This is a genomic window from Chryseobacterium viscerum (genome assembly GCF_025949665.1).
Taxonomy (GTDB): domain Bacteria; phylum Bacteroidota; class Bacteroidia; order Flavobacteriales; family Weeksellaceae; genus Chryseobacterium; species Chryseobacterium viscerum_A.
Map to the genome: position 1 here is coordinate 115,343 of NZ_JAPDFT010000006.1, position 57,538 is coordinate 172,880.

Annotated in this window: 54 protein-coding genes and 1 tRNA gene (1 of these 55 only partly in view); 39 read left to right on the forward strand and 16 right to left on the reverse strand. The window is 35.7% G+C overall.

From position 1 onward, the window contains the following. Positions 1–123 carry the beginning of a hypothetical protein gene (locus OL225_RS21100; RefSeq protein WP_264519496.1) on the reverse strand. It extends 138 nt beyond the left edge of the window, so the window shows 123 of its 261 coding nt (coding positions 1–123); the start codon lies at positions 121–123; its stop codon lies beyond the left edge, outside the window. A gap of 136 nt (positions 124–259) precedes the next feature. Here OL225_RS21100 and OL225_RS22090 point away from each other — a divergent pair, with 136 nt between their 5' ends. The 6 genes from OL225_RS22090 to OL225_RS21125 all read left to right on the forward strand — a co-directional run bounded on the left by OL225_RS22090 (position 260) and on the right by OL225_RS21125 (position 4,070). Next, positions 260–415: a CCPGW family putative bacteriocin gene (locus OL225_RS22090; protein ID WP_407296040.1), complete on the forward strand. Its 156-nt coding sequence runs from the start codon at positions 260–262 to the stop codon at positions 413–415. A 130-nt stretch (positions 416–545) separates the two neighbouring features. Next, entirely contained in the window at positions 546–1,193 is a 648-nt protein-coding gene (locus tag OL225_RS21105; RefSeq protein ID WP_264519497.1) for an O-methyltransferase, read from the forward strand. 85 nt (positions 1,194–1,278) lie between these two features. Beyond that, on the forward strand, positions 1,279–1,995 hold the full coding sequence (locus tag OL225_RS21110) for a C40 family peptidase (RefSeq protein WP_047373538.1): 717 nt from the start codon (positions 1,279–1,281) through the stop codon (positions 1,993–1,995). A 22-nt stretch (positions 1,996–2,017) separates the two neighbouring features. After that, positions 2,018–2,485: a DUF1648 domain-containing protein gene (locus tag OL225_RS21115; RefSeq protein ID WP_264519498.1), complete on the forward strand. Its 468-nt coding sequence runs from the start codon at positions 2,018–2,020 to the stop codon at positions 2,483–2,485. Further along, positions 2,482–2,826 carry a cupin domain-containing protein gene (locus OL225_RS21120; RefSeq protein ID WP_264519499.1) on the forward strand — a complete coding sequence of 115 codons (345 nt, stop codon included), beginning with the start codon at positions 2,482–2,484 and terminating at the stop codon, positions 2,824–2,826. Before OL225_RS21115 ends, OL225_RS21120 begins: the two co-directional genes overlap by 4 nt. A gap of 5 nt (positions 2,827–2,831) precedes the next feature. After that, positions 2,832–4,070, forward strand: coding sequence for a 3-deoxy-D-manno-octulosonic acid transferase (locus OL225_RS21125; RefSeq protein ID WP_264519500.1), 1,239 nt, complete (start codon positions 2,832–2,834; stop codon positions 4,068–4,070). Here the strand turns inward: OL225_RS21125 and OL225_RS21130 are convergent. Genes OL225_RS21130 through OL225_RS21140 form a run of 3 tightly spaced genes read right to left on the reverse strand, consistent with a single transcriptional unit; the run spans position 4,062 to position 6,498 of the window. Then, entirely contained in the window at positions 4,062–4,688 is a 627-nt protein-coding gene (locus OL225_RS21130; RefSeq protein WP_264519501.1) for a deoxyuridine 5'-triphosphate nucleotidohydrolase, read from the reverse strand. The genes OL225_RS21125 and OL225_RS21130 overlap by 9 nt on opposite strands. Further along, positions 4,688–5,443: a glycosyltransferase family 2 protein gene (locus OL225_RS21135; protein ID WP_264519502.1), complete on the reverse strand. Its 756-nt coding sequence runs from the start codon at positions 5,441–5,443 to the stop codon at positions 4,688–4,690. The genes OL225_RS21130 and OL225_RS21135 overlap by 1 nt, the downstream gene beginning before the upstream one ends. 23 nt (positions 5,444–5,466) lie before the next feature. After that, the gene (locus OL225_RS21140; protein ID WP_264519503.1) at positions 5,467–6,498 is read right to left on the reverse strand and encodes an acyltransferase family protein; all 1,032 of its coding nucleotides are present in this window, start codon (positions 6,496–6,498) and stop codon (positions 5,467–5,469) included. A gap of 145 nt (positions 6,499–6,643) precedes the next feature. On the opposite strand from OL225_RS21140, the gene OL225_RS21145 reads away from it, so the two are divergent. The 11 genes from OL225_RS21145 (at position 6,644) to OL225_RS21195 (ending at position 17,136) form a co-directional block, all read left to right on the forward strand. Then, positions 6,644–7,120 carry a lipocalin family protein gene (locus tag OL225_RS21145; protein ID WP_047373532.1) on the forward strand — a complete coding sequence of 159 codons (477 nt, stop codon included), beginning with the start codon at positions 6,644–6,646 and terminating at the stop codon, positions 7,118–7,120. Positions 7,121–7,302: 182 nt separating this feature from the next. Continuing rightward, positions 7,303–10,116: a leucine--tRNA ligase gene (gene leuS / locus OL225_RS21150; RefSeq protein WP_264519504.1), complete on the forward strand. Its 2,814-nt coding sequence runs from the start codon at positions 7,303–7,305 to the stop codon at positions 10,114–10,116. Between the two features lie 240 nt (positions 10,117–10,356). Beyond that, positions 10,357–11,220: a MotA/TolQ/ExbB proton channel family protein gene (locus tag OL225_RS21155; protein ID WP_047373530.1), complete on the forward strand. Its 864-nt coding sequence runs from the start codon at positions 10,357–10,359 to the stop codon at positions 11,218–11,220. 61 nt (positions 11,221–11,281) lie between these two features. Beyond that, complete coding sequence (locus OL225_RS21160; protein ID WP_047373529.1) at positions 11,282–11,890, forward strand: ExbD/TolR family protein; 609 nt, start codon at positions 11,282–11,284, stop codon at positions 11,888–11,890. Between the two features lie 11 nt (positions 11,891–11,901). Then, complete coding sequence (locus OL225_RS21165; RefSeq protein WP_047373528.1) at positions 11,902–12,471, forward strand: ExbD/TolR family protein; 570 nt, start codon at positions 11,902–11,904, stop codon at positions 12,469–12,471. 29 nt (positions 12,472–12,500) lie between these two features. After that, a complete protein-coding gene (locus tag OL225_RS21170; RefSeq protein WP_047373527.1) occupies positions 12,501–13,343 on the forward strand; it encodes an energy transducer TonB in 843 nt (280 codons plus the stop codon). Between the two features lie 76 nt (positions 13,344–13,419). Then, complete coding sequence (locus OL225_RS21175) at positions 13,420–13,617, forward strand: DUF308 domain-containing protein (protein ID WP_172617109.1); 198 nt, start codon at positions 13,420–13,422, stop codon at positions 13,615–13,617. Beyond that, positions 13,607–14,479 (forward strand): PstS family phosphate ABC transporter substrate-binding protein, encoded by an 873-nt coding sequence (locus OL225_RS21180; protein ID WP_047373526.1) that lies wholly within the window; start codon positions 13,607–13,609, stop codon positions 14,477–14,479. Before OL225_RS21175 ends, OL225_RS21180 begins: the two co-directional genes overlap by 11 nt. A 91-nt stretch (positions 14,480–14,570) precedes the next feature. After that, entirely contained in the window at positions 14,571–16,223 is a 1,653-nt protein-coding gene (locus tag OL225_RS21185; RefSeq protein ID WP_047373525.1) for a tetratricopeptide repeat protein, read from the forward strand. Positions 16,224–16,305: 82 nt separating this feature from the next. Further along, the gene (bshB1, locus tag OL225_RS21190; RefSeq protein WP_047373524.1) at positions 16,306–17,025 is read left to right on the forward strand and encodes a bacillithiol biosynthesis deacetylase BshB1; all 720 of its coding nucleotides are present in this window, start codon (positions 16,306–16,308) and stop codon (positions 17,023–17,025) included. 35 nt (positions 17,026–17,060) lie between these two features. Then, positions 17,061–17,136 (forward strand) — tRNA-His (locus OL225_RS21195). A gap of 346 nt (positions 17,137–17,482) precedes the next feature. Here the strand turns inward: OL225_RS21195 and OL225_RS21200 are convergent. Together OL225_RS21200 and OL225_RS21205 are read right to left on the reverse strand one after the other, a co-directional pair. Then, complete coding sequence (locus OL225_RS21200; protein WP_034701927.1) at positions 17,483–17,818, reverse strand: DUF3276 family protein; 336 nt, start codon at positions 17,816–17,818, stop codon at positions 17,483–17,485. A gap of 99 nt (positions 17,819–17,917) precedes the next feature. Continuing rightward, a complete protein-coding gene (locus OL225_RS21205) occupies positions 17,918–19,579 on the reverse strand; it encodes an ABC transporter ATP-binding protein (RefSeq protein WP_264519505.1) in 1,662 nt (553 codons plus the stop codon). Positions 19,580–19,670: 91 nt separating this feature from the next. Here OL225_RS21205 and OL225_RS21210 point away from each other — a divergent pair, with 91 nt between their 5' ends. The 4 genes from OL225_RS21210 to OL225_RS21225 all read left to right on the forward strand — a co-directional run bounded on the left by OL225_RS21210 (position 19,671) and on the right by OL225_RS21225 (position 22,333). Next, positions 19,671–20,576, forward strand: a complete 906-nt coding sequence (locus OL225_RS21210; RefSeq protein WP_255812807.1) for a transcription antitermination protein NusB — start codon at positions 19,671–19,673, stop codon at positions 20,574–20,576. 1 nt (position 20,577) lies between these two features. Next, positions 20,578–21,084: a DUF1573 domain-containing protein gene (locus OL225_RS21215; RefSeq protein ID WP_047373521.1), complete on the forward strand. Its 507-nt coding sequence runs from the start codon at positions 20,578–20,580 to the stop codon at positions 21,082–21,084. Positions 21,085–21,094: 10 nt separating this feature from the next. Continuing rightward, positions 21,095–21,457, forward strand: a complete 363-nt coding sequence (gene yajC, locus OL225_RS21220; RefSeq protein WP_264519506.1) for a preprotein translocase subunit YajC — start codon at positions 21,095–21,097, stop codon at positions 21,455–21,457. Positions 21,458–21,598: 141 nt separating this feature from the next. Then, positions 21,599–22,333, forward strand: a complete 735-nt coding sequence (locus OL225_RS21225) for an SDR family NAD(P)-dependent oxidoreductase (RefSeq protein WP_264519507.1) — start codon at positions 21,599–21,601, stop codon at positions 22,331–22,333. A gap of 59 nt (positions 22,334–22,392) precedes the next feature. On the opposite strand, the gene OL225_RS21230 is transcribed toward OL225_RS21225, so the two are convergent. After that, a complete protein-coding gene (locus OL225_RS21230) occupies positions 22,393–22,644 on the reverse strand; it encodes a hypothetical protein (RefSeq protein WP_264519508.1) in 252 nt (83 codons plus the stop codon). A gap of 10 nt (positions 22,645–22,654) precedes the next feature. Here OL225_RS21230 and OL225_RS21235 point away from each other — a divergent pair, with 10 nt between their 5' ends. Both OL225_RS21235 and OL225_RS21240 read left to right on the forward strand, forming a co-directional pair. Then, positions 22,655–23,500, forward strand: a complete 846-nt coding sequence (locus OL225_RS21235) for a mechanosensitive ion channel family protein (RefSeq protein ID WP_264519509.1) — start codon at positions 22,655–22,657, stop codon at positions 23,498–23,500. A 144-nt stretch (positions 23,501–23,644) separates the two neighbouring features. Then, a complete protein-coding gene (locus OL225_RS21240) occupies positions 23,645–25,180 on the forward strand; it encodes a T9SS type A sorting domain-containing protein (RefSeq protein WP_264519510.1) in 1,536 nt (511 codons plus the stop codon). A 38-nt stretch (positions 25,181–25,218) separates the two neighbouring features. Here OL225_RS21240 and ligD read toward each other — a convergent pair whose 3' ends face one another. The 3 genes from ligD to OL225_RS21255 form a co-directional block, all read right to left on the reverse strand. Next, positions 25,219–27,090: a DNA ligase D gene (ligD, locus tag OL225_RS21245; protein WP_264519511.1), complete on the reverse strand. Its 1,872-nt coding sequence runs from the start codon at positions 27,088–27,090 to the stop codon at positions 25,219–25,221. A 71-nt stretch (positions 27,091–27,161) separates the two neighbouring features. Beyond that, entirely contained in the window at positions 27,162–27,767 is a 606-nt protein-coding gene (locus OL225_RS21250; protein WP_264519512.1) for a DNA polymerase ligase N-terminal domain-containing protein, read from the reverse strand. Beyond that, positions 27,767–28,552, reverse strand: a complete 786-nt coding sequence (locus OL225_RS21255; RefSeq protein ID WP_264519513.1) for a Ku protein — start codon at positions 28,550–28,552, stop codon at positions 27,767–27,769. The genes OL225_RS21250 and OL225_RS21255 overlap by 1 nt, the downstream gene beginning before the upstream one ends. A gap of 146 nt (positions 28,553–28,698) precedes the next feature. Here OL225_RS21255 and OL225_RS21260 point away from each other — a divergent pair, with 146 nt between their 5' ends. Both OL225_RS21260 and OL225_RS21265 read left to right on the forward strand, forming a co-directional pair. After that, the gene (locus tag OL225_RS21260; protein WP_264519514.1) at positions 28,699–29,268 is read left to right on the forward strand and encodes a Crp/Fnr family transcriptional regulator; all 570 of its coding nucleotides are present in this window, start codon (positions 28,699–28,701) and stop codon (positions 29,266–29,268) included. A gap of 165 nt (positions 29,269–29,433) precedes the next feature. Continuing rightward, a complete protein-coding gene (locus OL225_RS21265; protein WP_264519515.1) occupies positions 29,434–30,702 on the forward strand; it encodes an adenylosuccinate synthase in 1,269 nt (422 codons plus the stop codon). Positions 30,703–30,786: 84 nt separating this feature from the next. Here the strand turns inward: OL225_RS21265 and OL225_RS21270 are convergent, their stop codons facing one another. The 3 genes from OL225_RS21270 to OL225_RS21280 all read right to left on the reverse strand — a co-directional run bounded on the left by OL225_RS21270 (position 30,787) and on the right by OL225_RS21280 (position 34,864). Then, positions 30,787–32,118: a M12 family metallopeptidase gene (locus tag OL225_RS21270; RefSeq protein WP_264519516.1), complete on the reverse strand. Its 1,332-nt coding sequence runs from the start codon at positions 32,116–32,118 to the stop codon at positions 30,787–30,789. Positions 32,119–32,609: 491 nt separating this feature from the next. Beyond that, positions 32,610–34,364 carry an aspartate--tRNA ligase gene (gene aspS, locus OL225_RS21275; RefSeq protein WP_264519517.1) on the reverse strand — a complete coding sequence of 585 codons (1,755 nt, stop codon included), beginning with the start codon at positions 34,362–34,364 and terminating at the stop codon, positions 32,610–32,612. A 137-nt stretch (positions 34,365–34,501) separates the two neighbouring features. Further along, positions 34,502–34,864: a hypothetical protein gene (locus tag OL225_RS21280; RefSeq protein ID WP_156118332.1), complete on the reverse strand. Its 363-nt coding sequence runs from the start codon at positions 34,862–34,864 to the stop codon at positions 34,502–34,504. 370 nt (positions 34,865–35,234) lie between these two features. Here OL225_RS21280 and OL225_RS21285 point away from each other — a divergent pair, with 370 nt between their 5' ends. After that, positions 35,235–36,629, forward strand: coding sequence for an MATE family efflux transporter (locus OL225_RS21285; RefSeq protein WP_264519518.1), 1,395 nt, complete (start codon positions 35,235–35,237; stop codon positions 36,627–36,629). 248 nt (positions 36,630–36,877) lie between these two features. Then, positions 36,878–36,997 carry a 30S ribosomal protein THX gene (locus OL225_RS21290; protein ID WP_065119703.1) on the forward strand — a complete coding sequence of 40 codons (120 nt, stop codon included), beginning with the start codon at positions 36,878–36,880 and terminating at the stop codon, positions 36,995–36,997. A 60-nt stretch (positions 36,998–37,057) separates the two neighbouring features. On the opposite strand, the gene OL225_RS21295 is transcribed toward OL225_RS21290, so the two are convergent. The 3 genes from OL225_RS21295 to OL225_RS21305 form a co-directional block, all read right to left on the reverse strand. Beyond that, positions 37,058–37,714, reverse strand: coding sequence for a DUF937 domain-containing protein (locus tag OL225_RS21295; RefSeq protein ID WP_264519519.1), 657 nt, complete (start codon positions 37,712–37,714; stop codon positions 37,058–37,060). Positions 37,715–37,794: 80 nt separating this feature from the next. Next, positions 37,795–39,054, reverse strand: a complete 1,260-nt coding sequence (locus OL225_RS21300; protein ID WP_264519520.1) for a DUF2723 domain-containing protein — start codon at positions 39,052–39,054, stop codon at positions 37,795–37,797. Position 39,055: 1 nt separating this feature from the next. Further along, a complete protein-coding gene (locus OL225_RS21305; RefSeq protein ID WP_047373505.1) occupies positions 39,056–39,565 on the reverse strand; it encodes a DUF2480 family protein in 510 nt (169 codons plus the stop codon). A gap of 78 nt (positions 39,566–39,643) precedes the next feature. On the opposite strand from OL225_RS21305, the gene lpxB reads away from it, so the two are divergent. The 12 genes from lpxB to OL225_RS21365 form a co-directional block, all read left to right on the forward strand. Beyond that, complete coding sequence (gene lpxB / locus OL225_RS21310) at positions 39,644–40,747, forward strand: lipid-A-disaccharide synthase (RefSeq protein WP_264519521.1); 1,104 nt, start codon at positions 39,644–39,646, stop codon at positions 40,745–40,747. A gap of 40 nt (positions 40,748–40,787) precedes the next feature. Continuing rightward, positions 40,788–41,876 carry a glycoside hydrolase family 99 protein gene (locus OL225_RS21315; RefSeq protein ID WP_264519522.1) on the forward strand — a complete coding sequence of 363 codons (1,089 nt, stop codon included), beginning with the start codon at positions 40,788–40,790 and terminating at the stop codon, positions 41,874–41,876. 145 nt (positions 41,877–42,021) lie between these two features. After that, entirely contained in the window at positions 42,022–43,794 is a 1,773-nt protein-coding gene (locus tag OL225_RS21320) for a ComEC/Rec2 family competence protein (protein WP_264519523.1), read from the forward strand. 145 nt (positions 43,795–43,939) lie between these two features. Further along, positions 43,940–44,602: a succinate dehydrogenase cytochrome b subunit gene (locus OL225_RS21325; RefSeq protein WP_047373501.1), complete on the forward strand. Its 663-nt coding sequence runs from the start codon at positions 43,940–43,942 to the stop codon at positions 44,600–44,602. A gap of 15 nt (positions 44,603–44,617) precedes the next feature. Next, positions 44,618–46,630 (forward strand): fumarate reductase/succinate dehydrogenase flavoprotein subunit, encoded by a 2,013-nt coding sequence (locus tag OL225_RS21330; RefSeq protein ID WP_264519524.1) that lies wholly within the window; start codon positions 44,618–44,620, stop codon positions 46,628–46,630. A gap of 23 nt (positions 46,631–46,653) precedes the next feature. Beyond that, entirely contained in the window at positions 46,654–47,421 is a 768-nt protein-coding gene (locus tag OL225_RS21335; RefSeq protein WP_002976316.1) for a succinate dehydrogenase/fumarate reductase iron-sulfur subunit, read from the forward strand. Between the two features lie 309 nt (positions 47,422–47,730). After that, positions 47,731–49,272, forward strand: coding sequence for a TlpA family protein disulfide reductase (locus OL225_RS21340; RefSeq protein ID WP_047373499.1), 1,542 nt, complete (start codon positions 47,731–47,733; stop codon positions 49,270–49,272). 107 nt (positions 49,273–49,379) lie between these two features. Next, on the forward strand, positions 49,380–50,792 hold the full coding sequence (gene rlmD, locus OL225_RS21345; RefSeq protein ID WP_264519525.1) for a 23S rRNA (uracil(1939)-C(5))-methyltransferase RlmD: 1,413 nt from the start codon (positions 49,380–49,382) through the stop codon (positions 50,790–50,792). Positions 50,793–50,870: 78 nt separating this feature from the next. Beyond that, complete coding sequence (locus tag OL225_RS21350; RefSeq protein WP_047373497.1) at positions 50,871–51,347, forward strand: DUF6452 family protein; 477 nt, start codon at positions 50,871–50,873, stop codon at positions 51,345–51,347. Beyond that, the gene (locus OL225_RS21355; RefSeq protein WP_047373496.1) at positions 51,313–51,978 is read left to right on the forward strand and encodes a DUF6048 family protein; all 666 of its coding nucleotides are present in this window, start codon (positions 51,313–51,315) and stop codon (positions 51,976–51,978) included. Before OL225_RS21350 ends, OL225_RS21355 begins: the two co-directional genes overlap by 35 nt. A gap of 180 nt (positions 51,979–52,158) precedes the next feature. Then, on the forward strand, positions 52,159–55,161 hold the full coding sequence (locus OL225_RS21360; protein WP_264519526.1) for a reprolysin-like metallopeptidase: 3,003 nt from the start codon (positions 52,159–52,161) through the stop codon (positions 55,159–55,161). A 167-nt stretch (positions 55,162–55,328) separates the two neighbouring features. Then, positions 55,329–57,538: fibronectin type III domain-containing protein (locus OL225_RS21365; protein WP_264519527.1), on the forward strand; the 2,210-nt coding region annotated here is incomplete at its 3' end.

A 57,538-nucleotide genomic window follows, 5' to 3' on the forward strand; every position in this document is an offset into this window, starting at 1 on the left:
TGTCTCTCCTGCAATCATCTTGTTTCTCTTAGTGTTTTTACCCCTTATTCTCATTGCAAACTTACAACGGATACCACAAAAATACCATCCGTATTTTCCCGGTATTTTATATGGGGTTTTCACTGATGTGTAGATTTTTATTCATTTAATTAGTTGATTAATAAAAGAATATGTATATTTAAATCTCCGTTAAAGGAAATAATTAAAGAGGTGTCCGAAAATCTTAAAGAGTAGGAAATTAATACTAAACAAAATAATTATGAAAAATTCAAAAAAGCTTTCAAGAGTAGAAATGAAAACCGTACAAGGTGCTATTAGAGGGTGTAATCCACAGATATTTTGTACCAGCCCGCAAACAAAGTGCTGCCCGGGATGGGTTTGTGCCGGTATAAGACAATATTGTATAGCTGTATAATGATTTTTTACATAAAATTTAGATATGGCTAAGAAAAAGAGAGGGATTCATTTCTCTCTTTTTTTGTATCTTCTTGTTGAATTTAAAAACTAGCTTTAAAATCCTTAAATTTGTTTTAAATTATAATGGTATGAGTTTTTTTGAAGAAAAAAATCCTGAAATGGACAGATATTTGGAAGCACACGCTTCTTCGGAATCCGAAATTCTGAAAAAACTGAGAAGAGAGACTTACCAGAAGACGACACAGCCTCACATGATTTCCGGATATCAGCAGGGAAGGTTATTGACTATTATTTCCCAGATGCTGCAGCCGAAAAGTATTTTGGAGATAGGAACATTCACAGGATATGCTACGCTATGCCTTGCATCAGGATTGGCAAAAGACGGAAAAATTACAACATTGGATGTGAATGAAGATCTTGCTTATCTTCCGAAAAAATATTTTGAGTCAAGTGAATATGCCAGTCAGATTGATTTTAAACTTCAGGATGCCAAAGAATATTTAAAAGAAACAGAGGAGTTTTTTGATCTGATCTTTGTAGATGCTGATAAGGAGAATTATGCAGAATATTTTAAATTGATAAAACCCCACACCAAGTCCGGAACAGTAATCCTGTTTGATAATGTTTTGTGGTACGGGAAAGTGCTTGAAGAAAATCCGAAGCTGAAGTCAACCCAGTCTATTCAGGAATTGAATGATTTAGCGGCAAAAGACGAAGATTTTGAAAATCTTATTTTACCTTTGCGGGATGGAGTCAACTTTCTTCGCAGAAAGTAATAAAAATATCCTAAGATTAAAACATTTAAAGAGAGTACAGGTTGTATTTTTTCTTTAAATTATTCAATCTTTAAATTGAGAGTTAATGAATAAAGGAATTTGTATTGTTACAGTAGCGCCGGTTCGTGCAGAGAATTCTGACAGAGCTGAAATTGTTACGGAAATATTGTTCGGAGAAAGTGCAGATATTTTGGAAGTAGATAAAAACTGGACCAAAATAAAGATGCATTATGATGGCTATGAAGGATGGATGGATACCAAACAGCTGAAACCAATAACAGAAGAAGAACTGGCTAAAAGGAAAGTTACTGTCGTTACTGAGGATTTCTCTTCCGTATTAATGAATGACGGGAAGACTCTGCTTTCTATGGGATCAGAAGTGGAGTTTCCGGTGGTTGCTTCAAGGAGAAGTCATGATGTACGTGAAAGTATTGCCCTGACGGCAAAAGAATTCCTTAATGTACCTTATCTGTGGGGTGGGAAAAGCTTTTTTGCAGTAGATTGCTCAGGATTTACTCAACTGGTATACAAAATTCACAATATTAAAATTCCAAGAGATGCTTCGCAGCAGGCTGAGGTAGGTGAACCTCTTACCTTTGTAGAAGAAACACAGCCTGGAGACCTTGCTTTCTTTGAAAATGCAGAAGGAAAAATTATTCACGTAGGGATTATGCTGGATAATCAAAAAATTATCCATGCTTCAGGAAAAGTGAGAATTGATACATTAGATTCCACAGGGATTTTCAATAAAGAAATGAATAAGCACACCCATAAACTGAGAGTGCTGAAAAGTGTAATTTAATCATAATTCAATCTCATCTGAAATGGAAAATATTCTTTTTACAATTTTTGATATTTTTAATTTTGGATTGGTCGTTTTTCTGTGGTGGTTTACCATCAAGAATTATAATGCTTTGCCAAAGAGAATTCCTGTACATTTTGATATGGAAGGGAAAGCGGATGGATTTGGTGGAAAAAAATATGCATTTCTGATGCCTGTATTAGCTCTTGGACTGTATGCTCTGTTCATCTATGGAGTAAGGCATCCTGAAGATACTAATTTCCCTGTAGAAATTACGGATCAGAATATGAATGCTCAGTTTTTAATTATGAAAATTGGATTGAGAATTCTTTTTGTTGTATTGGCTGTCATTTTTACAAATATTCAGGACTATATGTTCAGATATGCTGTTGATGATAAAGCTAAACCCAGAATTTCATTTGCTGCCATATTTTTATCAGTCGTGTTATTTACTCCTGCATTACTTTTTATAGCTCATCTTTTTAAATGATACACACTAAAGAAAATTCAGAACATTATATCTGGGGAAACCATTGTGACAGCTGGATTCTGAAAAAGACAGAAGGATTATCTGTGAAACAGGAAAAAATGCCCGCAGGAACTTCAGAAAAACTACACTTTCACAAAGTGGCAGAACAGTTTTTTTATATTCTGAAAGGAGAAGCTGTATTTTATATCAATGAAGAGAAATTCCTGGTTAAACAAGGAGAATCTATTTCTATTGCACCGGAATCAAAACATTTTATTTCCAATGAATCCAACGAAGAAATTGAGTTTTTAGTCATATCCAATCCACCTGCGGATCATGATAGAATTGAAATAAAAGAATAATTAAAATGGCTTTTCTATACAATATATTTATCAGTCTCCTTGCTTTCGGAATGAAGGCTTTTGCATTGATTAATGATAAAACTAAAAAAGGCGTTGAAGGGAGAAAGCAGTCTTTAGATAAAGTGAAATCAGCATTTTCAAAAACAGATAAAGTGATTTGGATGCATGCTGCCAGTTTAGGAGAATATGAGCAGGGACTTCCTGTTTTGGAAAAGCTTAAAGATAATTTTCCCGGACATAAAGTTCTGGTGACTTTTTTTTCTCCCTCAGGATATGAGAATGTAATTAAGAAGAAACATATTGCAGACGTTATATGTTACTTGCCATTCGATAAAAAAAATGCTGTAAAGGAGTTTGTATCACAGTTTAATACTGAACTATTTTTTACGGTTAAATATGATTACTGGTACAATCTGCTTGCAGAACTGAAAAATCAAGGGGCAAAAATTTACGTTATTTCCGCTTTGTTCTATGAAAGACAGTCCTTCTTTACTTCCTATGGAAAATGGTTTGTAAAACAGCTTCGGAAAGATGTGGATTGGTTTTTTCATCAGACACAATTTTCATTGGCTCTGGCCAAGAGTATAGGATTGATAAAATCTTCTGTAACGGGAGACACAAGGTTTGACAGGGTAAAACAACTTCGTAGCAGGAACAACCATGTAGATTATATTGCAGACTTTAAAGGAGGTAATAAAACAGTCGTTTTTGGGAGTTCATGGCAGGCTGAAGAAAAAATAGCAGAAGTGGTTTCCCGTAAAAATAATATGGTGAAACTCATTATCGCACCCCATGATCTGAAAAGAGTAGAGCATTTGAAAAGTATATTCCCGGGTGCATTATTATACAGTCAGATACAGGATAATCTATCATCAATTGATAGCGCTCAACTTTTAATTATAGACAGTATTGGCTTATTGTCAAAACTATATTCTTATGCAGATGCAGCCGTTGTGGGAGGAGGATTTCATGATGCAGGACTTCATAATATTCTGGAAGCGGCAACTTTTGGGGTTCCTGTGATCTTTGGAAATCATTACAAAAAAAATCCAGAAGCTGATGATCTCATCACTGCGAACGGCGGAAAATCTTTTCCAGACGAATATACGGCCGCTGAATTTGTTTTATTTCTTATAAATGAAGATAATCAGGAAGAACTTACAGAAATGTCCCAGAATGCAGGAAAATTCGTAGATGGAAAACCTGATTCTACCAAAATGATTCTACAGAAAATCTTATCGTAAATATCCCTGGCTTTTCATTTCTTTCATGATCTGATCTATGTTTTCTGGAATCCTGTCGCATTCAAGCCAGTTGATGTCAAGACCATTGTTCACACAGAGTTTTTGAAGATAATGGTTTTCTGAGATTTTCTTTTGGGTGTCCCGCAGATATTCATCAATTTCCATCCAGTAATCTTCATCCAGTTTTTTAATAAGAGTCAAAGCTTTGAATACTTTATTGATGATGTAAATATAGAGTTTGTAAACATTGTCAAATCTTTGTCTGCTGAGGTCATTGTTGTTTTCCAGAATTTTATTGATAAGAAGAAGATTCAGCGAAACTTCCCCGAATTTATCTGTGGTAATTTTAATATGTTCAGTGATTTCTGCGCTTATCTTTCGGATGATAGTCAGGAAATAAGGAGCATTTCCAGTGTATTTTGAGGCTAAAAGAACCTTTTCCGCTACAATTTCCTCCATTGCATTTCTCTTATCATCTGTAGTTTCCGGATCAATAAGCTCGAAATACAATTTTTTAGACAATAATTTATCCTTTCTCAGAAGCCTGAAAATAAGTTTATCTTTCTCGGTACCGGAAAAAGCGCTCAGAGCCGCTTTGAACTCTTTTGAATACTCCATTAATTGAAAATTTTCGAATACTTCATGAATCCGTTCAGTGCCCAGTTAGCCGTATAATACAATGATTTTAAAGTTGAAAACCCCATGAAATACTTATAGACTAGATATTGATCTTTGATGATATTTTTTTTCTTTCTGGAAACACTGTTTTCACGCATTCTGTATTTTGCTAATGTCTTTTGTACAGGAATCCCTTCAGGAATTACTTTTAAAAGATTAAGCCACATGACATGATCTTCACGTTTGCTTTTTACAGGAAACAAAAATTTTCCAACCCTTTGGGTATCATACATTGTGGAAACCGGTGCCAGACGGCATGTCTTCAAAAGATTAGAGAATGTAACCACTTTATCTGCCAGAAAATCTTTCAGGATAGGCTGAAGCTGTTCATCACATCTGGAATAGTTGCAATAAACCAGTTCTGCATTATGTTCCTGCATATAATCTGTCATTGTTTCCAGATATTCAGGATACCAGTAATCGTCAGAATCCAGAAAAGCGATATATCTTCCTTGTGCTCTTTCCAGACTGTTGTTTCTTGCATTTCCTGCACCTCCATTTTTTTCCAGTACCTGTAGTTTTATTCTGGGATCATTATATTTTCTGATAATCTCAACTGTATTATCTTTGGAAAGGTCATCAGTAATCAGCCATTCCCAGTTTTCATAGGCTTGGTTAAGAACAGACTGTATGGTTTCCTCGATAAATTCAGCAGAATTATAACAGGGAGTGATAATGGAGACAAGATCTTTCATTTGTGCTTTTTAAGACTGTAAAATTATAAAAATCTTTTTTCATAAAGATGCCAGGAAGCAATTCCTACCCCTATAACTACCAACATACATACCAATCCCATAAAGTAAGGATTATAATTGGCAAAAAGTCCCAATGTTGCAAATACCCTGATGATAGGGAAGTGGAATATGTAGATTCCATAAGTGAAATCTCCGTACTTTCCGAAATTATTCAAAAATTTAAATGAGTAAGCAATATACAGAACAATGATGCTGATCATCATCGGAGAGAATAGCTTTATATTAAAAATCAGATCTATCCAGACCGTAATCATAGCAATGATGAATAAAGTATTCTTGTGTTTGATAAACTTGTCAAAATTAAAGTAAATCAGCATTCCACCAATGAAATAACATAGTGAACCCGGCAGCTGTCTTGAAAGAGCCGCTTTTCCAGCCATTTCAAAATAATTAAGATATACCAGAGAAAGGAAATACAGTACGATCAGACTGATATTTCGGTATTTGTTATTTTTTCCAAACAATAGAAACATTAACGGAACAGCTATATAAAAACACATTTCTATCTTAAGAGTCCATAAGGCCCCATTTACAGCCTGGTTTCCGAATACACCGGGAAGCCAGGGTGCTTTAAAATTCATAAAAATTGAATTCCAGAATAAATATTTATAAACCTGCGTATTGCCGAAATATTCAGAAAGAGGAAGTGTACTCACGAGGCTCAGTAATACAGCACACAGAAAAACAACTAATAGATAAGCGGGAACAATTCTGTTGAATCTCTTTTTAGCGTAGCTTTTTAAACTGGATGACCTTTCGTAGCTTCTCGCAATAAGAAATCCACTAACGATAAAAAATGAGAAAACAGCCACTTCCACAGGGCTGTGCGTTAGAATTGTAAGCTGGGCAGAGCCGCTTAATGCTCCCAAATGTCCTACAAAGACAATGAAAGCAAGGAGAACACGTATAAAATCAAAATTGTTTCTCGTAATATCCTGCATTTGTATTTTGTTTCCTGCAAAAATAACTTTTTTAATAGAATGAACGATGCTCATGTATCCATTATTTGTTAAATAAAGGGAAAATAGGGGCTCACTATTTTAAAATATATATAAATAATCGTCGATAAAATAATTTTTCATAAAAAATAGTAATATAAATCAAAAAAATTATAATTTTAGCGCTTGAAAAAATTGATCTATGAAGAAATTAGCATTACTATTTGCAGGTTTATCTTTGTTTGCTGCAGCTACAGGCTGTAGTAGTGACAATGATACTGTTCTGGAAGCTCCTCTTGTTGGGACATGGCAACCATTAAAAGAAGTTGTTACCACTGTAGAAGTTGGTGAAGACCCGGTTTCTAACACGATTACTTATACAGATTGTCAGAAACAGACAAGATGGTGGTTTAGCGTTGACTCCAAAGGAGGAAAGACGAACTGGGGAGATACCGCTACACCTGGTCAGTGTGCTATTCTTTCTGATATAAAATTCAATTATACCTATAATAAGGAAGGAAAAGACGTTCAGATGAAAATTCAGGGGATAGTAGAGCCGCAAAATGCAAAGGTTATTACTCTGGATGCTACAACGCTCAATCTTGCTGTAAGAGAGGAGACACAGGATCCTACTATATTCCAGACAAGAACATATACCTTCAAAAGAGTTACTCAATAATAGTATATACTTCAGGATATAAAACAGATCTCATCTCCGGATGGGATTTTTTTGTTGGGGATAGAATTGCAATTCATCATAAATTAAATTTCCATTTACTTTAAAATCATTATTTTTGTGAATCTTGTTAAAAAGAAAAATAATTCAATATTTTAAAGTCTAACATATAACATATATATAAAGTGTTTTACGATCATCAGCAGATAGAAAAAAAGTGGCAGAAATACTGGGAGGAAAATCAAACTTATAAAACCTCTAATAACACAGATAAACCCAAATTTTACGTACTCGATATGTTTCCGTATCCATCCGGAGCAGGTCTTCACGTAGGTCACCCGCTGGGATACATAGCATCGGATATCTATGCAAGATATAAAAGACATCAGGGTTTTAATGTTCTTCACCCGGTAGGATATGACAGTTTTGGACTTCCTGCTGAGCAGTATGCTATCCAGACAGGGCAGCATCCCGCTATTACTACAGAACAGAATATCAACAGATACGAAGAGCAGTTAAGAAAAATCGGTTTCTCATTCGATTGGAGCAGAGAAGTAAGAACTTCAGATGCATCTTATTATAAATGGACACAATGGATCTTTATCCAGCTCTACCATTCTTGGTATAATAAAAATACCGATAAGGCAGAATCTATTGATTCCCTGATCCAACATTTTGAAGAAAAAGGAACAGAAGGATTAAATGCCAATCAGAATGACGAATTAAATTTCACAGCAGAAGAATGGAAAATGGCTTCCGATCTTGATAAAGAAGATATCCTGTTAAACTATCGTCTTGCTTACAGAGCAGAAACCACTGTAAACTGGTGCCCTGCATTAGGAACTGTATTGGCAAACGATGAAATAAAAGATGGAAAATCTGAAAGAGGAGGGTTTCCTGTTTTCCAAAAGAAAATGATGCAGTGGAGTATGAGAATCTCCGCATACTCTGAAAGATTATTACAAGGATTGAATACTTTAGACTGGCCGCAGCCTTTGAAAGATTCTCAGGAATACTGGATTGGTAAATCTCAGGGAGCACAGGTTCAGTTCAAGGTAGAAAGCCATAATGAAATCGTTGAGGTATTTACAACAAGACCTGATACTATTTTTGGAGCTACCTTTATGGTATTGGCTCCGGAAAATCCTTTAGTGGAAGCAATTACTACTGATGCTCAAAAAGTAGAAATAGATACTTATATTGAAGAAACTTCCAAAAAAACCGAAAGAGACAGAATGTCTGACGTGAAAAACGTGAGCGGAGCTTTCACAGGAAGTTATGCAATCAATCCGTTCAGCAACGAAAAAATGCCGATCTATATTTCAGACTATGTGTTGATGGGATATGGGACAGGAGCCGTGATGGCTGTTCCGGCGCATGATGAACGTGACCACAGATTTGCAAAGAAATTCAATCTTGAAATTAAAAAAGTTGTAGAAACAGAAGAAGATGTTCAGGAAAAATCTTTTGATTCCAAAGATTCCGTTTGTGTCAATTCTGATTTCTTAAACGGATTGAATTATAATGATGCAAAGTCAAAAATAATTTCAGAGATCGAAACTAAAGGAATCGGTCATGGTACAACGAACTACAGACAGCGTGATGCAGTTTTCTCAAGACAGCGTTATTGGGGAGAACCTGTTCCTATATATTATAAGGATGGGATGCCTTACACATTGCCAGCTTCCGCTTTACCATTAGAACTTCCTGAAGTTGAAAAATACTTACCTACAGAAGACGGAGATCCGCCATTAGGGAATGCAAAAGAATTTGCATGGGATGAAGCTAACCAAAAAGTAGTTGCTACAGATCTGGTGGATGATAAAACTATTTTCCCGTTAGAATTATCTACAATGCCGGGTTGGGCTGGAAGCTCATGGTATTTCCTTAGATATATGGATCCACAAAATGACGGAGAATTCTGTGCAAAGAATCTTTCAGACTATTGGGGACAGGTAGATTTATATATTGGAGGCAGTGAGCACGCAACCGGTCACTTATTATATTCCCGTTTCTGGAACATGTTTTTAAAGGACAGGGGATACATCAATCATGATGAGCCATTCCAGAAATTGATCAACCAGGGGATGATCTTAGGAATGAGTGCATATGTATATAGAATTGAAGGAACTAATCAATATGTTTCTAAAAATCTGGCAGGAAATTACCAGACTCAGCAGATCCATGTTGACGTATCCTTGTTAAAAGGAACTTCTGACGAATTGGATACTGAAGCTTTCAAAGCATGGAGACCTGATTATGCAGATGCAGAATTTATTATGGAAGATGGAAAATACATCACAGACCGTGAAGTAGAAAAAATGTCCAAGTCAAAATACAATGTAGTAAATCCTGATGATATCTGTGAAGAGTACGGAGCAGACGGATTAAGATTATACGAAATGTTCTTAGGCCCGCTGGAACAATCCAAGCCTTGGAATACTCAGGGATTAAGTGGTGTATATGGTTTTCTTAAAAAATTCTGGAATCTGTATTTTAATGGAGATGCATTTGAAGTTTCAGAAGAAGAACCTACAAAAGAAGAATACAAAGTTTTACATACTTTAATAAAGAAGGTGGTATATGATATTGAAAACTTCTCATTCAATACATCTGTATCATCCTTTATGATTGCTGTGAATGAGCTCCAGAAAATAAAATGTAACAAACGCAATATTTTAGAGCCGCTGGCCGTTATCATTTCTCCGTATGCGCCTCACATCTGTGAAGAACTATGGAGTTTGTTAGGATACAATACATCTATTGAATTTGAAAAATTCCCGGTATTAAATGAAGATTATCTGATTGAAGATGAAATTCAGTATCCGGTAAGTGTAAATGGTAAAATGAAGTTCAAAATTTCACTTTCAGCTCAATTATCTGCCAAGGAAGTGGAAGATTTGGTGATTTCGAGTGATAAAATGCAACAGATTTTGGAGGGTAAAACCCCTAAAAAAATCATTGTAGTCCCTCACCGTATTGTGAATATCGTAATTTAAATAAAATTTAACATTGGGAAATTAAAAAAAATGGGTGTCTTATTTTTTTGATTTTTTAACTCAAATGTTAAATTTGGGGAAAATAAATAAAATATTTAAAAATAATTATTATATCGAAATCGTATTAAAATTTCTTTATCAAAAAAAAGCAAAATGTTTAATTAAGACTCTTGCATTTTAATTAATTTTGCCTTTAATTTACACCCTGTAAAATTTTAAAACAATATAATTTAGTTAAATATGGAAATGAATGTTTCAAAAAATGATGAGCAAGTAGTTGCTAGAAAGGCAGGAGGTTTAAATCCAGCTGTTATTATTCCTATTCTATTTATTATAGGAGTATGTATTTATTTATTCGTTCTTGGTAGCCCAGGAAACTTTAAAGATGCAGATAAACTAGGAAGTGGGTCTGTAGCCTTTTCAAGTGTTGAAGGAAAAGACATTCACCCAGAATCGTTTTTAGGTATTATCTACAAAGGAGGGGTTATCGTACCAATCTTGATTACTTTCATGATTACTGTAATCGTTTTCTCTTTTGAAAGATATTTCGTTCTTGGTAAAGCTGCCGGAAAAGGAAACTTAGACAACTTCGTTGTACAAGTAAGAAGCTTACTAAACCAAAACAAAATTGACGAAGCTATCGAAGAGTGTGACAGACAACAAGGTTCTGTAGGTAACGTAGTAAAAGAAGGTCTTACTACTTACAAAGCACTTTCTCACGATACTACATTAAATAAAGAGCAGAAAATGGTAGCGCTTAACAAAGCTATCGAAGAAGCTACTACTCTTGAGATGCCAATGCTTGAGAAAAACATGATGATCCTTTCTACTTTAGGTACTGTTGCAACGTTAGTAGCACTACTTGGAACGGTAATCGGGATGATCAAGGCATTCTTCGCATTAGGTTCAGGAGGAGGTACTCCGGATGCTGCTGCTCTATCTACAGGTATCTCTGAAGCCTTGATCAACACGGCATTAGGTATTGGTACTTCAGCAATCGCTATTATCCTTTATAACTTCTTTACATCTAAAATTGATGGATTAACTTACAAGATCGACGAGATCTCTATGAGTATCCAACAATCTTTCGCTGAATTCAACTAAGAATTAGCAAGATATTTGCATTAGCAATTAAAAGAAGTTTAATTAAAAATATTTTATAATAATGGCGAGAGTCAAACCAAAAAGACATGGAGTAATTACGGACATGACTGCAATGTGTGACGTTGCGTTCCTACTCCTTACGTTCTTTATCTTGACCACTCAGTTTAAAAAACCTGACGTGGAGCAGATCAAACCGCCATCTTCAATTTCGGAAAAATTGCTTCCTGATGCTAGTTTAATGACTATCAACGCTACTCCGGACGGAAAATTCTATTTCCAGCCAGTAGAAAATGCATCAGAAAGACTTGCACTTTTGGAAAAAATGGGACAAAAGTATGGAGTTACTTTTGATAACAACCAAAAAGCAGCTTTCCAGAAAATTCAGGCAATTGGAGTTCCAATGAACCAACTTAAGGGGTATTTGGATATGCCTGCAGATGAGCAGAAAAATTATAAGAGTCCTACAGGTATTCCTATGGACAGTACAAATAAGCAATTAATTGATTGGGTAAAAGAAAGTTTGAGCGTTAATCCTGACTACAAGTTAGCTATTAAAGGTGACGTTACAACTCAGTACCCTAAAGTTAAAAGCCTATTTGAGGGTTTAAGAGATATTGATTTTCTTAAATTTTGGTTGATTACATCACAAGAAGGTAAACCTAACGAATAATATCGATAGAAATGGCAGAAGTACAAGTACAAGAAAAAGGCGGCAAGGGCGGCAAGGTCCGTTCCAAGAAGCAGAGTACCAGAGTCGATATGACTCCGATGGTGGACTTGGGTTTTCTATTGATTACCTTCTTTATGTTCACAACTACATTCAGTAAACCGAATGTTATGGATTTGGGTCTTCCGGCTAAACCGAAAGATGAAAAACAAAAACCACCTCCAACAGAAATTAAACTTTCTAACTCAATTTCTATTTTATTAGGAAAAGATAACAGAGTATTTTGGCACCAGCAGGATGCTACATCCTTGAATGACCAAACTCTTATGGAAACTACTCTTGATAGAGAAGGAATTAGAAAAGTAATTCAGCAGGCAAAATCTAGAGCTGCAGATCAAACGAAATTTACCGTGATCATTAAGCCAACTGACGATGCTGTATATAAGAACTTTGTTGATATTCTTGACGAAATGGCAATTACCAAAAGTGAGCAGTACGGTGTTACTGATATCAAGCCTTGGGAAAAAGCTATTTATGAGAAAAAAGTAGGAGGTGCTGCTGCACCAGCTGCTGCTACAAAGTAATTTAACCATAAAATTGTTATATCTAATCTATGGCAGATGAAAATGTATACGGTCAGAATCTTACTCTAGACGAAATCGTATTTGAAAATAGAAACAAGGAATATGGTGCCTACGATATTAGACATCAGTATCCGAGACTTTTAACAAAGTCTTTTATCATCGGAACAGCATTATTCCTTTTGGCAGCTTTGTCTCCGTTCATCTATCTTACGATTAAAAATCTTACAGCTCCGCCTAAGCAAGAAGTAAAGGCAGATCTAGTAGATATTATCGAAGAAGATCCGATTATTGAGCAGCCTAAGGAAGAAGAACCACCTCCACCACCTCCACCTCCAAAAGAAGAGGAGAAAATTGAAGTGATTCAGAACGTAGTTCCTGAGCCTGTAAAAGCTCCAAAAATTGAAACTCCACCACCACCAATTTCTAAGCAGTTGGAAACTACAACTGGTTTGAATAATCAGGAGGGGGTAAAGGCTCCAGCTTATACGCCGCCGCCGCCACCACCATCTACAGGTACTAAAGCTAGTACAGCAGAGGTGAAAACAAATAATCCTAACGAGATCTACAAAGATGTAGACCAATCTGCAGAATATCCTGGAGGTATGGGAGCATTAAGAAAGTTCTTGGGAGATAATTTTGATACTTCTTTAATGGAAGGAGGCGAAGGAACGCTTAAAGCTAAGCTGAAGTTCGTTGTAGAAAAAGACGGAACTGTTTCTGCAGTTACTATTGAAGAGAAATCTCCAAATGGCGACTTTAACAGTGAAGCTGTACGTGTAGTTAAGAAACTTAAAAAATGGACTCCTGCGAAGAGAAACGGGGAGAGCGTTAGATCTTACTATAGTGTACCATTTACTATGAACTTTGAATAAGACTTAAGTTATTCAAAATATAAATAAAAAGAGAGGCATATGCTTCTCTTTTTATTTTTTTTGGTATTTTTGTTACATGATGTTCAATTGGTTATCCCTGGTTACGGGATTGTTTTATATCGTTTTAGGAATTGTAGTGATTGTCTACAAATTCTTCTTTACTATTTTGGAACCTGCTGTTGCCTATGCACTAGGTGTAGTACTGGTTATTTATGGTATTTTCAGAATTTACAGAGCGATCTCAAGAATTAAAAAATCGAGAAATGAAGAATAGTTTTAAGCTTGCAGTAATTGTTGTTTTGAGCATAATGCTTGCGGGCTGCAAAAAGGAGAAAAATGCTCCTTCTTATCACAAAGGTGATCTTACAATTTTTACTGACGAGTCTTTTCAAAGTGTCACAGAAGCATTAGCTGACGGCTATATGATCAATTACCCTGAAACTCACATCAAAGTAGAAACCAAAAAAGAAGATTTAGGACTTCTTGATCTTCTGAAAGGGAGTGCTAAAGTAGTGGTGATGTCCAGAAATCTTACTCCTGAAGAAATAAAAACATACGAAGAAAGAACAGATTTAAAGTTTCTTCCTGCTAAATTTGCTGCGGACGCAGTGGTTTTTGTAGTTCCTAAAGACTCTCCGAAAGAAAATATTTCAATGGAGGAAATCAATAGTGGGCTGATGTCTGATAAAAAAGAATTCATTTTCGATGGAACCAACTCAAGTAATCTGAATTTTGTAGCTGAAAAATTAAAAAAACAGCCAAAAGACCTTCAATTTTCCATTATTCCAGGAAATCAGAAGATCATAGAGGAATTAGGTAAATATCCTGATAAAATAGGGGTTATAGGGCTTAATACTTTTAGCCGTCCTTATGATAAAACTTCTGAGAAACTAAGAGAAATGGTTAAAATTCTCCCTGTTGTAGAAAAAGGGAAGCTTTACAATGCAGATTTTGAAGGGCTTCGTACAATGGAATATCCTTTTACAAGAGTTCTTTATTTCCTGATTAATGAAGGTAATTTTAATATTGCCAACGGATTTATAAGATTTTCGTGCACTCATTTAGGGCAAAAAATTGTGCAAAAAGAAGGTCTGCAGCCTTATAACATTTACAAGAGAGAGGTTCAGATGCGTTAAAAAATATTAAATTCACAATTTAGACTTGTTAAAAATATTGATTTGGTCTGAAAATTGTGTAGAATATAACTCAATTATTAGAAAATATAAAATGAAAGATATAATGAATATGAATGTAAAGAAGATTGCTTTTGGAGCAGCCGTGGTATTTTTTACCGGTTTTGCCTCTGCACAAACACTGCAGGATGGTATCAACAGTATAGACAGTGATAAATTTGCTCAGGCAAAAACAAATTTCACTGAAATGATCGCTAAAGAACCTACAGCTGAAAACTACTTCTATTTGGGAAATACTTTCTTAAGACAGGGAGAGCCAGATTATGCTAAAGCAACTGAAAGCTTCAACAAAGGATTAGCTGCTGATGCAAAAAGCTATCTTAACAAAATCGGTTTAGCTGCTGTTAAATTAGGTAAAGGCGATAAAAACGCTGTAGCTGAAATTCAGAAAGTAGTGACTGATTCAAGAGAAAAAGACGCTGAAGTTCTGTTCAGAGCTGCAGAAGCTTTAACTTTATTTGAAAAGAACAGTTCACCTGATCTTGCTATCCAATTTTTGACCAAGGCAATTGAGAAAGCTGAGAAAAAAGGAGTTCCTGCACATTATTATTATACACTAGGAGATGCTTACAGATTAAAAAGAATGCCGGGAGAGGCTATGTCTGCTTATGATAAAGCATTACCTACTGCTAAAAATAAAGCTTCCGTTTATACAAGAATGGCAACTTTATGGATGGCTGCACAACAATGGCAGCAAGCTAAGCAGAACATTGATAAAGCTATTGGTGTAGATGCTACTTATGCTCCTGCCTATAAAGCATTGGCTGGTTATGATATCAGATATCAGCAGAATGCAAAAGCAACACAAGATCTTATCAACTATACAAAATACGCTGACGAAGATCCATATACTCAGTTAGAAATTGCAAAATTATACTTCACAAACGAAGACTACGCAAATTCTAAAACAGTTTTGGATAAAATCTTTGATAAAATCGAAGACCCTATTAAGTTCAAATTAAGAGCTTATCAAGCATATGCAGATAAAAACTATGCAGATGCTAAGCAGAACATGGATACTTTCGCTTCTCAAGCTGAAAAAACAAGAATACAGCCTGCTGACCAAGGTTTGCAAGGGCTTATTGCTGCAGGTTTAGCAAAAGATGAAAAAGATGCTGCTAAAAAATCAGCTTTAATGGCAGAATCTCAGCAGAAAGTTGCTATTGCAAAAGCTGCAAAAGATGAAACATTGAAGTGGGATCTTGAATTGGCTAACATCGCCGGAGGTGGTGGTGCTTCTCAGGCTGAAGCTGATAAAGGACCTACTAACCCAGCAATTGAAGCATTGAAAAAGCAGGTTGCTGCTAACAGTCAGGACTCTGATGCATTATTCAAGTTGGCAACAGCTTACCAGGATGTTAAAAACTGGAACGGAGCAATTCTTACATGGCAAAAAATGTCTGCTCTTCTTCCAGATTGGGCACCGGCATATTACAGCCAGGGATATTCTTACCAACAGGCAGGGAACAATGAAGCAGCAAAATTGGCTTATGAGAAATTTATCAGTACTGTAAAACCGGCAGATCAGGAAGCTAACAAGCAAACTCTTGCTTATGCTTACTTCGCTGTAGCATACATGAGCAAAGATTCTGATGCTGCAAAAGCAAAAGATTATGTTGCTAAGTCTTTACAATTAGATCCTACTTATCAGGATGCTGTAAAATTAAATGCAGAGATCAATAAGTAATTTAAAATGTAAATTATAGATATTAAAACTTCCCATTCGTAATGTTTGGGAAGTTTTTATTTTAAACTTATCTTTGAATTATATGAAAACTGATATACTTGCTTTTGGAGCACATCCTGATGATGTAGAATTAGGATGTGGTGGAACTATTGCTAAAATGGTTTCAGAGGGTAAAAAATGTGTAGTTGTAGATCTTACAAGAGGAGAACTCGGAACAAGAGGTACAGATGAAACAAGAAAGGCAGAAGCAGCAGATGCCGCTAAAATTTTGGGACTTTCAGCAAGAGAGAATCTTGGAATGAAAGACGGCTTTCTGGTAAACTCTGAAGAATACCAAATGAGGATTGTAAAAATGATTCGCAAATACCGCCCGGAAATCGTGTTAGCCAATGCAATTGATGATAGACATCCGGATCATGCAAAAGGAGCGAAATTAGTATCAGATGCGTGCTTTTTGTCCGGACTGAGAAAAATAGAAACTGTAGAAGAAGGCGAGAATCAGGAGGTGTGGAGACCTAAGCACATTTTTCATTATATTCAGTGGAAAGATATCAAACCTGAGTTTGTTATTGACATATCAGAATTCCTTCCTGCAAAACTTGAAGCCTGCATGGCTTATAAAACTCAGTTTTATGATCCAACTTCTAAAGAACCAGAGACTCCGATTACAACAAAAGATTTTTACGAGAGCTTAACGTACCGTGCACAGGATTTAGGGCGGTTATCGGGAGTGGCTTATGCTGAGGGATTTACGTCTGAGAAGTTAATTTCTTTGAAAAATTTTGATGGAATTGTTTGGTAGTTGAGGAAAATGTTCTATATTTGCACTCACAAAACGGTGATTGTAGCTCAGTTGGTTAGAGCGTCGGATTGTGGTTCCGAAGGTCGGGGGTTCGAGACCCCTCATTCACCCAAAGAAAGTACACTTTTTAAAAGTGTACTTTTTTATTTTCTAGCTGTTTCAATAATAATGGACACTTCTTTTTTTATACTCTTTTTAAAAGCTTTTTCCATCATACGCTTGTAATTTGTAAGTCAGTGCACAAAAATGGTTCTCTTTTAAGTTCTTAAAAAATAAATTAATAGTTTGGTGATTGAAAATTTTATGTTTGTTTAGCCAGAATCATGAAAAAACTCTTCACAATCTCCAATTCCTACTATTATATCTATTATTATTACAAGATTGCTTATAGATTTTCTGATTTTAGTGCATAAAAAAAGCATCTTTTTCAGATGCTTGTGTTTTTAGATATTCTTTTTTAAACTTCGTCGTCAGAATCAATTGTGAATGATTTGCTTTTGAAGTCTTTATCATGTTTTTCTGAAATTACATCCTCACCCTTTTCATTAATGATGAAATCTGTGGACTCATTAAACATCTCCTGGAAACTCTTAAAATCTTCCTTATAAAGGTAAATTTTATGCTTCTCGAATGTAGCTTCCCCATTCTCTCCGAAATTTTTCTTACTCTCAGTGATTGTAAGATAATAATCTCCTGCTTTCGTCTCACGCACATCAAAGAAATAAGTTCTTCTCCCTGCTTTTAACACCTTCGTGAAAATCTCATTTTCATGGCGTTCCTTGTATTCACTCATTGTTAGATATTTTTTAATCTTGTTAAGAACAAATATAAAAGAATTCTTTTAATCACAAAATTTTTTTTATGATTTATTTAACAATTGAGAACGAAACGGCTAAGCGGTTACAGAATTGGCAATTTCCGTAAGGTTGATAATTTGATCGGCTTTTTGAGCGCTAGACTCTCTGTGTGTGATGATTATGGATGTAGCGTTACTTATTTTTTTATCAATATTTTCCAGAATATTCTGCTCTGTTTCGGTGTCTAAAGCAGACAATGAATCGTCAAAAATGATGATATTCGGGTCTTTAATTAAGGCTCTTGCAATACAAATTCTTTGCTTTTGTCCCCCCGAAAGCATTACTCCGCGTTCACCTACAAGTGTTTTATATTGTTCTTTAAACTCTACAATATTTTTGTGAACATCTGCAATATTTGAATATTCTACCACTTTCTCATGAGAAGGATGATCAATAGCAAAACCTATATTATTTTCAATAGAATCAGAGAATAAATAGCTCTCCTGAGGAATATATCCAATGAAGTTTCTATAGTTAGTCAGATTATGATCCTTCAGATTTTTACCGTCAATCAAAATCTCTCCCTCACTGGGATCTATCAGTCTGCATAAGAGCAGGGCAATTGTTGATTTTCCGCTTCCTGTTTTGCCCATAATGGCTAGAGATTCTCCTGCATTAACTTTAAAGCTCAGATTATCCAGTGCTTTAATTCCTGTATTAGGATATACATAAGAAACATTCCTGAATTCTATATCTCCTTTGATAGGGTAGTTTTCAAAATTAGTATTAATGATTTCCGATTTCTTATCCATGAATTCATTGATTCTTTGCATGGATGCTTCAGCTCTCTGGTTCACAGAAGTTACCCATCCAACCATAGAGAATGGGAAAATCAGCGTGTTGATATACATGAAGAAATCTGCAATTTTTCCGATACTTAATTCCCCTGCAATATATTTGGCGCCTCCAATCCAGATGATGGCGACATTCAGTAACCCAATTACAAACAGAATAATAGTAAAGAAATAAGCTTCTGTTTTTGCCAGATCCAATGCTTTATTCTGATAATCGGTTACTTTTATCCCATAATTTTTTTCAATATATTTCTCTCTGGCGAAAAATTTCACCACACGAATTCCGGAAAAACTGTCCTGAACAAAAGTTGAAATTGCAGATTGGCTTTTCTGCATGATCTTCGACTTCTTATTAATAATTGAACTTACCTTATATATAGCATAAGATAAAATCGGGAGCGGAAGTAAAGTCCACATGGTCATGGAAGCATCCGTTTTTACCATATAAATTGCTGTGATCAGTACCAAGACGATCAGGTTGGCAACATACATCACTCCAGGACCAAGATACATTCTTACTGCCACAACATCTTCACTTAACCTGTTCATTAAATCTCCGATGGTGGTCTGCTTATAATCCGTTAAAGATAAATCCTGATAATGTCTGTAAATTTTATTTTTAAGCTCATATTCTATCCTCCTGGAAGCCACAATGATGGTCTGTCTCATCATGAAGGTGAAAAATCCGGTTAAAAGGGAACATCCAACAATAATTCCAACATAGATCAAAACCTGATGGTTGAAACCAAGGTTTCCATTTTTTGTAAGCTCATCCACAGATTTCCCTACAAACTGAACCTTATATATATTAAAGAAATTACTGGCAATGATAAATAGTACCCCCCAAAACAAAAGTATTTTGTGTTTCCAAAAATAAGGGTTTAAGGTTTTTAGCGCTTTCATATAGTTTGACAAAATTACAAAAATGTCATCACACTACGAATTTCATCAATTTTAAATTTTGTATCTTTGCACCCATAAAAAAGCTCTTTGAATGTTAGGAAGACGACAAATCCGTGAAAAAGTAGTACAGACAGTGTATTCATACTACCAAAATCCTGTAAAATTTGATGTTTTAGAGAAAAACATGTTTGCCGGGATAGAGAAAATCTATTATCTATACATCTATCAGCTCAATTTTTTGGTGGGTCTGAAAGATTTGGCAGAGAACCAGATCGAAATTGGTAAGAACAAATTTCTTAAAACTGATGCTGATATTAATCCTAACCAAAAATTCATCAACAACCAAGTATTGCTTAAACTGGAAGAAAATCCTGAAAGATTATTTTTTACAGGGCAGCATAAGCAGTTGAAATGGGATATGCATGATGACCTATTGGTAAAAACTTTCCAAAGAATCACTGCTGGAAAGCGTTATCAGGATTTCATGAAAGAAGAAGGATACTCTTTTGAAGAAGATCAGAAATTTATCGGAAAATTATTTTTAAGATATATCGCTGAAAATGAAGATTTTCATGACTATCTGGGAGATAAAGAACTTTCATGGTATGATGATATTCACATTGCCAATTCCATGGTACAAAAAACAATCGGTTTCCTGAGAGAAGATGAAGAAAGCAGAACTTTAATTAAAATGATTAAAGATGAAGAAGATAAGACTTTCGCTGCAAAATTGTTGAGAGATACTCTGAACAACTGGGAAAACAATGAAAAGAAACTGGGAGAAAGACTTGAAAACTGGGATCTGGAAAGAGTTTCTTTAATGGATAAAGTTATTTTGTCTACAGCGATTGCAGAACTTGATAATTTTGCTTTCACGCCTTCAAGAGTTATTATTAATGAATATATTGAAATTGCAAAAGTATTTGCTACAGACCGTTCCAATATCTTCATCAATGGTATTTTAGATAAATATTGTAAAGATCAAAATAGAATATAAAATGAAAAAGACGTTATCAATTATCGCCTTGTCTATTATAGGCTTTGGGTTAGTTTCATGTAAAAAAGAAAACAAAGAAACTCAAAGTACTGAAACTGCAACTACTGATTCTACAGCTGTTGCGGCGCCGGTAACCACTGATTCTGCAGCAGCACCCGTAACTGGTGAAGCACCTGCTCCGGTTTCTAACGAACCATCTACTTCTGTTGCTTTATCTGAAAACAGCTTTGATTTTGGGAAAATCAAAAAAGGAGATAAAGTGGAACACGTATATGAAATTACAAATACCGGGAAAAATCCTTTAATCATTTCTGAAGTTAAGCCAGGATGTGGATGTACTGCTCCTGATTTTACAAAAGAGCCGATTATGCCAGGTAAAAAAGGAAAAGTTACCTTGCACTTTGATTCTTCAAGCTTTGACGGAAACGTTCAGAAATATGCAGATGTTTTTGCAAACGTAGAAAAAGCTCCAATCAGATTAACATTCACAGCAAACATTCAACCATAATAATCAAAATATGTTGACACTATTTTTACAGGCAGCAGGTGGATCTTCACCTATGATGCTGATCATGATGGGGGTAATGTTCGTAGGATTTTATTTCCTGATGATAAGACCTCAAATGAGAAAACAAAAGCAAGAGAAGACCTTTCAGGAAAACCTTAAAGTAGGAACAAGAGTAGTTCTTACCTCAGGTCTTCACGGAAGAATTGCTCAGGTTCAGGATGATGGTTTTGTTATTGAAACATTATCAGGAAAACTGAAATTTGAAAAAGCAGCCGTTTCCAGAGAAATGACAGAATCTCGTTTTGGAGATAAAGCAAAATCTGCAGATAAAGCGGATGATAAAAAAGAAATATCAACTGAAGAAAAAAAATAATTCAGTCTGAAAATATTTAGCTGCGGCGGGTGAACGAAGTTCACCCGCCGTAGTCTTTTTATAGAAATTACTATAACAGAGAACAAAATTTAATGAAGATGATTAAACATTTTTTTTGTTTAATACAATTATCTTTGCCCTATGAATCAAAACACAAACAAAACGGTTCTTATTCTGGGAGCTAATTCAGATGTAGCCAAACAATGTATAAAGCAATATGTTGAAAAAGGATTTACCGTGATCGCTGCTTCCAGAAATACAACCTCTTTGGAAAACTTTATTAATTCAAATCATCTGGATTCTTCAAAAATTTCTGTTTTGTATTTTGATGCTGCAGATTTTGATTCGCATCAAAAATTCTATTCTGATCTTCCCACAAAACCTCATATTGTAGTATATGCTGCGGGATTTTTAGTTGACAATCAAAAAGCATTGGCTGATTTCAAAGGTGCCAGGCAAATGATGGAAGTCAATTATATGGGGGGAGTTTCTGTCCTGAGTATTATTGCAATGGATAAAAACAATAAAAATCTGGAAAGGATTATCGGGCTGTCTTCATTGTCCGGAGTAAGGGGAAGAAAAAGTAATTTTGTCTACGGAAGTACAAAGGCTGCATTTACTCAGTTTCTGGCTGGATTGAGGCAGGAATTGGCTTCCCGGAAAATCATTGTAAATGCTTTGGTCATTGGCTATATCAGAACAAAGATCAATGAAGGATTAGAATTGAATGAATCCCTGATTATGGAACCGGATTATGTAGCAAAATATATTGTCAATGCAGGAAACTCCTTTACCATTGTTCCGAATTTTAAATGGAAAATGATTTATTATATTCTGAAAGTACTTCCGGAAGGACTTGTTGCGAAACTGCCTTAATACATTTTAATAAAAAGTAAATAATTAATCAATAAGAAGCTTATAAAAGATTAATTTCCCTAATAATTTGACTTCGGTATCGTTTTTGTAATTCTATGTCCGAAAAAATTATTTCTTCCTGCAAGATTCAATTTCTGAATGATTATTGAGTAAGCTGAAACAATCTGTTCTGCTGTCAATCTATTTTCATCTATAATATCATTTACTTTCACTTTTGAAGTGTAAGGTAAATTTCTTTTTAGACAGATGTATTCAATTTCATTTTTAAATCCTGCAGTACTTAATATCTCATTGATAAATAGTAAACACATAGTATATAAAATGGACGATTTAGAATTGAACAAGATTCAACAACACTGGGACACATTAATTTCTTCAGCAATTTCATGGGCACCGAGAGTTTTTACTGCAGTTATTTCTGCATTATTAATTTATCTGATTGGCTCATGGATGATCAGAATGATTAAAAAGCTGGTTGAGAAAGGTTTTAAAAAACGTAACATGGAAGCTTCTCTGCAGCATTTTCTGTTGAATATTATCAACTGGGGACTTAATATTCTGTTGTTTATCGTTGTTGTAACTCAATTGGGGGTTCAGACATCTGCATTTGTTGCTATGATTGGTGCGGCGGGTTTGGCGGTAGGTTTGGCTTTGCAGGGATCTCTGACGAATTTTGCAGGGGGAATCTTAATTTTATTATTAAAACCTTTTAAAATTGGCGACTTTATTTCTACCAGTTCAGGAGTTTCAGGGACGGTGCAGGCAATAGATATTTTCCATACAAAACTGGTTACACCACAAAACCAATTGATCGTTATTCCCAATGGTGTGGTTTCAAATAATAGTATTACCAATTTTACCCAACTGGGAACAAGAAGAACATCATTGGATATCGGAGTTGCATATGATGCAGATCTTAAGCAGACCAAAGAGCTTTTAATGAATGTCATTAAAAATAATCAATATGCTCTTGCAACACCTGTTCCGCAGGTAGTGGTTACTGAGCTTGGAGAAAGCGCTGTCAATTTATCGGTAAGAGTAAGTACTTCTACAGAAAACTATTGGGCGATGAACGAAGAACTAATCATTGGCTGTAAAGAAGCTCTCGATAAAGCGGGAATTGGAATTCCTTTTCCACAACGAGATATTCATGTTTACAATAAGTAATGCATTGATATAAAAAACTCCTGTATTGTTTAATGCAGGAGTTTTTTATTGTTTAGTTAATGTAAAATTGATTCTATTGTAAAATGTTTAGAATTAAGCTCTTCTGCTAAAATATTACATTATATTTGCCGAAAAATAATAACTATGATCAAGAAACTATTCCTTTTTATAGGGATTTGCTTTGCTACGGTATCGGTAACAGCACAAAGCCAATTTTTAGACACATCTTTTGGGACTAATGGAGTATATACATATACACCTAACAATGCTTACGGATTTATTTATGAAGCCGGAGCTCTAACTGTACAGCAGAAAATTATGGTAAGTGGAACTTATTATAATACACCTAATAATAATCAATCTACTACTAATGTTATTCAAAGACTGAATACTGATGGCAGCGTAGATAACAGTTTTAATACAGTGTTTATTCCTCCGGTTTCTTCCAGCCCACTTTCACGTTTGATCAAAATGTATATTCAGCCTGATCAGAAAATTGTTCTTGGGGATATTTTGGGTACTAAGTTAATTCGGTTAAATGAAAATGGAACTTATGATCAAAGTTTTGGTAGTAATGGAGTGGTTGCTAGTTCTATTTTCAATTCATTTTTTGATAATCTTGGATTGTCTGGACCTTTTAATTTTCATAATGTCCTTTTAGCAAGTAATAACAAAATTTTGTTGTGTACAACTGTCGTAGATAACCAATCATCAGAATTGGCGGTTCTTCGTCTTAACGAAAATGGTTCTATTGATACTACGTTTGGAAATAATGGGATTGTATTACAAGAGGCAAATTTGGGGCGTCTGGTAGTTCAAAATGATTCTAAATTAATATTAATTGGGCAAAAAGCAGATGGGACTTTCGTAAAATCAAGATATTCGGAAAATGGTATTTTGGATAATACATATAATAATAATTCAATATCTTATACTCCTATTCAAAATTATTCAACCTACTTCTGTACCGCTACAGGTAAAGATAATAATACTTACATATATGGAGTTTCGTCTTCTGCAACCTCACCAGTATCTACTATTACTTTAATGAAATTGAATCAAAATGGAGATTTAGACAATAGCTTTGGAACTAACGGTGTTGTTAATGAATCCTACTATAATACTAATAATTATTATGTTGATAATAATATTCTTTATCCAACTTTATTATTAGATAATAGTAACCATTTATTTTTGGTGTGTATGGCGAGTCCCACAGGAAATGCTGCAGATCTTAACCAATTTATAAAAAAGTTTAATCCTGATGGTTCTGTAGATTATGGTTTTGGAAACAATGGAATAGTTGATGTTGACTTAAATAATAAAGAATTTATGAGATCTGCAATCATGACTTCTGATCAAAAAATACTGATTTTTGGAAATCACCAGACACCAAGTAAAGGTATTATTACAAAAGTTTTAAATAATGGAAATATTTTGGCTGCAAAAGATGAAACAATTAAGAGTGAGAATTTAATCATATATCCTAATCCTGTAAAGAATATTTTGAACATTAATACCAGACAATTGAAAGATTATAGTGCTGAAATAATAGATGTGAGTGGACGAAAGGTATTGAAAACAACTATTAAAGAAAGTAAAATAGATGTAAGTAACCTTAAACAAGGTGTATATTACCTAAAGATTGAAAACATAACAAGTAAGTTTATAAAAGAATAAATATTAAGACGAGATTTTCCTCGTCTTTTTTATTCTGATTAATCAATATTTTGCAGCAATTCCAGGGCTTTCATCATATCAATTCCCTTACCCAAAACCGGTTTGAACAAATCTCCTTTTTCCTGGATTCTTTCCAGAGCATTATTAATATTAAAATCTGTAGGTTTCAATCCAGGCTTCAATTCATCCCAATCCAAAGGCATGGAAACTGAAGCTCCCTGTTTAGGTCTTAAGCTGTAAGCACTTGCCAGGGTTTGTCCTGTTCTGTTCTGCAGATAATCAAGATAGATTTTTTTATGATCTCTTTTTTGAAGGCTTCTTTCTAAAGTAGTGATCTCAGGAAGTCTGTCATTGACCTGTTTCATAATAATATTGGCAAAATCTTTTACCTGATCAAAATCATAATGTGCTCCCATCGGAATATAAATGTGAATTCCTGTACTTCCGGAAGTTTTGCAATATCCTTTTACTTTAATCATTTTTAAAACTTCATTCACCTGAAGTGCTGTTTCAATCACCTCATCAAATACATTTTTGGAAGATGGATCAAGATCTAACACCAAATAATCAGGATGCTCAAGATCCGGTAAAGAACTGTTCCAGGGATTGAGATCAATGCATCCTAAATTATTAAGATAGGCTAGAGTTGCTTTGTCATTGCAATAAATATAATCAATGTATTTATCGTTGGATTCAGAATATACCTGTGTGGTTTTTATCCAATCCGGAATATGATCTCCCGCATCTTTCTGGTAAAAGCCCTGTTCTTCAATTCCATTAGGAAAGCGGTTGAGAGACAGCGGACGGTTTTTTAAATGAGGCAGAATATAATTGGCTACCGATTGATAATAACCAATAACATCTCCTTTAGTAATACCGTCTTTTGGGAAATAGATTTTATCCTGATTCGTAAGTTTTACCGTATGTTTGTCCAGAGTGATTTCTTTTTCTTTCGCAGAAACTTCAGTTTTTTTTGATGATGATTTCGTTTTCATTTCTTTAGATTTTTCGGTGAAGGATGAATCTTTGATATCTTTAAGATCTTTGTCTTCTCGTATCCCTATAAAAACAGGATGCCTGAAAATTCCGTCGCGTGTAATGTCAGAATATTTGATTTCACAGATCAGTTCAGGCTTTGTCCATGTTACAGGCATATTGGTCTTAGGAATTGTTTCAAATGGAGAAGATTGTATTATCAGCTTCTGAAGTCTCTGGTAAAGCTCTTTTAAAGCGGTAGTATTGAAACCTGTTCCAGTATGTCCGCAATAAGTAAGCTTTCCATTCAAATATTTTCCTAAAATTAAGGCACCGAAATTTTTCCGGGAACCTCTGGGTTCTGTAAAGCCACAAATAATAACTTCTTCTGTATTGGAAAATTTGATTTTAAGCCAGTCATTGGTTCTGTGATTTTCGATATATAAACTTTCTGCCCGTTTTGCAATCATCCCTTCCAATTGCATTTTTCTCATCTGTGCAAAAAACTCAATACCTTTTTCCGGGATATGATCACAATATTTAATATGATCAGTTTCCGTCAGAGCTTCTTTTAAAAGTTCCTTTCGCTGGATAAGGGGAAGGTCTTCGGTAGAATGGCCATTCAGCCATAGAAGGTCAAAAACATGGTAGATAAGAGCAGTGTCAGGATTATCCCCGATTTGCTGCAAATATTGGAAATTAGGCTTTCCTTGTTCGTCATAGGCTACAACTTCGCCGTCCAGAATCATATGATGTTTCTGTTTTTCAAATTCCAGGGCTATTTTTTCAAATTTGGATACAAATGAAATTCCGTTCCGGGAATAGAAGAGAGGGACGTCATCACTTAAATCGGCAATCGCTCTGTAGCCGTCCCATTTTATTTCAAAAATCCAGTCTTTATCATTGAAGGCTTCTTCGGAAAGTTTGGCCAGCATAGGCTTGATAAAAGACTTTAATTTTTTTTCGTTCGTTAAAGAATTAAAACTTCTGAACGGTTTCTCAGAGATTATGACTTCTTTTTTTCTTTTGTTTTTAGACTTTTTTTTTCCTCCAAGAACTGAGTAACCAAAGATTTTGGTGAGGTGTTTTCTTCAGCGTCATAAGGACTTTCTGCAAATTCATCCTTATGTTTGATGAGTAGCCATGCATTATCCTCTGTGTTTTTCATTTTAACCAAAGCAAATTCACCTTTCAGCTTTTTACCGTGTAAAATGAATTTTAGAGAACCGGCATGCAACTCTTTCAACAGTTCTTTTTCATCAGACAGTTTAGTGTTTTCTTCCAAAGGTTCATAAATGCCGCTATCCCAAACCTCCACTTGTCCGGCACCATAATTTCCCTCCGGAATATTGCCTTCAAAATCTTTATAATCGTAAGGATGATCCTCCACCATCATAGCCAGTCGTTTATCTTTTGGGTCTAATGATGGTCCTTTAGGTACAGCCCAGCTTTTTAATACACCTTCCATTTCAAGACGGAAATCATAATGAAGTCTGCTCGCAGCATGTCTCTGAATAACAAAAATAAGTTTGTCTTTACTTTTCTTCGTTTTTCCTTTTGGTTCGCTGGTTTCATCGAACTTCCTTTTGTTATTATAATCTTTGAGAGCCATTATGATGCGGATTTGGATTTAGAAGTATTCAGACTGGCTTTTAGCTGTGCCATAAGGTCTATTACTTTATCTTCTTTTGCTGGCTGTGCTTTTTTAGCTTTTATATTTTTACCTTTTGCTTTCTGCTTAATGATTTTCATCAGTTCATCAGAATAGGTGTCTTTGTACATTGCAGGATCAAATTCCTGGGAAAGCTGTTCAATAAGGTTAACAGCCATTTTGAGTTCTGCCGGTTTCGGAGCTTTTTGAGCGGGAATTTTTAAATCTTTATAATCCCTTATTTCCTGATCAAACCTCAAACGGTTGAGGACAAGGATATCATCTTTGTACGGGCGGATCATTCCAATAGCTTCCGTTTCACGGAGCACAAATGTTCCGATTCCTACCATGGCGGTTTTTTCAAGTGCTTTCAGTAAAAGTCTGTAAGCATTTTCTCCATTTTTCTGAGGTTCCAGGTAGTAAGGGTTTTCAAAATATACACTGTCTACTTCCACCTCCTTTACAAACTGGTCAATAGAGAGTGTTTTTGTCTTTTCGGGGCTTGCAGCTTCGTAATCTTCCTCATCGAGAACGATATATTTATCGTCCATGAGATAACCTTTGACGATATTTTCCCATTTTACTTCTTTTCCTGTATTCTCATTTACTCTTTTGAACCGGATATTGGAAAAATCAGATTTGTCGAGCATATCGAGATCCAATTTTGTGGTTTCCGTTGCCGAATAAATTTTAACAGGAATGTTGACTAAACCGAAGCCAATGGCGCCATTCCAAATTGCTTTCATTGTCTTACGTTTTTAAAAATCAAGCAATTAACATGCCGTTGGGGGCCTGTGTGGTACCTTTAACCGGCTTTTTGTCAAATGACAATTGTTTTTAGCGCCGACTTTTATACCTTTATATTTCCGTAATCCGTGATTACAACAAAAATATGGAAGAGCTTTTTAATTATATCAAAAAATTCGGGACGCTGAATCCTCAGGATGAACTTTTGATTGCTGAAGGAATTCAGGAAATCAAAGTAAAGAAAGGAGATCCTTTTATAGAAGCAGGAAAGGTGAGCCAAAGAATTGCTTTTGTGAAAGAAGGGGTTTTCCGGTCTTTGTATTATAATAAACAAGGGGATGATTTTACCCGCTATTTTATTTACGAAGGAAGATTTATTGGGGATTTTCAGGGGTTTACCGATCAGCTGCCTGCTCACGAAGATATTGAAGCTATTACCGATGCTGTATTGCTGGTAATAGATCTTAAACATTTTAAAATTCTGGAAGAGAAAATAACAGTGTGGCCGGTTTTATTTGCAAGAATCCATGCATTTGTGGTGGAGAATAAGCTGAAGGTAGCGAGTATCATGCTGAATCAGGATGCAAAATCCCGTTATATTCACTTTTTAAATCATTATCCGGGGCTTGCCAACAGAGTACCACAATCTATGCTGGCGTCTTATCTTGGAGTTACTCCTTCGTCCCTTAGCCGAATCAGGAGGAATATAGTCTAGATGTAAGTTAGAGAGTTAGAGAGTGGGAGTGTTTGAGAACTTCCAAACAAAACTTACAGTCTTAGGCATTAATACATTGTACAACCAAATTCTCTTTTTGCCAAATGACAATGGTGCTTCTCATTGACTGTCATAGCTTTGTCCCATAAAAATTAAAGTACGAATATGGATATTGTATTAGGTTTACAATGGGGAGATGAAGGTAAAGGGAAGTTTATTGATCTTATCAGTGAAAATTATGACATTACAGCGCGTTTTAATGGCGGATCTAATGCTGGACACAGTATTGAGAGAAACGGGCGTAGAATAACGCTTAAAATGATTCCTTCGGGGATCTTTATGAAAGGGGTACAGAATGTAATTGGCACAGGAACCGTTCTGGATCCTGTGAGCTTTAAAAAAGAAATTATCAATCTTCAGGCTTTTGATAACACAGTTCAGCCGGAAACGAATATAATTATTTCGCTGAAAGCACACTTTGTATTGCCTACTCATAAGCTTCTTGATGTTTTTATGGAAGAAAGTTCTGATTATACAACCATTGGAACTACGAAAAACGGAATTGCACAGGCCTATTCAAATAAAATTTTAAGACAGAATGTAAGAATAGGAGATATGTTTGCTCCTGATTTTAAAAGCAGAGTTCAGCATATTTTAGCAAGAGATTATAAAATGCTTGCTGAAGGAAATACAGAGCTTCCTTCTTTAGAGGAGATCAGCAAAGAGTTTTTTGATGCCGTAGATTTTCTGAAGAGATTTAAATGTACTGAAACAGAAATATACTTGAATAAGGCTTTGACAGAAGGAAAAACAATATTGGCAGAAGGATCTCAGGCCGCTATGCTGGATATTGACCACGGAACTTATCCTTATGTTACCTCCTCTTCCACAACAGCTTCAGGAGCCAGCAGTGGATTAGGTGTTTCACCGAAAAAGATCGGTGAGGTGTTTGGGATTGCTAAAGCATACTGTACAAGAGTAGGGAATGGAGTATTTCCAACAGAATTATTTGATGAATTGGGTGAAGAGATCAGAACGAAAGGAAATGAATTTGGTTCCAATACCGGACGTCCAAGAAGAACAGGATGGCTGGATTTACCTGCACTAAAGTATGCAGTAATGATCAATGGTGTAACTCAGCTGGTCCTGACGAAAGCGGATGTTTTAAGCGGATTGAAATCTGTAGCTGTATGTACTCATTATGAACTGGAAGATGGAAAAACCGTAGATATTTCAGGTTTACTTCCTGAAAACGGGAAGCCAATACTGAAATGGATGAATGGATGGGATGCTGATTTTTCTACGATGAAAAGTCCATCGGAGCTGCCAAAAGAAGTTGTTGAGTTTCTATCATTTCTTGAAGCCGAATTAGGCATTCCTGTAGCTAATCTTTCTACCGGGCCGGGAAGAGAGCAGATGTTGAAGATGATTTAATAATTATAAAGCGGGAATTATATAAAAAAAACAAAAGAGGTTAGGAAGTATATTTCCTAACCTCTTTATTAGTACGAAAAATGTTTAGTTAACTTTTGTAAGTATAAAACGCTGCTTTGTAGAAGGCTGAACTGTTTGATCCGTAGTGCCGATTACAATAGGGGTAAGATTAGTTGTTAAGCCATTCTTTACTTCTAATCTCAGTGCCGGAGCATTCTTAGGAGCAAATCCAAAGCCATTGTTTCCGAGATTAAATAATAACCATTTTTGAGAATCTGTATTGGAATTGGTTCTTAATTCAACAGCTGTTCCATTCGTTGTTCCGTTACTTTTTACGGTTAACACCTTTGTAGGATCCAGTATAGATTTGATGATATAATAGCCATGGTCTGATTTGCTGAAAGTAAATCTCTGATTATTTCCTGTAGAAGCTGAATACAAAATTACGCTGGTTCCGTCTGTAGTAGAACTTCCGGAAATATCTAAATTTTTATCACTCGCTAAAGCTGTTGTCATTGTATAAGTTCCGTTGATTGCAGAAGTGGTATTCACAGGTCCGTACAAATGATTGATTCCAGCATAATCACCGGCAGACAATCCTGTCCTTTGTTTGGTAAATGTGGATCCGTCCAGTTTTGTCATTACCGGCTGGCTTGCATTTATAGCAAAGTCTGTAGACTGGTACATCATCACTGATCCGAAATCAAAAGCACCATGTCCGGCATAATCATTATAAAGATTGAAGTTGTGACGGCTTCCTTCTGTTGCTTTGTTAACATCTACAATAATATACTGATCTCTGTCCGGACGGCACTGTTCATGCATGATTCCCATGGAGTGCATGATTTCGTGTGCAATAATTGCGGGATAAGTAATATTATAAATTTTAATACCGTTAACTCTGTTTTTTTGCCATCCAAGCGGGGAGCTGTTGCTTGTTGTATAAGTAAAAGTGATGTATTCTGTTTGATTGGTACGTTCAACAAACTGCATGCTGGTTTGAGAGGAAATCATATCAAACGCTTTGTTGATATTGGTAAGGAATGTATTGTAATTCTGAGTACTCAGACTTCCCTGGCTGGGTAATGTATAATAGACTGTTGCATTCGGCCAGGTCTTAATAAAAGAACTTACAATGGTACTTTTCTCTGCTGTTGATGTTGCAGGATTGGCCTGCTTCTGTAATATATTAAACTGTTCCGGGCTAATGGTAATATCTTCTGCATAAAAATATTCTCCATTTATTTCATTGACATAAGTGTATTTTCCGTCAATTAATAATTTGTGAATTTTTGCATTGGCTAAGTTCTCTGTCACAGGTTCTATTGAATCCGTTTGTGTGTTTTCAAGATCCGAGCTGCATGAATTCAATGCCAAAACAAGGCATCCTGATAATAGTAATAGTTTGCTTTTCATATTATTTAATATTGGTTTGGTGATCAGGTGTTTCAATATGAGCAGCTATATTATTATCATACGCACAAGATTAAAATTAATCAATTCCTTAAATTCTGATTAAGTCTTCAATATAATTTAGCTGTATGTTGTAAATATATTAATAAAAGATTATGTTTGTATATAACATAATATAATGATTGTTTTGTTGTGTTTTTATTTTAAAAGTGTATTAATTTCAATGATTTACTGTTTTTTAATTAATTTTTACTATGAAATTTTAAATTGAGTTATTTCACTAATAATTGATATGGTGGCTAAAACCGTATTTTATACTAGCATAAAGTTTATTTTTATTAACAAATTAATAAAGTATGCTGAAATCTGTAATGTTACGGACATCAAATAATGATGTATAATTGTTAGTATAAAGGATTGGTAAATCTAGAATTAAATCATGATTCCTGTAATTCAGAATATAAAAAAAGCGGGGCAAATACCCCGCTTTACATTTATGCTTTTAAATTCAATTGTAATTCCAGTTCGTCGAGCTGTGCATCCGCAATAGAAGCAGGCGCGTCAATCATTACATCTCGTCCTGAATTGTTCTTAGGGAATGCGATATAATCTCTGATGACTTCGTTTCCGTCAAGTATAGCTACCAGACGGTCAAATCCGAATGCTAAACCTCCATGTGGCGGAGCGCCATATTTGAAGGCATTCATCAGGAATCCAAACTGAGCTTCTGCCTCTTCTCTGGTAAATCCTAATAAATCAAACATTTTAGACTGAAGATCTCTGTCAAAAATTCTGATAGATCCACCTCCGATTTCGTTTCCGTTCAGAACCATATCATAAGCGTTGGCTCTTGCTTTTCCTGGATCAGTTTCCAATAAATGGATGTCTTCCGGTTTTGGAGACGTGAAAGGGTGGTGCATTGCATGGAATCTTTCCGTGTCTTCATCCCATTCCAATAGTGGGAAGTCAACAACCCAAAGTGGTGCAAATACATTTCCTTTTCTCAATCCCAAGCGGTTTCCAAGTTCCATTCTTAAAGCAGAAAGCTGGGCTCTTACTTTATTTTCGTTTCCGGAAAGAATCAACATTAAGTCTCCTTCTTTTGCTCCGAATTTTTCGATGATTTTTGCTAAATCTTCTTCATTATAGAATTTGTTTACCGATGAGGTTTTTACTCCATCATTCTGGAATTTAGCCCAAACCATTCCTGAAGCTCCAACCTGAGGGCGTTTTACCCAATCAACAAGCTCGTCAATCTGCTTTCTTGTATAGTCTGCGCATCCTTCTACATTGATTCCGACAACTAATTCTGCATCATCAAATATTTTAAAATCTTTTCCTTTTACCAGTTCATTCAGTTCTACGAACTCCATTCCGAAACGGATATCCGGTTTGTCATTTCCGTATTTTCTCATCGCATCTGCGAAAGTCATTCTTGGGAAATCTCCGAATTCCTGACCTGTAATATCTTTTAAAAGAGTTTTTGTCATTCCTTCAAATACGTTCATGACATCTTCCTGCTCTACGAAAGCCATTTCACAGTCGATCTGTGTAAACTCCGGCTGTCTGTCAGCTCTTAAATCCTCATCACGGAAACACTTTACAATCTGGAAATATTTATCCATTCCGCCTACCATCAAAAGCTGTTTGAAAGTTTGTGGAGACTGAGGCAATGCATAAAACTGTCCTGGATTCATTCTGCTTGGTACAACAAAGTCTCTTGCCCCTTCCGGAGTAGATTTGATCAAAACAGGTGTTTCCACTTCAATGAAACCTTCTTCAGATAAATAATTTCTTACTTTCTGTGCCATTTTATGGCGGAAGATCAATTTATCTTTTACCGGATTTCTTCTGATATCCAGATAACGGTATTTCATTCTTAGTTCCTCACCGCCGTCTGTTTCATCCTCAATGGTGAAAGGAGGAAGCTGAGAATCATTCAGAATCGTTAGTTTTTCTACCAGAATTTCAATTTCCCCTGTTGGAATATTAGGGTTTTTGCTCACTCTCTCAATAACTCTTCCGGTAGCCTGAATCACAAATTCACGGCCCAGTTTTTTAGCTTCTTCCATTAGTTGTGCAGAAGAACGCTCCTGGTCAAAAACCAGCTGGGTAATTCCGTAACGATCTCGAAGATCTACCCAAATCATAAATCCTTTATCACGGATAGTTTGTACCCATCCTGATAGTGTAACTTCTTCATTCAGATTTTTCAGAGATAGCTCTCCGTTGGTGTGTGATCGAAACATAATTATTTGTTTAAAGTTCAATGTTTAAGGTTCAATTCCGAACCTTGAATTTTTCGTTGGCAAAGATAAGATTTTTGCAGGTTTTATAAATAAAAAAAACTTCCTTTCGGAAGTTTCGTATGTTGTTTTCAGGTTTTTTAATTTCTATTACCCCCTTTTTCTGTCAGAATTTTCTTTATTTCTTCGGTGCCTTTTGTATCATCAGCTACTTCAAGAGGTGTTTTGTTCTGACATTTTTTATTAACGTTGGCCTTGTTGTCCAAAAGGAAATGTATAATATTCTTTCTATCAGACATTACACTGAAGCCAAGAGGTGAATAAGCTATATTTCCAACGAGAAAGCATTTGTTGTAATCTCCCGGGGCAAACTGCTTTTTAAATGTTGCCACATCATCAGAATAGATGGCTTTCATCTTTTCCTGAGTCATCTTCTGTGCAGAGAGCATGCTGCCAGATAATAGCATTCCAAATAGAAAGGTAGTAGAGATTATTTTTTTCATAAGGATGATTTTTAAGAATATACAAATCTAAATTAAATTTTATTACCAATTGCTAAGTTTTGATAATAATATCGCTCTATTAATCAGATTATTCTCGTATTAATTATAGAATTGCAAAACTCCATTTTGAATATCCTGAATTGAAATTACTCCAAAAGCGTAATGATTTCAGGTTTCTCATATTTCCGGGCATAATCCAGAGCTCTATAACTTACAGGTGTCCGGGTTTCTTTCAAAGCTCACCATATTACGCTAAGCTTTTATTATACTTTCGATTTTCTTACAAGAACAATCTTATTAAAAACTTTTCATATGCCAACTTTTAATTGCTTTTGAATGAATACTTTTGCTAAGTAAACTAAAAAGAATCATGACAAAATATATTGACTTTTTGAAAAAAGCATTCAGTGGCGAAGAAACTGACTTCACGAAGGTGAATATCAGAAGTGCTGTATTGCTTTTAGCGATTCCCATGATGCTGGAAATGGCTATGGAATCTGTATTTGCTCTTGTTGATCTGTATTTTGTCGGACATCTGAAAGAAAGTGGTTTTGCTATTCAGACTGTGGGACTTACCGAATCTGTGCTTTCGGTGATGTATTCTATTGCGATTGGCATGAGTATGGCGGCAACAGCTTTGGTGGCAAGACGGATCGGGGAGAAAAATCCGGAGCAGGCTTCCAGGAGTGCGGCGCAGGTATTGCTCGTTTCTTTTGCGATTACTTTTATTTTAAGTTTACTGGGAGTGATTTATGCTGAGGAAATCCTCATATTGATGGGCTCAAAACCTGAAGCAGCAGCTTATGGGAAGAATTTTACCAGAATTATGATGGGAAGCAGTACGATAATAATGCTTTTATTTTTAATTAACGGGATCTTCAGAGGAGCAGGAAATGCAACGATTGCGATGAAAAGTTTATGGATTGCAAATATTGCTAACATTATTCTTTGCCCGATTCTAATAAAAGGGTTGGGGCCTGTTCCTGCTTTGGGATTAACAGGGGCGGCTTTGGCAACAACAATAGGGCGAAGTATTGGGGTGATTTACCAGTTGTACCATCTTTTAGTAGCTGATACTCAAATCCGAATAAAGATTCCATATTTTAAACCAAATTATGAATTAATCAAATCCATTATAAAGATTGCAACCCCTGGAATCTTTCAGTTTGTTATTGCTTCATGTAGCTGGATTTTCCTTGCAGAATTGGTAGCGACCACAGGAGGAGAAAATGCATCTGCCGGTTACCAGACCGCTCTAAGACTGATGATGTTCTTTATGCTTCCGGCCTGGGGATTAAGCAATGCCGCATCTACGCTGGTAGGGCAGAATATGGGAGCAAATGAAATGCTGAGGGCAGAGCAGTCGGTAATGAAAACCGTGAAATATAATGTCATCTTTATGTTGATTGTAAGTCTGATATTTATTTTTATGGGAAATTTTTTAGTGGGTTTTTTCACTCAGGAAACGGCTATTAAAGATTTTGCGAAAAATGCCCTTCAAATTATGAGCACAGGGTTTATCTTCTATGGAATAGGAATGGTGATGATCAATGCATTCAATGGAGCAGGAGATACGTGGACGCCTACATGGGTTAATCTTTTTGGATTCTGGCTGTTTCAGATTCCTCTGGCGTATTTTCTGTCAAAATATCTTGACATGGGTCCAAAAGGGGTTTTTATTTCTATTCCTGCCGCAGAAACCCTGATTACAATAGTTGCTTTCATCCTATTCAAAAAGGGAAAATGGAAAACGATAGAAGTGTAGAAAGGCTGGGAGATGGAAGCTAGAAGAGGGAAGTATCACAGGTCTGAAATTATCTAAAAACAGCCATTCTCAGAAAGTATAAAGTGTAAATTTTGATGTGATTACAGAGAATTGAAATAGTAATCTTATCGTCACTTCCAGCCTCCATCTTCCTGCTTTCTTCCTAATTTATAAAACTTTAACAGCTTCATTACTTGTATTTTAAAGTTGTATTTTTTAAATTCGTGATTAACAAATACATAATTACTATGGGAAAAGGAGACAAAAAATCAAGAAGAGGAAAAATCAATTCCGGAAGTTATGGTAAAAGAAGACCGAAAAAAGCCTCAAAATCTTTTGCTGCTTCTGAAGAAAAATCTAAAAAATAACCAAAATAAAAAAGACCGAAGATCATCTCTCCGGTCTTTTTTTTATGAAAATTAAATTAATTATTTACCTCCAAGAATATTTCCAAGAATGCTGCCTAAACCGCCGCCACCTTGTTGTTGGTTACCACCACCCAATACACTTCCAAGTATATCGTTCAGAGGATTTCCTGATGATTGAGATTGTCCGCCATTTCCTAATACACTTCCAAGAATGTCATTCAATGGATTAGACTGTTGAGCTTGAGCCTGATTAGAGGCATTCCCCAGAATTCCTCCTAAAAGATCTCCTAGGCCTCCTGCTCCTACATTACTCTGTTGTTTCTGCTGTCCGATGTATCCCATTACTACAGGTGCCAGCATCGCAAGGATAGGACCTATTTTGTCAATTGAAATGCCTGTGTTTTGTGATAGCTGGTTTTCAACAGTACTTTTTTGTCCTCCAAAGATATGATCAAGAATAGATCCACCTTCAGCCTGTCTTGCTTCAATCTGAGAAGCGTCATTTAAAATACTTCCGTTATGGTCTTTATCTAGAGCATTATTTAAAGCTTCGGCTTCTTTAGCGTCCTGAGATTTATTTCTAAGATAAGAAATAATGAGAGGGGTAGCTACAGCCAATAGGGCAATTACCTGATTTTTGCTGATTCCGAATTTGTTTTCAGCCTGTTCAGCAACCTGGTTGCCTGTGTTCCCTGTAAGTAGGTCAATTAAACTCATTTTTTGTGTTTGTTAGTATTAAGTAAATCAAAGTTATCAAAAAATATGCCTCATAAAATGACCACCTTTCATAATTATTGTTAAAGTTTTCTGATCTGTTCTTCTGTATAACCTTTGCTTTTTAGCACCTTTATGTACTCTACAGCGCTTATTGTCATCCAGTCTATAGGTTCGGGTGCTTGCTTTTTATCAATGGTGAACTCCAGAATACCCACATTATTATTCATCCATGGAAGAACATAATAATCCAGACCGCCTTTGTATTCCTTATTTGCATGAAATTCTTTTCCTTTCTCTGTTAAAAATGCGACTTTATAAAAAACGAAGTAGCCCACAGGAATCAACAGGCATACCCAGGAGAATTTTCTTAAACGGGTATACTTTTCAGAAGAAAGACCATACCCAATGGATAACGCAAAAATAATATTGAAGGGTAAAAAGAATACATAATTATCGGATACGGCATAAAACGTAGAAAATCCATATACGCATACTGCTCCGGCAGTAAAAACAAAAAACATTTTTTGATTAGTCTTGTATAAAAGCAGAATACCTGTGACTCCGAAAAATGTAAATAAATTGAAATTATAAATAAGATAGGCAAAAGATTGGAAAAAATCTTTCACATACTGAATTGTACTTTTTTTCAAAGAATCTTCCACCCATGTTCCCTGATCAGAGCTATACGGCGATTTGAAGGGGAGCCCCTGGGAAATATTCAGAATAAACAAAGAGCTAAACAATGCTGCAAAAATCAGTAGTGAAGCCATTGCATATTTCTTTTCATTTCTGAAGTAAAATAAAAAAACTAATAAAGAAGGTATTAGCAGTATATTTTGAATATGGACCCATAAGCTGATCCCTAAAAACAGGCTACTTAAAAGGATGTAAATTCTTTTCTTTTCAATAAAACTTTTTATAACTGAAAAGAAAAAAAGGCTTACCCACAGGGAGTTATAAGTATATACTTCCACGATCTCCGCATTTCTCCAAAACGAGAAACTGAATCCGAAAACAAAAGCAGCTACAAGTGATGCCCATTCTGTTTTTGAAATGCTTTTCACTGTGAGATAAACAACAGAAACTGTTGCTGCTCCTGAAGAAATAACCAGAAACCGGCTGGCTTCAATAGCATTAATACCTGCCAGGTTTTTAATAAAGATAACAGTATTGATATATAAAAAGTGACTTGTTGCTGAAGCAGTTGTTTCCCATATTCCTTTTTCTGCACTCAACACAAATCCTACACAATCGGCAAAAGGAATTTTTGAAAAACTTCCGAAATAGTAGATACCAAGAAAAATAATAAACAAAAATAAGGCTGATAGATATTTGTTCATATTAGTTCTTTATGATCGGCACATTAGAACAGGCTTCTCCGAACATCAGAGATTTTACAATTGGTTTTAACTGTTCTACCAGTTCTATATATGCATTTTCAGGAATATCTTTATCTGAACAGCCTTTTACCAGAACCCTTTTGCCTCTCATCTCCTCAAAATCATGAGTCTGAATGGCATTGTGCATTAAAATAACATCAAGATCCTCACGGTTTCCGAAGACTATTTTTTTGGCAACATCAGTAAGTTTTGCTGTCAATACAAAATAAGCCCAAAGCGGGATGATTGTATCTACAGAATTGTAAATGTATATGTATGAGTCTTTGTATAGTTCAGTATCTATAGCCTCTACCTTTTCACGAAAATCTTTTTCTTTCAGGATCATTTCCTGAAAAAGAAAATCTTTTAGGTCAATTCCCTTTCTTTCTCCCTTTGGAAGTAAAGTGGAAAGATCAAAATTGATAAGGCCGCTTTCGGCAACTTTATTCCGGATTTCAAATTCTTCTGACATTTTTTATCATTATCTTTGAACAAATTTACGAATTAAGATCATATCTATTTTAATTTGTTCTCTATCCTTACTATAGAAATGAAGTATTATATTATTGCAGGAGAAGCTTCAGGTGATTTGCATGGAAGCAACTTGATGAAAGCCTTAAAACAAAAGGATCCGAATGCGGAGTTCAGATTTTGGGGTGGTGATCTGATGAAAGCTCAGGGCGGAACACTGGTAAAGCATTACCGTGACCTTGCTTTTATGGGGTTTCTGGAAGTGGTGATGAATCTCAGAACCATTCTGAATAATATTAAATTCTGTAAAGAGGATATTCAGAAGAACAGACCTGACGTTTTGATTTTAGTAGATTATCCTGGTTTCAACCTGAGAATTGCCAGATTTGCCAAAGAACTCGGGATCAAAGTAGTGTACTATATTTCTCCACAGCTTTGGGCATGGAAAGAAGGCAGAGTAGAGATTATCAAAAAATATGTGGATGAAATGATGGTCATTCTTCCTTTTGAAGAAGATTTTTACAGAAAACATGGTGTCCATTCCCATTTTGTCGGCCATCCATTGCTGGATGCTATTTCAGATCTGCCGGAAATCAATATTGAAAATTTCAAATCGGAGCATGGCCTGAATGAAAAAGAAATCATTGCGCTTTTGCCGGGTTCCAGAGAACAGGAAGTGGAAAAGATGCTTGAAATAATGCTTTCTGTAAGACCGTATTTTAAAAATTATCAGTTTGTGATTGCTGGAGCACCAAGTCTTCCTAAAGAGTTTTATCAGAAATATGTAGATGATAATGTTCATTTTGTATCCAATAAAACTTATGATTTGCTGAGATGTTCCAAGGCAGCTCTTGTCACTTCAGGAACAGCTACGCTGGAAACCGCTTTACTGAATATTCCTGAAGTGGTTTGCTATCGCGGAAGCAAAATTTCCTATGCTATTGCTAAGAGACTAGTAAAAAATATCAATTATATTTCCCTTGTTAATCTTATCATGGACAGGGAAGTGGTGAAAGAACTTATTCAAAATGATTTGAATACCCAAAACCTGGTAGAAGAACTCAATAAAATTATTGATGGAGACAAAAGAACACAGGTTCTGAATGACTACAGTCTTCTGAGAGAAAAGTTGGGAGGAAAAGGAGCCAGTGATCATGCTGCTGAGGTGATATTAAAAGTATAATTTTATTAAGGTTTTTGAGAATTTAATCTGCTTTTTAACTATGAATTATTGTAACCGTTTTCTGTTATTATTGGTATTTACATTATTTTTCTCGAAAAGCTTTGCTCAGCAGAGCGACTCAAGGGATCAAGTTCAGATATTCTACTATGGCTGGTATGGAAATCCTGCAACGGATGGAAGTTATCAACATTGGAACCATGAAATTCTTCCTCATTGGAATAATCCGAAATGGAATAATCTGGGACAACACAAAGGTGGAGATGATATCGGAGCTAATTTTTATCCGGCATTGGGAAATTACAGTTCCAATGATACAAAGATCATTGAAAAACATATGAAAATGATCAAAGAATCCGGAGTAGGAGTAGTTGTAGTAAGTTGGCTGGGAAAAGATTCATTCACAGATAAAAGTCTTATCAAATACCTTGATATTGCGGATCGTTTTGATTTAAAAATTGCATTCCACATTGAGCCGTTTTATAAAAATACTTCAGAATTGAAGGAACAGCTTTCTTATCTTGTAAAAACTTATTCCCAGCATCACGCTTTCTATAAAAAAGAAGGGAAACCATTGTTTTATGTTTATGACAGTTATAAAATTCCTAAAGAAGAATGGGCTGAAATGTTATCCAAAAACGGAAAAAAAACAGTCAGAAATACAGACCTGGATGCGCTTTATATCGGGCTTTGGGTTGAAAAAGATGATGCGAAGTTTTTTGATTCAGCAGGCTTTGATGGTTTCTATACTTATTTTGCCAGCGAAGGGTTTGTATATGGAAGTACAACTGCTAACTGGGATTTCATGGCCAGCTACGCTAAAGATCATCATCTGATTTTTATTCCTTGTGTAGGACCAGGTTATTCCGATACAAGAATACGTCCATGGAACGAAGCGAATTTCAAAAGCAGAGACAATGGAAAGTATTACGAAAAGATGTTTGATGCTGCCATTAAAGTAAATCCGGATTTCATTAGTATCACATCTTTCAACGAATGGCATGAAGGAACTCAAATAGAACCCGCTATCCCTAAAAAATCAGGTGATTTCAAATATGAAGATTATGGGAAAGATCCTTTATTTTATATTAAAGAAACGAAGCGTTTGACGGATAAATTTCTGAAAAAGTAATAACATACTTTAAAGCTTTAATTTCACAGCAAAAAATCAAGTGTTCTGTTGATGCTTTTGATAAGCTGCAAAGCACTTATTTAGTTATTCAAGAGATTATATCTCATTGATTAATTATCTATTTTCCCTGGATAATTAATTGAAATTGCAAAAGCAGCCTCTCCTTATTCTCGTAATATGTTTTATCCTTGGAATTGTTTTTCAGGATAAGCTTGTTTTGACAGGCTTTGCATTTTATTCAGTAATTGCAATGTGCTTGGTTGTACTCGTTGCAGTATGTTTTCACTCTTATTTTCTGCACAAAATCAAGGTTGTTTTACTTGCGTTTTTGTTCTTTGGAACAGGAATTATCCTTCATCGCTATAATACTTATTCAGAGGCAAACAGTGTATTGATAAATAAAAAAGAAACGGTTAGTTTTAAAATCTCTCAAAAATTAAATACTACTGAAAAATATAAAAAATACGAAGGAACAGCGCAGGCAGGAAATATAAATTTCAATTCAATTTTTTATGTTCCAAAGGATGGTAAAGAGCTGGATTTTATTCATTATTACAAAACGGAGGCTTATATTACACAACCTAAGGCTCCTCAATATGATTTTCAGTTTGATTATACCCGATATCTCAAAAGAAAGCACATTGATTACCAGATTTATATTTCAGATGAAATTGTATCTGCAGAACGAAATGACTTAACGTTGTCAGATCAACTGCGACAATATAGATTTACAGTTCTCAAGAAAATTGATAAAACTGTAATGTCCCGGAAAAGCAAAGAATTTTTAAAAGGAATCATTCTGGCAGATCGTACAGAGATTGATGCAGTTACTGTACAGGATTTCAATAAGTCAGGATTGGTCCATTTTCTGGCCATTTCCGGAACTCATATTGTGGTTATTTTTGGGATGTTCTACTATTTACTGATTCGTTTTATTCCTTTACAGTTCAGAAAATATGCAGTTATTCTAAGCTTGGTTTTTATTTGGCTGTTTGCTGCTTTTATTGGGTTTGGAAATTCGGTTTTGCGTTCCTGTATCATGCTGAGCGTCTATTTTATTTTTGTAATGCTTCAGCGGAAACCGGATCTGCTTCACTCACTAGCTTTATCCGCTTTTTTTATCTTAATTGGAGATACACAGCAGTTTTTTGACGTGGGATTTCAGCTTAGCTTTTTAGCGGTTCTTGGAATTTATTGGCTGAATCAGCCTCTGTTGAAACATTTTCCGAAACAGGATCATTATCTTAAAAAACTTCTGTTTAATACCATTACAATATCTTTATCTGCGCAGCTGGCAACACTTCCTTTGGTGCTGTATTATTTTCATCAGTTTTCATTCATATCCATTATTGCCAACTTTGTTATTGTTCCTTTTTCCGAAATAATTATTGTTTTCTCATTTATAATGACAGCTTTCGTTGCCTGTGGAATTGATTTTGGCTTGTTGAATGGTGTATATGACTTTGTTATTCAGATTCTTTTGGAAATGATTCATTGGTTTGCTGAGACAGACCTGTTGTTTTTTGAAAATATTCCTATGAATGGATTTGAAATGCTGTCGGTTTCAGTGGTAGTCTATTTATTAAGATCGTTCATATTAAAGTTTAACTTCAAAAATTCTATGAGGTTAATAATGGCTATAATTGTATTTTTGATCGTAAGAACCGGAAGCAATGTCTTTGAAAATGAGAAAGAAGAGGTGTTGATTTATTCTTTAGGTAAAAGCAAAATTTTTTCGATAAAAAATGGTGAAAAAATCTGTTTTTGGGTTTCTGATATGGAAGATAAAGTAAAAGTTCTACGGTATATTATAAATCCCTATTGTTCATCAAGAAGAGTGGATTATTTTGAAATAAAATCCTTTTCTTCATCCTCTCAGAAAGTGGTTTTCCGAGACCGGGTTTATGATCTTAAATAATGCTTTATAATTTATGTGTTTTCCCGTATCTATAATGTATGAAATTCTTATTTAGAAACATTACAAACTGCCTAATTGTGAGATTTCTCACTTTTCGATATTGTTAAACTTTCTTAATTTTGTAGAAATTCAAATTTAAACTTATATGGCAGGTTTAACGAGTTCTACGATAGGTAGAAAATATGCTATGGCATTATCAGCTCTATTTTTGCTGATTTTTCTTATACTGCATTTGACGACCAATTTGTTATCAGTTCTGAACAAGGATGCATTCAATACTGCATCAGACTTCATGGGCTATAATCCTTTTGTGCAGTTCTTAATGCAGCCTATTCTTGGTTTTGCAGTAATTTTCCATTTCATTATGGGATTTGTGCTTGAAATCAAGAATAATAAAGCGCGTCCGGTAAAGTATGCAGCTAACAACGCATCGGTGAATTCTTCATGGATGTCCAGAAATATGATTATTTCCGGAGCTGTTATCTTAGCGTTCCTGGCGCTTCACTTATATGATTTCTGGCTGCATGAAATCAATTACAAGTATGTAGAAGGATTGACTCCGGATGCAGAACGTTTCTGGCCGGAACTTCATGAGAAGTTTGCTGATCTTTGGAGAGTGGCTTTGTATGTGATCTCTTTTGTTCTATTAGGATTACACTTAGCTCACGGATTCCAGTCTTCATTCCAGTCTATCGGAGCAAGACATCCAAAATATACGCCGGTGATCAAAGCTTTCGGGACATGGTATTCAATCCTTATTCCTGCAGGATTTATCATCGTTGCAGTTTTTCATTTTATAACTCAATAATATCAATATACTAGTATGAGTAAATTAGATTCAAGAATTCCAGCGGGTCCTCTTAAAGACAAGTGGAAAAATCATAAAGACCATATGAACCTTGTTGCACCAAACAACAGAGATAAGATTGATATTATTGTTGTAGGTACAGGTTTGGCAGGAGGTTCTGCTGCAGCTACATTGGCTGAGCAGGGATACAATGTAAAAGCATTCTGCTATCAGGATTCTCCAAGAAGAGCGCACTCTATTGCTGCTCAAGGGGGAATCAACGCAGCTAAGAATTATCAGGGAGACGGTGACTCTACTTACAGATTATTCTATGATACCATTAAAGGTGGTGACTATAGAGCAAGAGAGGCCAACGTTTACAGATTAGCTGAAGTTTCTGCAAATATTATTGACCAGTGTGTTTCCCAAGGGGTACCTTTCGGGAGAGATTACGGCGGTCAGTTAGATAACCGTTCATTTGGTGGGGTTCAGGTAAAAAGAACTTTCTACGCAAAAGGACAAACAGGACAGCAGTTATTATTAGGAGCATATTCTGCAATGAGCCGCCAGATCGGTAAAGGAAGAATCAAGATGTACAACCGTCATGAAATGCTTGACCTTGTAATTGTTGACGGAAAAGCAAGAGGAATTATCGCAAGAAACCTTGTAACAGGTGAAATCGAAAGACACTCTGCTCACGCCGTAGTAATTGCTTCAGGAGGATACGGAAACGTATATTTCCTTTCTACCAATGCAATGGGATCAAACGTTTCTGCAGCATGGAAAATTCACAAAAAAGGAGCTTATTTCGCAAACCCTTGCTACGTACAGATTCACCCGACTTGTATTCCGGTTCACGGAACTCAGCAGTCTAAACTGACTTTGATGTCTGAATCATTAAGAAACTCCGGAAGAATCTGGGTTCCTAAGAAAATTGAAGATTCAGTAGCCATCAGAGAAGGAAAATTAAGGCCAGAAAATATTAAAGAAGAAGATAGAGATTACTATTTAGAAAGAAGATACCCTGCGTTTGGTAACCTTGTACCTAGAGACGTTGCTTCAAGAGCAGCTAAGGAAAGATGTGACGCTGGATTCGGAATCGAAAATAATGATACTCAGGAAGGAGTTTACCTTGATTTCTCTACAGAGATCATGAAAAAAGGTAAAGAGTCCGCTATCGAAAAACATATTCATAATCCAACAGATCAGCAGATCTACGATTTAGGTAAGAGCTGGGTAGAGGAGAAATATGGTAACTTATTCGTAATGTACGAAAAGATTACTGCTGATGATCCTTATAAAACTCCAATGAAGATCTATCCTGCAGTTCACTATACAATGGGTGGTGTATGGGTTGATTACAACCTTCAGTCTACGATTCCTGGATGTTTCGTAATTGGTGAAGCTAACTTCTCAGATCACGGAGCCAACAGACTTGGTGCTTCTGCATTGATGCAAGGTCTTGCTGACGGATATTTCGTACTTCCTTACACGATTGCAGATTATCTTTCTGCCGATATCAGAACAGGAGCTATTCCTACCAATTCAGGAGCGTTTGACGAGGCTGAAAAAGGAATTAAAGAAAAAATTGATTTCTTCTTAAACAATAAAGGAACTCATTCTGTAGACCATTTCCACAAGCAGTTAGGAAATATTATGTGGAATAAAGTAGGAATGGGAAGAACTCCTGAAGGATTGAGAGAAGCAATCAAGGAAATTGAAGAAGTAAGAAACGATTTCTGGAAAAATGTAAAAGTACCGGGAGAAGGAGAAGGAATGAACACTGAGCTTGAAAAAGCATTCAGAGTAGCAGACTTCCTTGAACTTGGACAATTAATGGCTATCGATGCACTACACAGAAACGAATCTTGTGGTGGACATTTCCGTGAAGACCATTCAACTCCGGACGGAGAAGCGGAAAGAGATGACGTAAATTACAAATACGTCGGAGCTTGGGAATATCAGGGTAACGATATCAATACGGAAGTATTGCATAAAGAAGAACTGATATATGACAACATCGAGGTTAAAACTAGAAGTTATAAATAATCTCCAACCTAAAATATAACATTATGAGTGCAAAAAAAGGCTTACATCTTACGCTGAAAATTTGGAGACAAAAAAATAGTAAAACTAAAGGTCAGTTTGAGACCTATAAAATATCAGATGTATCTACAGACTCTTCATTCTTGGAGATGCTGGATATCCTGAACGAAAATTTAATTAACGAAGGAAAAGAACCTATCGCCTTTGACCACGACTGTCGTGAAGGAATCTGCGGTATGTGTTCACTTTACATCAATGGTAGAGCTCATGGGCCGGATACAGGTATCACAACCTGCCAGCTTCACATGAGAATGTTCAAAGATGGAGAAACTATCGTTATTGAACCTTGGAGAAGTGCCGCTTTCCCTGTTATCAAAGACTTGATGGTAGACAGAAGCGCATTTGACAGAGTAATGGCTGCAGGAGGTTTTATCTCTGTAAATACTTCCGGGAATACATTGGATGCTAACGCAATTCCGGTTCCAAAAGAAGATGCAGACAGAGCCATGGATGCAGCTGCTTGTATTGGATGTGGAGCTTGTGTGGCTACATGTAAAAACGGATCTGCAATGCTATTTGTAGGAGCTAAAGTTTCTCAGTATGCATTACTTCCTCAAGGTAGAGTAGAAGCTAAGAGAAGAGTTCTGAACATGGTGAAAGCTATGGACGAAGAAGGATTCGGAAACTGTTCAAACACCGGAGCATGTGAAGTAGAATGTCCTAAAGGTATTTCTCTTGAAAACATTGCAAGAATGAACAGAGAATATATGGCTGCTCTTGTAGATCAAGGATAGAATTGATTCAAATACATAAAAAAATCGCCTTCATTTTTGGAGGCGATTTTTTTATGAATGGTAGTGCGCTGTTAAAGTTTGTTAACTTATTGATGGTTTTTAGTCATTCTTTATTTAATAAGTATATATTTGGAGGGTTGTTGAATCGTTTTTTTTAAACTTTCAAATACAGCATGCCATTCAAAAAGAGACAATTAAAATAATTGAAATGTCCCTCTTGAAGGGTGATAATAAAATTTTTAAAAAAAATAATTAGTGTGAATTAGCAAGCCCTAAAAAGCGTATTTTTGTGTAATATTAAAAATTGAAATGAAAAAATATCTTTTATTGTTTATCATCACAGCTTTTGTGATGTCTTGTTCAAAAAAAGTAGAGGTAAAAGGAAAAATTACTGGAAGCTCATCATTAGAAAGAATTGAATTTGTAGAAGCTTCAGGAGTAGGAACCCTGCCTTTGATTAATATAGGTTTAGATAAAGACGGAAACTTTTCAGGAAGCTTTGAGGCACCTAAAGATGGAATGTACGTGATCAACTATGCAGGAAGACAAAACCTGATCTATCTTGAAGGAGGACAAAAAGTAAATATTTCAGGAAACGGAGCTACTTTCCCAAATGAATATGTAATTACCGGAGATGCTAAAAAGAACAATGATTTCCTTACGGCAAGTATGAAGTTCTTGGCAGATTATGGTAGCAAAGTTAACTTAGGAGGATTGATGGGCGGAGACGAAGCTGCATTTTTGAAAGGAATGCACAAAGTTGAAGCTGATATTAATAAAAACGTAGACGAGTTAGCAAAGAAAAACAGTCCAAGCAAAGGGCTTCTTGAGTGGAAGAAAAATGATATAAAAGTTACCATTCTTAATTTGCTTGCCAACTATGAAATGTCTCACGGACCAATGTCTGGTAATCCGTCTTACAAGGCTTCTAAAGCTTTCAAAGATTACGAAACCCAGTTAGAAACTGACAAAGAAGCGATGGTGAAAACAATCCCGCTTTACAGACAATATCTTCTTGTAAAAATGACTCCGGATTTCCAGAAGTATGCAGAAGCAAACAGCAAAGGAAAAACAGGAATTACAACTTCTGAGATGTTTGCTCAGTATTTAAAAACAAAGAAAGATTTATCTCAGACTGCAAAAGATTATCTTTTGGCATTTGTAATGGCTCAGGCGGATATTCATCCTACAACTCCGGCTGCAAACATTGACAAAATTAAAAAAATCATTGATTCAGATATTAAAGATGCTACCATTAAAAGTGACCTTTTAAAAATGCAGGTAGCTATTACTGGACTTAAAATCGGAGATGCAGCTCCTGAAGCAGCTGTATCAAAGCAGGATGGAAAAGCTTATAAACTTTCTGAAAACAAAGGAAAACCTTATATGCTGTTCTTCTACGCTTCATGGAATCCTTACATCAGTGAAGCTACAGTACCAGTATTAAAAGAAGTAGTAAACTTCTATAAATCCAAAATGAACTTTGTATTTGTAAACGTAGACGATACAAAAGATCAGTTCATTAAAACAAGCAACTCTCTTTTAAAAGGAATTCAGGGAGTGAACGTTTATGGAGAAGGAGGTCTTAACTCTGATATCGCTAAGAAATATGGTGTATACGGATTCAAGTTACCTTGCTTTGTAATCATTGATAAAGACGGTAAAATTGCCAGCAGATCATTCGTAAACCTTGGTGAGCAGGAATTAGTAACTATTCTTGATAAACAAACAGGTCTTTCAGCTCCAAAAGTAGAGCCGAATGCACAAATGCAGCCGCAATTACAGCTTGATCCATCTGCAATGCAGCAAGCTCCACAGCCTGCAAATCCACAGCCTGCTCCAACAAAATAATAAACTTTAACACAGTATAGAAACCTTATCTTCGGATAAGGTTTTTTTTATTGTATTTTTGCAAACTGAAGCGTAAAGTTTCAATTAGGAAAATAGAAAATTTTAGAATGAGTAGGAAGAAAAAAAGAGATTTAATTCTTGAAAATATAAAGCTATTAACTGCCGGAGCAAAAGGTGTGGCAATAGGAAAGACAGAAGAAGGAAAAGCGGTAATGGTTACAGGCGCAATTCCTGGAGATATTGTGAATGTAAGAGTGAAAAAGGCGAAGTCAAAATATTATGAAGGCGAAGCAGTTGAAGTTCTTGAAAAATCACCTTACAGAGTTGACCCAAAATGTGTTCATTTCGGAACTTGTGGAGGATGCAAATGGCAGAACATGAGCTACGAAAAACAGCTTGATTTCAAACAGGAAGAAGTATATAATAATATCAAAAGAATCGGAGGAATTGATGACTTCGAGACCGTATCAATCCTAGGAGCTGAAGAACAGTATTTTTATAGAAATAAAATGGAGTTCTCCTTCTCAAACGCAAGATGGCTTACTCAATATGAAATCAGTTCTGAAGAAAACTTCGGTAGCAAAGATGCTTTAGGATTCCATATTCCTGGAATGTGGAGCAAAATTCTTGATTTGAAAGAGTGTTTTCTTCAGGAAGACCCTTCCAATGCAATAAGACTGGCTGTAAAAGAATATGGAGTAAATAACGGTCTGGATTTCTTTGATGTAAGAAATCAGGAAGGTTTTTTAAGAACCTTGATGATGAGACAAAACTCCAAAGGAGAATGGATGGTTCTTTTCCAGCTTTACAGAGAAGAAAAAGAAAACAGAGAAAAACTTTTTGAATTCTTATTAGAAAAATTCCCGCAGATTAAAACATTAGTATATGCTATTAATCCTAAGCAGAATGATTCCATTTATGATTTAAATATCAATGTATATTTTGGAGAAGGTTATCTTATGGAAGAAATGGATGGACTGAAGTTTAAGATTGGGCCGAAATCATTCTTCCAGACCAACTACAAACAGGCATTGGAATTATACAGAAAAACATTGGAATTTGCAGATCTTAAAGGGGACGAAGTAGTGTATGACCTTTATACAGGAACAGGAACCATTGCTCAGTATGTAGCAAGAAATGCAAAACAGGTAATCGGGATAGAATCTGTACAGGAAGCAATCGATGCAGCAATCGAACATGCTGAATTGAATGGTTTAACGAATACAACTTTCTATTGTGGAGATATGAAAAACGTCTTTAATGACGAGTTTTTAGAAAATCATCCAAAAGCAGACGTATTAATTACAGACCCGCCAAGAGACGGGATGCACCAGAAAGTAGTAGAGCAGATCTTAAAGCTTTCACCGGAAAAAGTAGTTTATGTAAGCTGTAATTCAGCAACACAGGCAAGAGACCTTGCTTTGATGAAAGATCACTATACTTTGGTAAAGATTCTTCCTGTAGATATGTTCCCACAAACGCACCATGTAGAGAACATAGCATTATTGATTAAAAAATAATTTATTTAAATTTGAGATTCAAATCTTAATATAAAACGACAGTTCCATCTGACTAAATAAAAAAATAAAAATATACAGATGAAATACTTTAAATTTCTCATAGCAATCTGCTTTTTAGGAATGCTTTTTTCCTGTGGAGGAGATGATGATATTTGCGAAAGTGGAGAAGGAACTCCCAGAATGAAGGTGGCTTTCAGATCACTGGATACTGGAAAAGAGAAGACGCTGGATACACTATATGTAGCAGTAGATTATGGAGCAGGAAAAGTGGATCTGGGAAAACTTGCAAAAATTGATTCTCGATTAATTCCTTTACGTGTAGATAATTCGCCTTATACGGACGTTTATTTTAAGCTTACCTATAATGGGGCAGAATCTAAAGTAAGGATTAATTACAGTACGAAGTCAACATATGTTTCTCCCGGATGCGGAATCAAAAAATCTTACGAGAATTTAAGTTCAGAATTAGTAACTCCGAATCCTGTTCAGAAACTGGAAGCCGGACAAAATCAAATAGAGAATGAAGACAAGACTAATCTTTACCTTTCTTTTTAGTTTATTGGGAATAATAAGCTGGGCACAAGACAAAAAAAAGGAAGCAGAGAAGAAGGTTCATGAGAAATATGAACCCAATTTTATGGTTGGCCTTGATGTACTGAATACCGGAGCCGGTTTTTTTTCTGACAGAAAATTATATCAGGGATTTATTTCTTCAAAGATAAAAGGAAATATCCATGCTATTGCAGAGGCAGGTTTTGAAAAGAATGTGTATCAGAAGAATGGTTATGATGCGAAAGCAAGTGGCCCTTTTGTGAAGCTGGGAGCATTCTATATGTTGGCAAAAGATGCAGAGAATGAATTCAACGGATTTTATGCCGGAGGAAAAGTTGCAGGATCATTTTATAATCAGGAGTATATGGCAATTCCTGTTCGTGGATTTGGGGGAAGTAATTCTTCTGAAGCCTTTCCATCGTCATCACAGTCGTCTTTTTGGCTGGAAGGTACGCTGGGGGGCAGAGTACAATTATTTAATTCTAATTTCTACATTGATGTAAATCTTCAGCCAAGATATATGGTATACACTTCCAAGCAGGACGATATTTCTCCTATGATCGTTCCGGGCTTCGGAAGAAGTTCTTCAAAATTCAATATGGGATTTGCATGGAATATTGCGTATAAGTTTTAGAAATATTATTTCTTACCGTTTAAAATATATAAAATACAAACTTTAGATTATTCTAAAGTTTGTATTTTTTTTAATAGATATCGTTGATAAGTGTATTATGTTGAAAAATATAAACTTATTTTACCCATAAGATTTATAAAATAGTTATATTTGGCAAAAATTATAATTGTGTTTTAATTTATGAAAAGAGTATTTACTGCCTTAGTGTGTACTTTAATAGGTGGAGCAGCGTTTGGACAATGGACTCCTACTTCATTTAATAAAGTAGACAACAAAAAAAGAGGGACTTTTACGACAGAGAAATCTGGCGTAAGAGAAGACGGGTATTATAAATTAGATTTAGCTTTACTAAGATCTCAATTGAAAAATGCTCAAGAGATGGGGCCAAATGCAGCTCCCGTGATTATTTCTCTTCCAACTGTAGATGGGAAGATCGAACAATTCAAAGTATTTAGCTTTCCTGTTTTGGCAAAAGAAATTGCCGATCAGTATGAGCTGGGTTCCTATGTGGGAACAAGTGTTAAGGATCCTAGTAAGTATTTAAGATTCAGTGTTTCTCCAAATGAACTTCAGTCTATGATTATAGATGGAGATAAATATGAATTCATTGAACCTTTAATGTCTGATAAGAGCGTATATGCCGTGCATCCTAAAACGATGAAAAATCCAAATGGATTTATATGCTCAACTGAAGAAAGCCCTGCGGCTAAAAAACAAATAAATACCTTATTAAAAAAAGGACAATCTTTTGCTAACCAACCGACAAGCTTTGCTAAAAATTCTGATAAGAAATACAGAACAATGAGATTGGCAATGTCTGTTACAGGTGAGTATACTCAGTTCTTTGGAGGTGTTGCAGGAGCATGGGCGCAGGTAAACAATACGATGTCAAGAGTAAACGGAGTATTTGAAAAAGACTTTGCGTTACATTTGAATGTATTGAATTATCCGGCTCTTATTTTTTCTAATCCAGCTACAGACCCATATGCAACTGTTACAAGTGCATCAGCGCCTCCAGGTACATGGAATACTGAGTTGCAAAATCAATTGACAACAGTTGTTGGAGAAGGGAATTATGATATCGGACATTTATTTGGTGCTTCAGGAGGAGGAGGAAACGCAGGCTGTATTGGTTGCGTTTGTATCAGCCCTACTATTGATGAACCAGAAGGAAAAGGTTCAGGGATTACATCTCCTGCTACAGGAAGTGTAAATCCATCTGCTACATATCCTCCATCCGGAGATAATTTTGATATCGATTATGTAGCTCACGAAATGGGACACCAGTTGGGAGCAAACCATACATTCGCTCATAGTCTTGAAGGGTCAGGGGTAAACATGGAACCAGGTTCTGGGTCTACTATCATGGGATACGCAGGTATAACAGGACCTACTTATGATGTTCAACCTCACTCTGATGCTTATTTCCATATTGCAAGTATTGATCAGATTCAAGAGAATTTAATTGATAAAACTTGTGATGTAGAAACTACTATAACAAACAACCCGGCTGTAATTGCTGCTTTACCAACGTATAATATTCCAAGAGGAACTGCATTTGTATTAACAGCTTCTGCAACAGATGCTGAAAACGATCCTCTTTCTTATGTTTGGGAAGAAGTAGATGATGCTGCTGTTGTTATTAATAAAAATAACTTAGGTAACACTAGTACTGGTGCATCATTCAGATCTAAGTCAACAGGAACTAGCCCAACAAGATATTTCCCTAGCTTTACTTCTGTGATGAATGGTGTATTAAATAATGCAAATAATACCTGGGAAGCTGTTTCAACAGTGGCAAGAACTACAAACTTTGCTGTTACAGTAAGAGATAATAATCCAAATGTTCAACAGCAGCAGACTTCTTATGGTGTGCAAACTATTGTTGTTGGAGATAACGGACCTTTCAAATTAGCAAGTCAATATATTGATGTGAATACTCCATCACCAATTCAGTGGCTTGTTTCTAATACAAATGCTGCTCCTTATAATGTAGCTAATGTTAAAATTGACTATACTACGGATAATGGAACTACATGGACAGTATTAGCTGCTTCAACACCTAATGACGGATCTGAAAACTTTACTTTCCCTTCTTCAATGAACGGACAGACTATTAAAGTAAGAATCTCTTCAATAGGTAATGTTTTCTACGCAGTTGGACCTGTTACAATAGGACCTCTTTCTGCATGCAGCAGTGCGGCTCCTACGAATATTGTTGTAAGTAATGTTAACAGTTCAGCAGCAAGTATTTCATGGATGGCTTATACTGGAGCTACTTATAAAGTACGTTACAGAAAAGTAGGTACTACTACATGGACTGAGATTGATACTACTGTACCTGCTGTAAACTTAAACGGATTAACAGACGGAACAAATTATGAAGTGCAAGTAGCTTTAGTTTGTGGATCTACAGTGGGAACATATTCTACATCTGTTAACTTTAGTACAGTGGCTGTTGTATATTGTGCAGCTTCAACTCTTCTGACAAATAATGAGTATATTTCAAATGTAACTGTAGCTAACATCAACAACACTTCTGCTGCATCTACATATACAAATTATACAACAAACGGAGCTCTTCAGGTTAATCTGACAAAAGGTTCTACATATCCTATATCATTTAACATAGGAAATGCACGTGCTTATGATGTAGGTGCAGTGTATATAGATTTTAATAAGGATGGTGTTTTTGCTGATAATGAAGCTGTATTGAGTGTACCTACAGTAAGTACTGCGACAACTCAGTTTTCAGGATCATTTACAGTGCCTGCTAGTGCTGTAGAAAATCAGGCATTAAGAATGAGAGTTATCTTATTCTATGTAGGAGCTTCCAATGTTGGACTTTCACTTCCTGCATCATTTGCTTGCGGTACTAATTTCTACTATGGAGAAATTGAAGACTATAACGTAGTTATTACGGGTAACCTTGCTACTTCTGAAACTGCTGTTAAAAATAATGGTATTCAGATTTATCCAAACCCGGCAAGTGATATTCTAAATGTTACTAAAGTTTCAGATAAAGCTACTTATAAAATTTATAGTGCTGCTGGACAATTGGTAGACAGAGGAAATATCAATGATGGAAAAGTGAATGTTTCAACTTTAGTTAAAGGTGGTTATGTGATTACAATAGATGATAAAGGAATTGAGCAATTCAAATCTAAATTCATTAAAAAATAAAGAAAACCTTTAAATATAGTAAATCCCCGGGGCGCTCCCGGGGATTTCTTTATTTAAAGCATAAGTGGAGATATTGTTATGTTTTTTCAAAAAAAACCTAAATGTACCTGTAAATTAATAACAAAAAATGATTAGATTTGTATGATTAATATTATAATGAAAACATTATGAAGAAATTCTTTACCTCTTTAATTCTGTTTCTCTGTTTGATCTGTACAGGCTTTGTATCCAAAGTCTCAGCTCAGGCAGGTCAGATCGGGACAGGAACGGGTACCTCTGTGTATCTCCCCATACGTTCCTATTATGGGTATAGTTATTCCCAGCAGATCTATACTGCTGCGGAAGTTTCGGCTGCCATTGGTACGTCGACCTATATCACAGCCATAAAGTTTTATGTAAACACCGTATCAAATTCTCCGGATTCCTACAAGGATTGGGTTGTTTACATGGGGAACACTACCCAAAATAACTTTACGTCCAACACAAACTGGATACCATTAGGTTCCTTAACTCAGGTATATGCAGGAGATTTACCTGCTATAACAAATGGAAACTGGGTTACTCTTCAGTTGAATAGCCCGTTTATTTGGAATGGAACAGACAATCTTGCGATTGCTGTTAATGAAAAAACACCAGGTTATTCTTCTTCTCCGGGTACGGCTTGGGGAACTTATAATGCTGGGGCTAACAGAGGTATTCTTTATTATGAAGATACTACAAACCCAAATCCGGCTTCACCACCTTCTGCATCAGACCGATATTCTGATATTCCCAGAATACAGTTGGTAAGTCATCAGCTGACTCCATGTACTACTGCTCCTCCAACGAATATTACTGTGAGTAACATAACCACAGTGTCAGCAGTTGTTAACTGGTATACGGCTACAGGTTCTACTTATGTAGTAAGATACAGAAGTTTACCTTCAGGCGCATGGCAGCAGATTAATGTTACCGCTCCTCTTTCAGGGAGTGCTACAATTCCTGGACTAACAGAACAAACCCAGTATGAAGTTCAGGTAGCTACGGTCTGTGGAGGTACTCAGGGAGCATTTTCTTCCAGTGTAAACTTTACAACTCCGGCGCTCAGCTATTGTAATTCAGCGGCTACGAGTACTTTTATTGATGGGTACATAAGCCAGGTGACAGTCAATGCACAAGGAGCTCCTTCAATGAACAGTAACTCTAATCAAAGTGGGTACACAGATTATAGTACAGATCCTACAAGATTAGTTACTTTGGTAAGAGGTGGTACTGCTTCTGTTTCTGTAGTAAAAACATGGCCAGGTTCTCAGTATAGCTTCTTAACAGGAGTTTGGATTGACTTTAACCGTAATGGTATTTTTGAAGCTACTGAAAGAGTATTGACTTCACCAAGTAATACAACAACGCCGGTTACTGCCACATTCAATATACCAACTGCCGCAGGTGGTGCGTATACTGGGAACTTAACTACCAGAATGCGTGTTGTAATGAATGAATACAGTCCTATTAATGCTTGTGGAACGTATTCTTATGGTGAAACTGAGGATTATGCTGTTAAACTAATAGATTTATCAGCGTGTACTACAGCTCCACCTTCTGACATTCAGGTAAACAATGTAACTCCTTCTTCCGCTAACGTTACTTGGACATCAACTACAGGAGCTACTTATATTGTAAGATATAGAGTTTCTCCTTCTGGTGCTTGGCAGCAGATTGCTGTAAATACACCTTTGGTAAGTAACCAAATACTTACAGGATTATTAGAGCAGACAGCATATGAAGTTCAGGTAGCTACTATTTGTGGAGGTACTACAGGAGCATTCTCTCCGAGTGTAAACTTTACAACTCCGGCTCTTACTTATTGTACGGCAGGTCCTACAGGTAATAGTGCTACTAGTGGATATATTAATAATGTAACCGTTACTCCTACGAATACTCCTATCATGTTGAGTAATTCAGGATCGGATAACTATAAAGATTACACTCCAGACCCTACAAGAGTAGTTATATTCGAAAGAGGTTCTGCAAATAATAAAATTTCTGTAAACAAATACTGGCCAGGTTCTCCTACATCTTATGGAGTTTCAGCTTGGGTAGACTTTAACAGAAACGGAACATTTGAAACGAGTGAGAGAATTCTGAATACTACTTATAATACAACTACTCCGGTAACGGCAACTTTTGCTGTCCCTACAGTAGCGAGTGGAAATGTATATACAGGAAACCTTCCTACCCGTATGCGTGTCGTAATGAGATATTTTGATAACGCTACCCCTTGCGGAACATTTAGTCAGGGAGAAGTAGAGGATTATGCAGTGAAATTTGTAGATTCTCAACCATGTTCAACAGCTCCTCCAACGAATATTACAGTAAATAATATTGGTGCAACTACTGC

What these genes read in the sequence shown, in the direction of transcription:
- OL225_RS21280 (WP_156118332.1), bottom strand. Translation starts at nt 34,864, where the DNA reads ATGAAAAAAATAATCTCTACTACCTTTCTATTTGGAATGCTATTATCT.
- OL225_RS21355 (WP_047373496.1), top strand. Translation starts at nt 51,313, where the DNA reads ATGAAGACAAGACTAATCTTTACCTTTCTTTTTAGTTTATTGGGAATA.
- OL225_RS21170 (WP_047373527.1), top strand. Translation starts at nt 12,501, where the DNA reads ATGGCAGATGAAAATGTATACGGTCAGAATCTTACTCTAGACGAAATC.
- OL225_RS21135 (WP_264519502.1), bottom strand. Translation starts at nt 5,443, where the DNA reads ATGAAAGATCTTGTCTCCATTATCACTCCCTGTTATAATTCTGCTGAA.
- aspS (WP_264519517.1), bottom strand. Translation starts at nt 34,364, where the DNA reads ATGTTTCGATCACACACCAACGGAGAGCTATCTCTGAAAAATCTGAAT.
- OL225_RS21120 (WP_264519499.1), top strand. Translation starts at nt 2,482, where the DNA reads ATGATACACACTAAAGAAAATTCAGAACATTATATCTGGGGAAACCAT.
- OL225_RS21350 (WP_047373497.1), top strand. Translation starts at nt 50,871, where the DNA reads ATGAAATACTTTAAATTTCTCATAGCAATCTGCTTTTTAGGAATGCTT.
- bshB1 (WP_047373524.1), top strand. Translation starts at nt 16,306, where the DNA reads ATGAAAACTGATATACTTGCTTTTGGAGCACATCCTGATGATGTAGAA.
- lpxB (WP_264519521.1), top strand. Translation starts at nt 39,644, where the DNA reads ATGAAGTATTATATTATTGCAGGAGAAGCTTCAGGTGATTTGCATGGA.
- OL225_RS21165 (WP_047373528.1), top strand. Translation starts at nt 11,902, where the DNA reads ATGGCAGAAGTACAAGTACAAGAAAAAGGCGGCAAGGGCGGCAAGGTC.
- rlmD (WP_264519525.1), top strand. Translation starts at nt 49,380, where the DNA reads ATGAGTAGGAAGAAAAAAAGAGATTTAATTCTTGAAAATATAAAGCTA.
- OL225_RS21335 (WP_002976316.1), top strand. Translation starts at nt 46,654, where the DNA reads ATGAGTGCAAAAAAAGGCTTACATCTTACGCTGAAAATTTGGAGACAA.
- OL225_RS21145 (WP_047373532.1), top strand. Translation starts at nt 6,644, where the DNA reads ATGAAGAAATTAGCATTACTATTTGCAGGTTTATCTTTGTTTGCTGCA.
- OL225_RS21185 (WP_047373525.1), top strand. Translation starts at nt 14,571, where the DNA reads ATGAAAGATATAATGAATATGAATGTAAAGAAGATTGCTTTTGGAGCA.
- OL225_RS21235 (WP_264519509.1), top strand. Translation starts at nt 22,655, where the DNA reads ATGGACGATTTAGAATTGAACAAGATTCAACAACACTGGGACACATTA.
- ligD (WP_264519511.1), bottom strand. Translation starts at nt 27,090, where the DNA reads ATGCTGGCCAAACTTTCCGAAGAAGCCTTCAATGATAAAGACTGGATT.
- OL225_RS21105 (WP_264519497.1), top strand. Translation starts at nt 546, where the DNA reads ATGAGTTTTTTTGAAGAAAAAAATCCTGAAATGGACAGATATTTGGAA.
- OL225_RS21325 (WP_047373501.1), top strand. Translation starts at nt 43,940, where the DNA reads ATGGCAGGTTTAACGAGTTCTACGATAGGTAGAAAATATGCTATGGCA.
- OL225_RS21125 (WP_264519500.1), top strand. Translation starts at nt 2,832, where the DNA reads ATGGCTTTTCTATACAATATATTTATCAGTCTCCTTGCTTTCGGAATG.
- OL225_RS21295 (WP_264519519.1), bottom strand. Translation starts at nt 37,714, where the DNA reads ATGAGTTTAATTGACCTACTTACAGGGAACACAGGCAACCAGGTTGCT.
- OL225_RS21270 (WP_264519516.1), bottom strand. Translation starts at nt 32,118, where the DNA reads ATGAAAAGCAAACTATTACTATTATCAGGATGCCTTGTTTTGGCATTG.
- OL225_RS21290 (WP_065119703.1), top strand. Translation starts at nt 36,878, where the DNA reads ATGGGAAAAGGAGACAAAAAATCAAGAAGAGGAAAAATCAATTCCGGA.
- OL225_RS21180 (WP_047373526.1), top strand. Translation starts at nt 13,607, where the DNA reads ATGAAGAATAGTTTTAAGCTTGCAGTAATTGTTGTTTTGAGCATAATG.
- OL225_RS21175 (WP_172617109.1), top strand. Translation starts at nt 13,420, where the DNA reads ATGATGTTCAATTGGTTATCCCTGGTTACGGGATTGTTTTATATCGTT.
- OL225_RS21155 (WP_047373530.1), top strand. Translation starts at nt 10,357, where the DNA reads ATGGAAATGAATGTTTCAAAAAATGATGAGCAAGTAGTTGCTAGAAAG.
- OL225_RS21265 (WP_264519515.1), top strand. Translation starts at nt 29,434, where the DNA reads ATGGATATTGTATTAGGTTTACAATGGGGAGATGAAGGTAAAGGGAAG.
- OL225_RS21110 (WP_047373538.1), top strand. Translation starts at nt 1,279, where the DNA reads ATGAATAAAGGAATTTGTATTGTTACAGTAGCGCCGGTTCGTGCAGAG.
- OL225_RS21255 (WP_264519513.1), bottom strand. Translation starts at nt 28,552, where the DNA reads ATGAAAGCAATTTGGAATGGCGCCATTGGCTTCGGTTTAGTCAACATT.
- OL225_RS21250 (WP_264519512.1), bottom strand. Translation starts at nt 27,767, where the DNA reads ATGGCTCTCAAAGATTATAATAACAAAAGGAAGTTCGATGAAACCAGC.
- OL225_RS21115 (WP_264519498.1), top strand. Translation starts at nt 2,018, where the DNA reads ATGGAAAATATTCTTTTTACAATTTTTGATATTTTTAATTTTGGATTG.
- OL225_RS21305 (WP_047373505.1), bottom strand. Translation starts at nt 39,565, where the DNA reads ATGTCAGAAGAATTTGAAATCCGGAATAAAGTTGCCGAAAGCGGCCTT.
- OL225_RS21205 (WP_264519505.1), bottom strand. Translation starts at nt 19,579, where the DNA reads ATGAAAGCGCTAAAAACCTTAAACCCTTATTTTTGGAAACACAAAATA.
- OL225_RS21300 (WP_264519520.1), bottom strand. Translation starts at nt 39,054, where the DNA reads ATGAACAAATATCTATCAGCCTTATTTTTGTTTATTATTTTTCTTGGT.
- OL225_RS21225 (WP_264519507.1), top strand. Translation starts at nt 21,599, where the DNA reads ATGAATCAAAACACAAACAAAACGGTTCTTATTCTGGGAGCTAATTCA.
- OL225_RS21160 (WP_047373529.1), top strand. Translation starts at nt 11,282, where the DNA reads ATGGCGAGAGTCAAACCAAAAAGACATGGAGTAATTACGGACATGACT.
- OL225_RS21230 (WP_264519508.1), bottom strand. Translation starts at nt 22,644, where the DNA reads ATGTGTTTACTATTTATCAATGAGATATTAAGTACTGCAGGATTTAAA.
- yajC (WP_264519506.1), top strand. Translation starts at nt 21,095, where the DNA reads ATGTTGACACTATTTTTACAGGCAGCAGGTGGATCTTCACCTATGATG.
- OL225_RS21130 (WP_264519501.1), bottom strand. Translation starts at nt 4,688, where the DNA reads ATGGAGTATTCAAAAGAGTTCAAAGCGGCTCTGAGCGCTTTTTCCGGT.
- OL225_RS21140 (WP_264519503.1), bottom strand. Translation starts at nt 6,498, where the DNA reads ATGAGCATCGTTCATTCTATTAAAAAAGTTATTTTTGCAGGAAACAAA.
- OL225_RS21260 (WP_264519514.1), top strand. Translation starts at nt 28,699, where the DNA reads ATGGAAGAGCTTTTTAATTATATCAAAAAATTCGGGACGCTGAATCCT.
- OL225_RS21330 (WP_264519524.1), top strand. Translation starts at nt 44,618, where the DNA reads ATGAGTAAATTAGATTCAAGAATTCCAGCGGGTCCTCTTAAAGACAAG.
- OL225_RS21315 (WP_264519522.1), top strand. Translation starts at nt 40,788, where the DNA reads ATGAATTATTGTAACCGTTTTCTGTTATTATTGGTATTTACATTATTT.
- OL225_RS21240 (WP_264519510.1), top strand. Translation starts at nt 23,645, where the DNA reads ATGATCAAGAAACTATTCCTTTTTATAGGGATTTGCTTTGCTACGGTA.
- OL225_RS21360 (WP_264519526.1), top strand. Translation starts at nt 52,159, where the DNA reads ATGAAAAGAGTATTTACTGCCTTAGTGTGTACTTTAATAGGTGGAGCA.
- OL225_RS21285 (WP_264519518.1), top strand. Translation starts at nt 35,235, where the DNA reads ATGACAAAATATATTGACTTTTTGAAAAAAGCATTCAGTGGCGAAGAA.
- OL225_RS21210 (WP_255812807.1), top strand. Translation starts at nt 19,671, where the DNA reads ATGTTAGGAAGACGACAAATCCGTGAAAAAGTAGTACAGACAGTGTAT.
- OL225_RS21200 (WP_034701927.1), bottom strand. Translation starts at nt 17,818, where the DNA reads ATGAGTGAATACAAGGAACGCCATGAAAATGAGATTTTCACGAAGGTG.
- OL225_RS21340 (WP_047373499.1), top strand. Translation starts at nt 47,731, where the DNA reads ATGAAAAAATATCTTTTATTGTTTATCATCACAGCTTTTGTGATGTCT.
- OL225_RS21215 (WP_047373521.1), top strand. Translation starts at nt 20,578, where the DNA reads ATGAAAAAGACGTTATCAATTATCGCCTTGTCTATTATAGGCTTTGGG.
- OL225_RS22090 (WP_407296040.1), top strand. Translation starts at nt 260, where the DNA reads ATGAAAAATTCAAAAAAGCTTTCAAGAGTAGAAATGAAAACCGTACAA.